This window comes from Embleya sp. NPDC055664, from assembly GCF_053618075.1.
Genome location: NZ_JBSHGZ010000014.1, coordinates 171,873 through 225,590, shown reverse-complemented (window position 1 = coordinate 225,590; position 53,718 = coordinate 171,873). Strand labels below are relative to the sequence as shown.

At 71.0% G+C, this 53,718-nt stretch carries 45 protein-coding genes (1 of these 45 cut by a window edge); 26 read left to right on the top strand and 19 right to left on the bottom strand.

Going from position 1 to position 53,718, the window contains the following annotated elements:
- Positions 1–57: 57 nt before the first annotated feature.
- Complete coding sequence (locus ACWGR4_RS23815; protein WP_379999600.1) at positions 58–1,218, bottom strand: steroid 3-ketoacyl-CoA thiolase; 1,161 nt, start codon at positions 1,216–1,218, stop codon at positions 58–60.
- Between the two features lie 248 nt (positions 1,219–1,466).
- On the opposite strand from ACWGR4_RS23815, the gene ACWGR4_RS23810 reads away from it, so the two are divergent.
- A complete protein-coding gene (locus ACWGR4_RS23810) occupies positions 1,467–2,774 on the top strand; it encodes a TetR/AcrR family transcriptional regulator (RefSeq protein ID WP_379999602.1) in 1,308 nt (435 codons plus the stop codon).
- A 289-nt stretch (positions 2,775–3,063) separates the two neighbouring features.
- Here ACWGR4_RS23810 and ACWGR4_RS23805 read toward each other — a convergent pair whose 3' ends face one another.
- The 3 genes from ACWGR4_RS23805 to ACWGR4_RS23795 all read right to left on the bottom strand — a co-directional run bounded on the left by ACWGR4_RS23805 (position 3,064) and on the right by ACWGR4_RS23795 (position 4,897).
- A complete protein-coding gene (locus ACWGR4_RS23805) occupies positions 3,064–3,588 on the bottom strand; it encodes a carboxymuconolactone decarboxylase family protein (protein ID WP_379999604.1) in 525 nt (174 codons plus the stop codon).
- A gap of 3 nt (positions 3,589–3,591) precedes the next feature.
- The gene (locus ACWGR4_RS23800; protein WP_078976832.1) at positions 3,592–4,143 is read right to left on the bottom strand and encodes a peroxiredoxin; all 552 of its coding nucleotides are present in this window, start codon (positions 4,141–4,143) and stop codon (positions 3,592–3,594) included.
- Between the two features lie 418 nt (positions 4,144–4,561).
- A complete protein-coding gene (locus tag ACWGR4_RS23795; protein WP_452132765.1) occupies positions 4,562–4,897 on the bottom strand; it encodes a cupin domain-containing protein in 336 nt (111 codons plus the stop codon).
- Between the two features lie 72 nt (positions 4,898–4,969).
- On the opposite strand from ACWGR4_RS23795, the gene ACWGR4_RS23790 reads away from it, so the two are divergent.
- The gene (locus tag ACWGR4_RS23790; protein ID WP_452132764.1) at positions 4,970–5,932 is read left to right on the top strand and encodes a GlxA family transcriptional regulator; all 963 of its coding nucleotides are present in this window, start codon (positions 4,970–4,972) and stop codon (positions 5,930–5,932) included.
- 30 nt (positions 5,933–5,962) lie between these two features.
- Here the strand turns inward: ACWGR4_RS23790 and ACWGR4_RS23785 are convergent, their stop codons facing one another.
- Genes ACWGR4_RS23785 through ACWGR4_RS23775 form a run of 3 tightly spaced genes read right to left on the bottom strand, consistent with a single transcriptional unit; the run spans position 5,963 to position 10,784 of the window.
- Positions 5,963–7,114: a damage-control phosphatase ARMT1 family protein gene (locus tag ACWGR4_RS23785; RefSeq protein ID WP_452132763.1), complete on the bottom strand. Its 1,152-nt coding sequence runs from the start codon at positions 7,112–7,114 to the stop codon at positions 5,963–5,965.
- Positions 7,111–8,007, bottom strand: a complete 897-nt coding sequence (locus tag ACWGR4_RS23780; RefSeq protein WP_452132762.1) for an ABC transporter permease — start codon at positions 8,005–8,007, stop codon at positions 7,111–7,113. Before ACWGR4_RS23780 ends, ACWGR4_RS23785 begins: the two co-directional genes overlap by 4 nt.
- Positions 8,007–10,784: a CocE/NonD family hydrolase gene (locus tag ACWGR4_RS23775; RefSeq protein WP_452132761.1), complete on the bottom strand. Its 2,778-nt coding sequence runs from the start codon at positions 10,782–10,784 to the stop codon at positions 8,007–8,009. The genes ACWGR4_RS23780 and ACWGR4_RS23775 overlap by 1 nt, the downstream gene beginning before the upstream one ends.
- 151 nt (positions 10,785–10,935) lie before the next feature.
- Between ACWGR4_RS23775 and ACWGR4_RS23770 the strand changes: the two genes are divergently transcribed.
- From ACWGR4_RS23770 to ACWGR4_RS23740, 7 genes are all read left to right on the top strand, one after another.
- Positions 10,936–11,751, top strand: a complete 816-nt coding sequence (locus ACWGR4_RS23770; protein WP_379999617.1) for a (Fe-S)-binding protein — start codon at positions 10,936–10,938, stop codon at positions 11,749–11,751.
- Positions 11,748–13,244 carry a lactate utilization protein B gene (locus ACWGR4_RS23765; protein WP_452132760.1) on the top strand — a complete coding sequence of 499 codons (1,497 nt, stop codon included), beginning with the start codon at positions 11,748–11,750 and terminating at the stop codon, positions 13,242–13,244. The genes ACWGR4_RS23770 and ACWGR4_RS23765 overlap by 4 nt, the downstream gene beginning before the upstream one ends.
- Before the next feature lie 2 nt (positions 13,245–13,246).
- On the top strand, positions 13,247–13,888 hold the full coding sequence (locus tag ACWGR4_RS23760) for a LutC/YkgG family protein (protein ID WP_379999612.1): 642 nt from the start codon (positions 13,247–13,249) through the stop codon (positions 13,886–13,888).
- A gap of 140 nt (positions 13,889–14,028) precedes the next feature.
- Positions 14,029–15,480 (top strand): class II fumarate hydratase, encoded by a 1,452-nt coding sequence (locus ACWGR4_RS23755; protein ID WP_452132759.1) that lies wholly within the window; start codon positions 14,029–14,031, stop codon positions 15,478–15,480.
- 301 nt (positions 15,481–15,781) lie between these two features.
- On the top strand, positions 15,782–16,468 hold the full coding sequence (locus ACWGR4_RS23750) for a DUF402 domain-containing protein (protein WP_379999643.1): 687 nt from the start codon (positions 15,782–15,784) through the stop codon (positions 16,466–16,468).
- 160 nt (positions 16,469–16,628) lie between these two features.
- Positions 16,629–17,132, top strand: a complete 504-nt coding sequence (locus ACWGR4_RS23745; protein ID WP_379999645.1) for a SigE family RNA polymerase sigma factor — start codon at positions 16,629–16,631, stop codon at positions 17,130–17,132.
- A gap of 9 nt (positions 17,133–17,141) precedes the next feature.
- Positions 17,142–18,086 (top strand): hypothetical protein, encoded by a 945-nt coding sequence (locus ACWGR4_RS23740; protein ID WP_452132758.1) that lies wholly within the window; start codon positions 17,142–17,144, stop codon positions 18,084–18,086.
- 41 nt (positions 18,087–18,127) lie between these two features.
- Here the strand turns inward: ACWGR4_RS23740 and ACWGR4_RS23735 are convergent, their stop codons facing one another.
- Positions 18,128–19,036: a LysR substrate-binding domain-containing protein gene (locus ACWGR4_RS23735; protein ID WP_452132757.1), complete on the bottom strand. Its 909-nt coding sequence runs from the start codon at positions 19,034–19,036 to the stop codon at positions 18,128–18,130.
- A 267-nt stretch (positions 19,037–19,303) separates the two neighbouring features.
- Between ACWGR4_RS23735 and ACWGR4_RS23730 the strand changes: the two genes are divergently transcribed.
- Complete coding sequence (locus tag ACWGR4_RS23730) at positions 19,304–21,298, top strand: ricin-type beta-trefoil lectin domain protein (RefSeq protein ID WP_452132756.1); 1,995 nt, start codon at positions 19,304–19,306, stop codon at positions 21,296–21,298.
- Positions 21,299–21,373: 75 nt separating this feature from the next.
- On the opposite strand, the gene ACWGR4_RS23725 is transcribed toward ACWGR4_RS23730, so the two are convergent.
- Both ACWGR4_RS23725 and pdxR read right to left on the bottom strand, forming a co-directional pair.
- Positions 21,374–22,219 (bottom strand): DUF1707 SHOCT-like domain-containing protein, encoded by an 846-nt coding sequence (locus tag ACWGR4_RS23725; protein WP_452132755.1) that lies wholly within the window; start codon positions 22,217–22,219, stop codon positions 21,374–21,376.
- A gap of 10 nt (positions 22,220–22,229) precedes the next feature.
- A complete protein-coding gene (pdxR, locus tag ACWGR4_RS23720) occupies positions 22,230–23,621 on the bottom strand; it encodes a MocR-like pyridoxine biosynthesis transcription factor PdxR (RefSeq protein ID WP_452132754.1) in 1,392 nt (463 codons plus the stop codon).
- A gap of 145 nt (positions 23,622–23,766) precedes the next feature.
- On the opposite strand from pdxR, the gene ACWGR4_RS23715 reads away from it, so the two are divergent.
- Genes ACWGR4_RS23715 through ACWGR4_RS23700 form a run of 4 tightly spaced genes read left to right on the top strand, consistent with a single transcriptional unit; the run spans position 23,767 to position 27,894 of the window.
- Positions 23,767–24,744, top strand: coding sequence for a DMT family transporter (locus tag ACWGR4_RS23715; protein WP_452132753.1), 978 nt, complete (start codon positions 23,767–23,769; stop codon positions 24,742–24,744).
- Positions 24,745–24,770: 26 nt separating this feature from the next.
- Positions 24,771–25,466, top strand: coding sequence for an RNA polymerase sigma factor (locus tag ACWGR4_RS23710; RefSeq protein ID WP_452132752.1), 696 nt, complete (start codon positions 24,771–24,773; stop codon positions 25,464–25,466).
- Positions 25,463–26,176, top strand: a complete 714-nt coding sequence (locus tag ACWGR4_RS23705; protein WP_452132751.1) for a hypothetical protein — start codon at positions 25,463–25,465, stop codon at positions 26,174–26,176. Before ACWGR4_RS23710 ends, ACWGR4_RS23705 begins: the two co-directional genes overlap by 4 nt.
- Positions 26,177–26,235: 59 nt before the next feature.
- A complete protein-coding gene (locus ACWGR4_RS23700) occupies positions 26,236–27,894 on the top strand; it encodes a fumarate hydratase (RefSeq protein WP_379999661.1) in 1,659 nt (552 codons plus the stop codon).
- A gap of 63 nt (positions 27,895–27,957) precedes the next feature.
- Here ACWGR4_RS23700 and ACWGR4_RS23695 read toward each other — a convergent pair whose 3' ends face one another.
- Positions 27,958–28,440, bottom strand: coding sequence for a MarR family winged helix-turn-helix transcriptional regulator (locus tag ACWGR4_RS23695; RefSeq protein ID WP_379999663.1), 483 nt, complete (start codon positions 28,438–28,440; stop codon positions 27,958–27,960).
- A gap of 196 nt (positions 28,441–28,636) precedes the next feature.
- Between ACWGR4_RS23695 and ACWGR4_RS23690 the strand changes: the two genes are divergently transcribed.
- A complete protein-coding gene (locus tag ACWGR4_RS23690; protein ID WP_379999665.1) occupies positions 28,637–28,921 on the top strand; it encodes a WhiB family transcriptional regulator in 285 nt (94 codons plus the stop codon).
- A 7-nt stretch (positions 28,922–28,928) separates the two neighbouring features.
- On the opposite strand, the gene ACWGR4_RS23685 is transcribed toward ACWGR4_RS23690, so the two are convergent.
- Complete coding sequence (locus tag ACWGR4_RS23685; protein ID WP_452131334.1) at positions 28,929–30,965, bottom strand: MFS transporter; 2,037 nt, start codon at positions 30,963–30,965, stop codon at positions 28,929–28,931.
- A 255-nt stretch (positions 30,966–31,220) separates the two neighbouring features.
- Complete coding sequence (gene glpX / locus ACWGR4_RS23680) at positions 31,221–32,252, bottom strand: class II fructose-bisphosphatase (RefSeq protein WP_379999669.1); 1,032 nt, start codon at positions 32,250–32,252, stop codon at positions 31,221–31,223.
- 155 nt (positions 32,253–32,407) lie between these two features.
- On the opposite strand from glpX, the gene ACWGR4_RS23675 reads away from it, so the two are divergent.
- Positions 32,408–32,992 (top strand): DUF4245 domain-containing protein, encoded by a 585-nt coding sequence (locus ACWGR4_RS23675; protein WP_452131333.1) that lies wholly within the window; start codon positions 32,408–32,410, stop codon positions 32,990–32,992.
- A 357-nt stretch (positions 32,993–33,349) separates the two neighbouring features.
- Positions 33,350–36,115, top strand: coding sequence for an immune inhibitor A domain-containing protein (locus ACWGR4_RS23670; RefSeq protein WP_379999673.1), 2,766 nt, complete (start codon positions 33,350–33,352; stop codon positions 36,113–36,115).
- 157 nt (positions 36,116–36,272) lie between these two features.
- Here ACWGR4_RS23670 and ACWGR4_RS23665 read toward each other — a convergent pair whose 3' ends face one another.
- The 3 genes from ACWGR4_RS23665 to xseA all read right to left on the bottom strand — a co-directional run bounded on the left by ACWGR4_RS23665 (position 36,273) and on the right by xseA (position 40,710).
- Entirely contained in the window at positions 36,273–36,545 is a 273-nt protein-coding gene (locus tag ACWGR4_RS23665; RefSeq protein ID WP_379999675.1) for an exodeoxyribonuclease VII small subunit, read from the bottom strand.
- A 29-nt stretch (positions 36,546–36,574) separates the two neighbouring features.
- Complete coding sequence (locus ACWGR4_RS23660) at positions 36,575–39,298, bottom strand: immune inhibitor A domain-containing protein (RefSeq protein ID WP_452131332.1); 2,724 nt, start codon at positions 39,296–39,298, stop codon at positions 36,575–36,577.
- 182 nt (positions 39,299–39,480) lie between these two features.
- Positions 39,481–40,710 (bottom strand): exodeoxyribonuclease VII large subunit, encoded by a 1,230-nt coding sequence (gene xseA, locus ACWGR4_RS23655; RefSeq protein ID WP_452131331.1) that lies wholly within the window; start codon positions 40,708–40,710, stop codon positions 39,481–39,483.
- Positions 40,711–40,829: 119 nt separating this feature from the next.
- On the opposite strand from xseA, the gene ACWGR4_RS23650 reads away from it, so the two are divergent.
- From ACWGR4_RS23650 to ACWGR4_RS23635, 4 genes are all read left to right on the top strand, one after another.
- The gene (locus ACWGR4_RS23650) at positions 40,830–41,972 is read left to right on the top strand and encodes an acyltransferase family protein (RefSeq protein ID WP_452131330.1); all 1,143 of its coding nucleotides are present in this window, start codon (positions 40,830–40,832) and stop codon (positions 41,970–41,972) included.
- A gap of 453 nt (positions 41,973–42,425) precedes the next feature.
- On the top strand, positions 42,426–42,554 hold the full coding sequence (locus tag ACWGR4_RS23645) for a DUF6408 family protein (RefSeq protein WP_379999683.1): 129 nt from the start codon (positions 42,426–42,428) through the stop codon (positions 42,552–42,554).
- A gap of 260 nt (positions 42,555–42,814) precedes the next feature.
- Complete coding sequence (locus tag ACWGR4_RS23640) at positions 42,815–44,782, top strand: DNA/RNA helicase domain-containing protein (protein ID WP_452131329.1); 1,968 nt, start codon at positions 42,815–42,817, stop codon at positions 44,780–44,782.
- Between the two features lie 110 nt (positions 44,783–44,892).
- Positions 44,893–46,773, top strand: a complete 1,881-nt coding sequence (locus ACWGR4_RS23635) for a DNA/RNA helicase domain-containing protein (RefSeq protein WP_452131328.1) — start codon at positions 44,893–44,895, stop codon at positions 46,771–46,773.
- Between the two features lie 135 nt (positions 46,774–46,908).
- Here ACWGR4_RS23635 and ychF read toward each other — a convergent pair whose 3' ends face one another.
- On the bottom strand, positions 46,909–47,982 hold the full coding sequence (gene ychF, locus ACWGR4_RS23630; protein WP_379999687.1) for a redox-regulated ATPase YchF: 1,074 nt from the start codon (positions 47,980–47,982) through the stop codon (positions 46,909–46,911).
- A gap of 135 nt (positions 47,983–48,117) precedes the next feature.
- Here ychF and ACWGR4_RS23625 point away from each other — a divergent pair, with 135 nt between their 5' ends.
- Together ACWGR4_RS23625 and ACWGR4_RS23620 are read left to right on the top strand one after the other, a co-directional pair.
- Positions 48,118–48,660: a hypothetical protein gene (locus ACWGR4_RS23625; protein WP_379999689.1), complete on the top strand. Its 543-nt coding sequence runs from the start codon at positions 48,118–48,120 to the stop codon at positions 48,658–48,660.
- A 349-nt stretch (positions 48,661–49,009) separates the two neighbouring features.
- Positions 49,010–49,573 carry a DUF6542 domain-containing protein gene (locus ACWGR4_RS23620; RefSeq protein ID WP_452131327.1) on the top strand — a complete coding sequence of 188 codons (564 nt, stop codon included), beginning with the start codon at positions 49,010–49,012 and terminating at the stop codon, positions 49,571–49,573.
- A gap of 124 nt (positions 49,574–49,697) precedes the next feature.
- Here ACWGR4_RS23620 and ACWGR4_RS23615 read toward each other — a convergent pair whose 3' ends face one another.
- Positions 49,698–50,651, bottom strand: coding sequence for a 4-hydroxy-3-methylbut-2-enyl diphosphate reductase (locus ACWGR4_RS23615; RefSeq protein ID WP_379999693.1), 954 nt, complete (start codon positions 50,649–50,651; stop codon positions 49,698–49,700).
- Positions 50,652–50,789: 138 nt separating this feature from the next.
- On the opposite strand from ACWGR4_RS23615, the gene ACWGR4_RS23610 reads away from it, so the two are divergent.
- On the top strand, positions 50,790–51,881 hold the full coding sequence (locus ACWGR4_RS23610) for an acyltransferase family protein (RefSeq protein ID WP_452131326.1): 1,092 nt from the start codon (positions 50,790–50,792) through the stop codon (positions 51,879–51,881).
- A 48-nt stretch (positions 51,882–51,929) separates the two neighbouring features.
- Here ACWGR4_RS23610 and ACWGR4_RS23605 read toward each other — a convergent pair whose 3' ends face one another.
- Positions 51,930–52,970: an extracellular catalytic domain type 1 short-chain-length polyhydroxyalkanoate depolymerase gene (locus tag ACWGR4_RS23605; RefSeq protein WP_379999697.1), complete on the bottom strand. Its 1,041-nt coding sequence runs from the start codon at positions 52,968–52,970 to the stop codon at positions 51,930–51,932.
- A gap of 134 nt (positions 52,971–53,104) precedes the next feature.
- Between ACWGR4_RS23605 and ACWGR4_RS23600 the strand changes: the two genes are divergently transcribed.
- Entirely contained in the window at positions 53,105–53,551 is a 447-nt protein-coding gene (locus ACWGR4_RS23600; RefSeq protein WP_452131325.1) for a (deoxy)nucleoside triphosphate pyrophosphohydrolase, read from the top strand.
- Between the two features lie 92 nt (positions 53,552–53,643).
- A protein-coding gene (locus ACWGR4_RS23595) for a SpoIIE family protein phosphatase (RefSeq protein WP_379999701.1) crosses the window boundary here: on the top strand, positions 53,644–53,718 show its beginning. The gene runs 2,379 nt beyond the window's last position; 75 of the gene's 2,454 nt are visible here — the first part of the coding sequence; it begins with the start codon at positions 53,644–53,646; the stop codon falls past the right edge of the window.

The following is a 53,718-nucleotide window of genomic DNA, read 5'->3' as shown; positions in this document are numbered from 1 at the left end:
CGACCGAGCCCCGCCCGCCTTTCGGCGCGCGGGGCTCGGTCGTGGGCGACGGGTGTCTCAGATGCGTTCGATGATGGTGCCCGATGCATTGGCGCCGCCGGCGCACATCGTCACCAGCGCGAACTGCTTGTCGGTGCGTTCGAGTTCGTACAGCGCGGTGGTCAGCAGTCGGCCACCGGTGGAGCCGACCGGGTGGCCGAGCGCGATCGCGCCGCCGTTGACGTTGACCTTGTCCAGGTCGGCCTTTTGCACCTGGGCCCAGGACAGCACGACGGACGCAAATGCCTCGTTGACCTCGAACAGGTCGATGTCGGACATGGTCATCCCCGAGCGGGCGAACAGCCGCTCGGTCGCGTCGTTCGGGCCGTCGAGGTGGTAGTGCGGGTCGGCGCCGACCATCGCCTGCGCGACGATCCGCGCGCGCGGGCGCAGGCCCAGCGCGCGGGCCCGGTCCTCGTCCATGATCAGCAGTGCCGCGGCGCCGTCGGAGATCTGCGACGAGTTGCCCGCGGTGTGGATGCCGTCGGGCAGGACCGGCTTGAGCCGGGTCAGGCTCTCGATCGTGGTGTCGCGCAGGCCCTGGTCGCGGTCGACCACGGCGGTCTCACCGGTGGGGTTGCCCTCGGCGTCCAGGATCGGGGCCTGGACCGGGACCACCTGTGAGGTGAAGCGGCCCTCGTCCCAGGCGCGTTTGGCGTTGGCCTGTGAGCGCACGCCGAGCGCGTCCACGTCGGCGCGGGTGATGCCCCGGTTGCGGGCGATCCGCTCGGCGGCGGTGAACTGGTCGGGCAGGTCGATCGCCCAGTCCTCCGGCTTCGACTTCTGGCCGGGTTTGGCGGTGTGGCCGAGCGGGTTGCGGCTCATCGACTCGATGCCGCATGCAACTCCCGCATCGATGGCGCCGGTCGCGATCAGCCCGGCGATCAGGTGCACGGACTGCTGGGCCGATCCGCACTGGCAGTCGATCGTGGTGCCGCCGGTGCGGTGCGGCAGTCCGGCGTAGAGCCAGGCATGCTTGACGATGTCGCCGGACTGCTCGCCGGCCTGGGTGACGCAGCCGCCGATCACCTGGTCGATCAGCTCGGGGTCGATCCCGGCCCGCTCGATCAGTCCGCGCTGTACGGCCGCGAGCAGCTGCACCGGGTGCAGCCCGGCGAGCCGGCCGTTGCGCTTGCCGATCGGAGTGCGCACGGCTTCGACGATGACGGGGTTGCCCATGGGTCGCTCCTAGCGAGTCCTGAGTGGCCGGTCCCGGGGGCCGGGCCACGGTGGCGACGGGTTGCCGGCCCGAGCCGACCAGCCTTATCTCACCCTGCACCAGGTGTATGACTAAGTCAAGGATATGGGAGCGTCGGACGAGTTCGGCGGGGGAGGCGAAGTGGTCGATGATGGGGCGGATGGGGCGGGCGGGGACTACCGGAACGTGAGACTCCGCATGGGAATCCCAGGCGTACTACGCTTGCCTCGTGTTGAGCGATCGAGCGGGTGCGGAGCGTCACATCAAGCCGCGAGCGGATCGACGCGCGGAGATCATCAGACACGCCTGCGCGCTGTTCGCCAAGCGCGGCTACGGTGCCACGACGGTTCGTCAGATCGCCGAGTCCGCCGACATGCTCTCGGGCAGCCTGTACCACCACTTCCCGTCCAAGGAAGCGATGTTGCTCGAGGTGCTCGACTCCTTCTTCGCCGACATCATGAGCCGGCAGCGCGCCACCGTCGAGCGCGGCGACGCCCCTGTCGAAACCCTGCGCGGGCTGTTGCGGGACAGCCTCGAAGTGATCGGCAACAGCCCCGACGCGGCGATCGTGGTGGTCGGCGAGTCGCGCCGGCTCTCCGGGAGTGACAGTTTCGTGTGGCTGTCCGATCGCACTGTCGAGGCATCCGCGCTGTGGGGACGGGTGTTGCGGCGCGGCGTCGAGGAGGGCAGCCTGCGCCGCGACCTGCATCCCGTACTGCTGTCGCTGATGCTCCAGTCGGCGGTGTGGGGAATGGCCCAGTGGTACCGCCCGAGCGGGCGCTACGACCCCGACGCCGCCGCCGGTCGGCTCGTCGACGTGTTCGTGCGCGGCATCGTCCGGCCCGGACGCTACGCGTCGCAGCGCATCTGCACCCTGCTCGGACCGGCCCGCCACACGATGCCCACGCTGCGCCGGATCGGCTCCGGCGACGACGTGCGGGTCGAGGCCGAGCGGCGCATGGCCCGGGTGCCGCGCCGCACCGACGCGCGCACCCGGATCCGGATCGCCTCCAACCTGCTCTTCGAACAGGACGGGTACGCGGGCACCACGGTGCGCCGGATCGCCGATCTGGCCGGTGTCCCGGTCGGCAGCCTCGCCCATCACATCGGCTCCAAGGAGCAGTTGCTCGGCGAACTCCTCGGCGAATTCCTCGGCGATCTGCGCACCGCCTTCGACAAGGACGCCGCGGATCGGCCGGAACCGGTCCAGCGACTGGCCGGTCTGATCGGACACACCGTGGAGGCGCATGCGTGCCACGGCGTGTCGACGGTGCTGGCGATAAACGAGGTGCGCGGCGACGAACTGCCCGCGAGCCGGCTGTCCGCGCAGCGCGCCAAGGTCTCCGAGACGTGGACCCGGGCACTGGTCGCCGGCATCCGCTCGGGCGACTTCCACCCGGACCTGGACCCGGTGTTCACCCAGCGGGTGCTGCGCACGGCGATCTCGACCGGGAGCCGGATCTATCGGGGGATGGGCGTGCGGGACGCGGTCGGGCTGTATCGGGAGGTCGCGTTGGCGGGGATGGCGGCGTCGTGAGGGTGGGGATCGGGACGGGTGCGCGGCCGGTGTCGGCGCGGCTGCGGTGGACGGCCCGGTGGTGGCGGGCGACCTGGGTGCGCGGGGCGGTTCGGGTGCGGTGGACGATTCGGTCCCGGCCGGTGGGATGGTCGCGCGCGGGGCGGTGAGGGGTGGTCGGGGGTGATGAGCGGCGCGACGCCGGAGAGCCCGCCCCCGGGTGGGGACGGGCTCTCCGGCGTCGTTCTCGCGTGCTGTGCACGGGTGTTCGGGCTTGGGGCGTGCTCGGCCCTGCCCGGACTCCGGCGGGTCAGCCCTGCTCGGACTCCAGCGTCACGCCGACCGCGTGGATCACGGCGGCGATCTTGATCGCCTCCTGGATCGTCTCGCGCGGCATGTTCTCCTTGCGCAGGACCTGCTCGTGCGACTCCAGGCACCGACCGCAGCCGTTGATCGCCGAGACGGCGAGCGACCACAGTTCGAAGTCGGCCTTCGGGGCACCCGGGTTGGCCATGATGTTCATCCGCAGCCCGGCCCGCAGGTTGCTGTACTCCGGGTCGCCGATGAGGTGCATCGACCGGTAGTAGATGTTGTTCATCGCCATCACCGCGGCGGCGGCCTTGGCGGCGTTGTACGCCTCCTCGGACAGCCGGCTCTTGGCCTCGGGCTCCAGCTCGGCGAGCACCTTCGGGCTGCGCGTGGCGATGGCGGACACCAACACCGTGCCCCAGAGCGTCTGCTCCTGGAGCTTGGAGTTGCCGACGACCGAGCCCAGGTTGAGCTTGAGGTCCTTGGCGTATTCGGGCAGTGCGGCCTTCAGGACGTCGAGACCCATGGATCAGGCGTCCATCAGCTTGGCGGCGTCGAGGGTCTCGCCGCCCTTCTGCCAGTTGCACGGGCACAGCTCGTCGGTCTGCAGCGCGTCGAGGACCCGCAGGACCTCGTCGGGGTTGCGGCCCACCGAGCCGGCGGTGACCATCACGAACTGGATCTCGTTGTTCGGGTCGATGATGAAGACCGCGCGGTCGGCGACACCGTCGGCGTTGAGCACGCCGGCGGCCGAGGACAGCTCGCGCTTGAGGTCGGACAACATCGGGAACGGCAGGTCGGTCAGGTCCGGGTGGTCCTTGCGCCAGGCCAGGTGCACGAACTCGGAGTCCACGGACACGCCGAGCAGCTGCGCGTCACGGTCCTGGAAGTCCTCGTTGAGGCGGCCGAACGCGGCGATCTCGGTCGGGCACACGAACGTGAAGTCCTTCGGCCAGAAGAACACCACACGCCACTTGCCGTCGTACGACTTGTTGGTGATCTGCTCGAAGGCCTTGTCCGCCTCCAGCGACACGACGCCGGTGAGGTCGTACTCGGGGAACTGGTTACCGACAGTAAGCACTGGATCTCCTCCGCAAGGGGGCCGGGGAGGCAGGTTCACCACCCCGGTCGGACGTACGTGGATCACGATGTCACAGCCAAATTGATAGATGAAATAAGCAACGCTTCATCTATTGATCGTGATCACTTATCAGTGCGGGGGAGGTGGCAAACGGCCGGCTCAATCCACGCGCGCGGATGTTCGATGGCTGGTGGAGGGGGCCGGAAGGAGCATACGCGTCACTCGCGCGAGTGCCGAATCAGCCTATTTCGGAGGGCGTCCCGCCCGGGTGCCGAGCGGGCGGGACGGGGGTGGTCGGGGGTGGCCGTGGGTGGCCGGAGCGCTTCGCGACCGAATGGATGGATGGGCCGGGTCGGTCACGGAATGTGGCCGACCCGGGCGCCTGCCCGCCTGGCACGCGGGCGGGCGCCCGGCCCGTCTAGCCCGCCGGGTAGAAGAGGAACAGCGTGCAGCCGGTGGTGGTCGAGGGGAGGTGCCACGACCCGGCGGGGGCGTGCAGGAAGGTGCCGGCCGGGTAGTCGCGTGCGCCGTCGTTGAAGGTGCCGGCGACCACGTAGACCTCCTCCGGGCCGGGCTCGTGTACGTCGCGGCGGGGCCAGGCGGAGTTCGGGTCCATCTCCAACACGCCGGCGTGCGCACCGGTCGGCGCCTTCCACAGCGGGCGGAACCGAACCCCGGGGAAGAGCGTGTGGATCGGGGCTTCGTCGACGGACGCGGACACGTAGCCCGGCTGGGCGAGGATCTCGGGATGCATGCCCTTCACGGTGCCGTGGGTGGGCCGCGGCGGGACAGGGTCCGAGCGGACACCATGGGGTACGTTCCTGCCATGCATCGTGTGGTGGCCCTGGTGCGGCCGGTGCAGTCGACGTTCGAACTCGGCTGCGCGGTCGAGGTCTTCGGTACCGAGCGGGCCGGGGTGCCGCGGCACTACACGTTCGAAACGTGCACCGAGACGCCGGGGCCGGTGCCGACCACCGGCGGATACACGATGCACGTGCCGCGGGACCTGGCGGCGCTCGACCGTGCCGACACCGTGATCGTGCCGGGGTGGTTGCCGGTGGAGACGCCGCTTTCCGCCGACGTGCGCCGCGCGTTGCTGCGAGCGCACGCGCGTGGGGCCCGGCTGGTGAGCATCTGCTCGGGGGTGTTCGCGCTGGCCCGCACCGGGCTCCTGGACGGCCGCTCGGCCACCACGCACCGGGCGCGCGCCGAGCAGTTGCGCCGGGAGTTCCCCCGGGTGCGGGTGGAGCCGGACCGGCTGTACGTGGACCACGGCGACGTCGCCACCAGCGCCGGCGCGGGCGCGGGCCTCGATCTGTGCCTGCACCTGGTCCGGCGCGACCACGGAGCCGCGCACGCCGCCCTCCTCGCGCGGGACATGGTGCTGCCACCGCATCGCGAGGACGGCCGGGTGCGGTTGGCGCCGGCGCCCGAGGACGGCCTCGACGACCTGTTCGCGTGGGCGGACGAGCGCGTCGGCACCCCACTGACCGTGCACGACCTGGCCGCCCACCTCGGCGTCTCGCCCCGCACGCTGGCCAGACGCTTCGCCGACCGCCTCGGCACCAGCCCCGGCGCCTGGCTCCTGTCCCGCCGCGTGGCCGCGGCCCGCACCCTGCTGGAGGAGACGGACCTGCCGATCGAGGCCATCGCCACCCGAGTCGGCCTCACCTCCGCGGTCAACCTTCGCCGCCGCTTCCGCACCAGGGTGGGCACCACCCCGGGCGCATACCGCCGAGCGTTTCGGACCCCGGAGAACGCCACGAGCCAGGCCACGCGGCACGCGTGAGGAACCACGCCCTTGTGAGGAAGCGGCCCCCTACGGGCTCACCTGGATCAGGGCGTGGGTGCCGGTGGTGCGCCATGGGGTGGTGGCTGCTTCGAGGGTAGTCAGGGTCGGTGTGGTGAGACCGATCACCACGTCGGACTTGAGGGTGCGCAGGGCGGCCACCGGGCTCGGGAAGTGGGTGACGCGGTCGGCGAAGGGGGTGGTGGGGGGCCAGTGGTGATCGCCCACCAGGCGGCGGTAGTTGAGGTCGCCCTTGAGGATCGTCAGCGTCGCCGTCGACAGGTCCCGGCGCAGGTCGTCGGGCATTGCCTCGTAGGGCGACGGGGCGCAGAAGAACGGGTGGACACCCACCCCGAGCCGGCCTGCGGACAGCGCCGACCACAGGCGGGCGCCGACGGCGGCGGCCCGCCCCGGCGCGGCACGCAACCGGTCCAGCGCGGCCAGGAAGTCGGCCGTGACCGCGTCGGAGACGAAGTACGGGTACGGCTTGAGGTGGAGCACGGCCCGCGCGGCCCGGCCCGTGTGCAGCAGGTGGTCGAGCAGTACCAGGTCCGGGATCAATTCGCGCCCGGCGTTGTCCGCGATCAGGTGCACCTCGGCCGCGCCGTCGACCGGGAGCCGCGACCACAACCGGGCGCTGTCGTCCGCGACCAGGTGCGAAGCCGCCGGATCGCCTCCCGACGCGGACATCCGAAAGCCCAGGTCCGCCCGATTGCCCCACAGCGCGCCCCGCAGGAGCGCATCACCCGACGATGCCCCGACGTCGTCGAGCGCCGCCAACTCCTCGTCCACCACCGCGCCGCGCAACTCGTCCCGCTTGAACGGCCCGAAGGGGTCGACCCCCTGCCACGGACCGGGTTCGAAGTAGCCGGTGGCCGCGAGCAGCCGACGGTAGAAGTAGCTCTCCGCCCACAAAAACGGCACCTCGAACCACGAACGCCCTACATGGGAGCCCCACTCACCGGCATCGGGCGCATCCGCCGGCAGCGGCGCGATCACCCCGCCGGAGCCCCCGCCGGAGACCTCGCCGAGCAGGTCGTCCAGCGCACGCCGGCGCTCCGGCGGCCACGGGAACGCCGCCGACACCCGCCCCAGCAACGCCGGATGCCGCTCCGCGAGCACCGACCGCGCGAACGACCCCGGCTCGGCGCCCGTGATCACCGGGGCCGCGTCGGGGCTCACGAGACGATGTCCTTGCGGCCGAAGTGGCGGAACGCCAGGGCCAGGAAGACCACCGCGTACGAGACCGACACCGCCGAGCCCTTGATCATGCCGTCCCACTGCGGGTCGGTCTGGAGGACGTCGACCCACGCGAACTGCCAGTGCGTGGGCAGGTAGTCCCGCCACGACCCGAGCGCCGTCACCGCGTCCACGATGTTGGAGACCACCACCAGGCCGACCGCGCCGCCCACCGCGCCCAGCGGGGCGTCGGTGACCGTGGACAGCCAGAACGCGATGCCCATCACCACCAGTTGCGCCACCACGCCGTACGCGACCACCACCGACATCCGCCCCAGCGCCTCGCCCGTGGGCAGCGACGCCCCCACCGGCAGGTCCAACGGCCCCCATCCGAAGGCGATCGCACCCGCGATCATCGCCATCAGCGGGAGCAACACCAGGGCCAGCACGCTGTAGCCGAGCGCCACCACGAGCTTGACCCACAACAGCCGGGCACGCGGCACGGGAGCGGCCAGCAGATACCGCAGCGAGGACCAACTCGCCTCGCCGGCCACGGTGTCGCCGCAGAACAGCGCGACCGCCACCACCAGCAGGAACCCGGTCGAGACGAACAGGGTGAACGCGGTGAAGTTCAGCGCACTCCTGGTCGCGACGTCCACCAGCGTGGGCACCGAGTCCGCCGACGGATCGCCGCCGATCTTGAACGCGGCGACCAGGATCCACGGCAGCGCGAGCAGCAGCCCGATCATGAACAGCGTGCGCCGGCGTCGGAATTGGCGCACCGTCTCGACCCGGATCGGCAACGTGTGCCGGGGGCGATAGCCGTGCGCGTGTGCCGCGCCCGGGATCGGGTGCGCGCCCTCGTCGGTCGGCAACTCGGGGAGCGTACGGGTCATCAGGACTCCCCAATGAGCGTCAGGAACGCGTCTTCCAACCGGCGGCGCGCGGTCACCCGGTCCACCGCGACGCCGGCGCCGACGAGTTCGGCCACCAGGGCGGAGGTCTGCGCGCCCGCCAGGTGCACGAGTACGCCGCCCTCCTCGGGCTCCACCGAGCCGACGCCCGGCAGGTCCTTCAGGGTCGCGATCGCCAGGTCCGGTACGGGTGTTCCGATCACCAGCGTGTTGCCGTTGCCGACGATCTCGCCGACCGGACCGGACGCGATCAGCCGGCCCCGGTGCATCACCACGACGTGCGTACAGGTCTGTTCGACCTCGGCCAGCAGGTGGCTGGAGACCACCACGGTGCGACCGGTGGCCGCGTAGCCGATCAGCACGTCGCGCATCGCCCGGATCTGCGGCGGGTCGAGCCCGTTGGTCGGCTCGTCCAACACCAGCAGGTCCGGCAGGCCGAGCATGGCCTGGGCGATGGCCAGCCGCTGGCGCATGCCCTGCGAGTAGGTGCGTACGTTACGGTCCAGCGCCTCGCCGAGCCCGGCGATCTCCAGCGCCTCGTCGAAGTGCGCGTCCTCGTGCGGCCGGCCGGTGGCGCGCCAGTACAGCGACAGGTTCTCCCGCCCGGACAGGTGCGGCAGGAAACCCGGGCCTTCGACGAACGAGCCGAGCCGGGACAACACCGGCGCGCCGGGCCCGACCACTCGGCCGAAGATCCTTATCTCGCCGTCGTCCGGCAGGATCAGGCCCATCAACATCCGCAGCGTGGTGGTCTTGCCCGCGCCGTTGGGGCCGAGCAGACCGAGCACCTGGCCCGCCTCGACCCCGAAGGACAGGTCGTCGACGGCGAGCTTGCCGCCCTTGTACCGCTTGGTCAGGCCGCGGATCTGCAGCGGGACGTCGGCCAGATCCGGATCCGGCGCGGTCGCCGCCGCCCGGCGCCGCCCGGTGAGCAGCAGGGCCGCCGCGACCACGACCGCGATCAGCGGCAGGCCCCACGTCCACCAGGGGTAGCCGGTCGAGCCCACGTGCAACCCCGGCACCGACGGCAGCGTCAGCGGCCCCGCCGGCGCGACCCGGTAGCTCGCGGGCGAGTTCGGCGACGCGAACCCCAGGTCGGTCGCGGTCAACACGAGCCGCAACCGGTGGCCCGAGTCCACCTCGTGGTCGATCGCCGGCAGCCGGATCTCCACGTCCCGCCCGCCCTGCGCCCCGCTCACCCGGATCGGCGCGGCCAACTGATGCGGCAGCACACTCGCCCCACCCGGCGCGATGTCGTACAACTTCGCGAACAACACGATGTCGTCGGCGCCCGAGACCCGCACCCGCGCGGTCGGCGAACCGGTGATGTGCACGCTCCGATCGATCCGGTCGCTCTGGAAGAACGCGCTCTGCCCGGGGAGGTCGAAGGCGATCCCGCCGAGGTCGCCCGCGCCGGCGGCCAGCGCGGCCGGCCCACCCGAGCCGGCCAACAGGCCGAGCCCTGGCAGCCCGGACACCGACGTCGGCGCGCCCCCCGGCGGATTGGCCACGGTCTGCTCCGGCCCCGCGAGCGTCACCTCACGCTGCCGGGTCCCGCCCAGGCCCGGGTAGTGGTCGGTGTCGGCGATCCGCAGCCGCTGCTCCCGGGTCGCACTGTCCACCCCGCCGGAGCGGGTCACCCGGAACGACCCGGCGGCGGCCGGCGCACCGGCCTTGGGCGCGGGCCCGCTCGGCTTGAGCCACCGGTCGAACCACCCCGTGACCCGGTCGCGCACCATCGCGCTCTGCGGTCGCCCGCCGTCGTGCCCGCCCGCCGTCCACACCATCTCCACCGGCGCGCCGTTGCGGGCGATCGCGGCCGCGTTGCGGTCCGCCTGGTCGAGCGGGAACAGCGAGTCGTTCTGGCCCTGGATCAGCAGCGTCGGCACCGCGATCCGGTCCGCCACCGAGACCGGACTGGCCCGCCGCAGCAGATCGACCGCCTGCGGCGTGGACTTCCCCGACACCGCCACCTCGCGGTAGATCGCGCAGACCCGGTCGTCGAACCGACCGCACCCGGTCTTCGCGTCTATCGGCGCGAGCCCGCCCAGCGGGCTGGTCCCGGAGGAGAAGAACAACCCGGCCCACATCTTCTTGAACACACCCTCGTCCGGCCCGCCGCCCGCCGCGTTCGGCAGCAGCGCGTCGGCGAGGTCGTGCCAGGTGATCTGCGGCGCGATGGCGTCCACGCGCGGGTCGTAGGCGGCGGTAAGCAGCGAGAGCGCGCCGCCGTACGAGGCGCCCGCCACGCCCACCCGCGGATCGCCGGGACCGTCCAGACGCACCTCGGGCCGCGCGGCCAGCCAGTCGATCAGCGCCCGCGCGTCGGCCACCTCGTAGTCCGGCTGGTCCAGCATGATCTGCCCCGCCGAGCCGCCGAAGCCCCGCGCCGAATAGGTCAGCACCACATACCCCGAACGGGCCAGCGACTCCGCGTCCCGGCGCAACTCGGCCTTGCTGCCGCCGAATCCGTGCGCGAGCAGCACCGCGGGCGCGGGCCCCCGCACACCGGGCGGCACGAACAGCGTGGTGTCGATGCCGATCCGGGCCAAATCGCCCGGCCCCGCGGCCACGTCCACACGCTGTTCGGTGGCGCGTACCGGCGTCGCGGCGTCGTCCCCGACGAGCACGCCGACCCCGAGGACCGCGATCACGACCACCACGAGGGCGAGGACACCGGCCACGACCCGCGACCGACGCGTGGTCAGTCGCGTGCGCACGGCGGCGAAGGGGCGGCCGAATGCCGTCCGGAGGCTCATGCGCAGACCCTACGTGGCAACCACGCAGGTCGGAGACCGGCCCCGATCCCAACGCCCCGCCGCGGCCCCCGTCACACGACCGGACGCGCCCGGCGGGTCTGGCCGGGCGGGCGCCACGGGACGTCCGTACAGTCGATCGCGGAGGTAAATCGTGCGTCTTGCCCTTTTCATCACGTGCTTCAACGACACGCTGTTCCCCCAGACCGGCGCGTCCGTGGTCCGGGTGCTGCGGCGCCTCGGACACGAGGTGGAGTTCCCGTACGGCCAGGTGTGCTGCGGCCAGATGCACTTCAACTCCGGCTACCGGCGCGACGCGGTACCGCTGGTCCGGTCCTTCGTCGAGGCGTTCGAGGGCTACGACGCGGTGATCGTGCCGTCCGGGTCGTGTACCGCGATGGTGCGCGAGTATCACGCCACGGTGGCCCGCACGGCCGGCGGCACGCTGCCGGAGGCCGTCGCGCGGGTCGCGCCGAAGGTGTACGAACTCAGCGAGTTCCTGGTCGACGTGCTCGGGGTGACCGACGTGGGCGCCTACTTCCCGCACAGCGTCGCGTACCACCCCACCTGCCATTCGCTGCGCATGTTGCGGGTGGGCGATCGACCGACCCGGCTGCTGCGCGCGGTGCGCGGGCTGACCCTGGTCGACCTGCCGCGCGCCGACGAATGTTGCGGCTTCGGCGGTACGTTCGCGGTGAAGAACGCGCCGACGTCGGCGGCGATGGGCGGCGACAAGGTGACCGCCGCGCTGGAATCCGGCGCGCAGGTGGTGTGCGCCGGGGACAACTCGTGCCTGACCCACATCGGCGGACTGATCTCCCGACAACACGCGGGCATCCGGGTACTGCACCTGGCGGACATCCTGGCCCGCACCGACGCGCTGCCGGACGTGCCGGTGTACCGACCGGGCCTGCCCGACGCGTCGGGCCTCGTCGTGGGGCACGCCCCGGGACCGGAGGCGACACGATGACCGCGGCGGTACACAGGGAACCCACCTTCGTCGGCATGCCGCCCTTCCCCGAGGCGGCCGAGGCCGAGCTGGCGAACCCCGTCCAGCGGGCCAATCTGCGGGCGGCCACGCACACCATCCGGGCCAAGCGCGACGCGGTGGTCGCGGAGCTGCCCGACTGGGAGCTGCTGCGCCGCGCCGGCGAGGCGATCAAGGACGACGTGCTGGCCCGGCTGCCCGGCCTCCTGGAACACCTGGAGGCGGCGGTACGCGCGGCCGGGGGCGTGGTGCACTGGGCCCGGGACGCGGCCGAGGCGAACACGATCGTGGTCGACATCGTCCGGGCCAAGGGTGTGGACGAGGTGGTCAAGGTCAAGTCCATGGCCACCGAGGAGATCGGGCTGAACAACGCGCTGGCCGCGGCCGGGATCCACGCGTGGGAGACCGACCTCGCGCAGCTGATCGTGCAGCTCGGCGACGACCTGCCGTCGCACATCGTGGTGCCGGCGATCCACCGCAACCGGGCACAGATCCGAGAGATCTTCATCCGCGAGATGGGCCGCGTGGGCCGGCCGGCACCCGAACGGCTCAGCGACGAGCCGGCCGCGCTCGCCGCCGCGGCGCGGCTGCACCTGCGGCAGAAGTTCCTGCGCGCGAAGGTCGCGGTCTCCGGCGCCAACTTCGCCATCGCCGACACCGGCACGGTGTGCGTGGTCGAGTCGGAGGGCAACGGGCGCATGTGTCTGACCCTGCCCGAGACGCTGATCACCGTCCTGGGCGTGGAGAAGCTGCTGCCCACGTGGGGCGACCTGGAGGTGTTCCTGCAACTGCTCCCGCGCAGTGCCACCGGGGAGCGGATGAACCCCTACACGTCGATGTGGACGGGGGTCACCCCCGGGGACGGGCCGCGGGAGTTCCATCTGATCCTGCTCGACAACGGCCGCTCCGACGTGTTGTCCGACCCGGTGGGCCGCCAGGCGCTGCGCTGCATCCGGTGTGCGGCCTGTCTGAACGTGTGCCCGGTGTACGAGCGCACCGGCGGGCATGCGTACGGGTCGGTGTACCCCGGGCCGATCGGCGCGATCCTGACGCCGCAACTGCGCGGCATCGCCCGGCATCCGGTGGACGCGCAAACCGCGTCGTTGCCGTTCGCGTCGACGCTGTGCGGGGCGTGCTTCGACGCGTGCCCGGTGCGGATCGACATCCCCGAGGTGCTGGTGCACCTTCGTGCACAGGTTGTGGACGGCGGGCGCGGGCCGCACGACCGGGGCGAGGACGCCGGGATGAAGACGCTGCGGTGGACGTTCGAGAAGCCGTGGCGGATCGGCTTCGCCCAACATGTGGCCGGGGTCGGCGCGCACTTCGTGCGCCACGGCGTGATCGGTCGGGTCCCGCTGCCGAAGCGCATGTCCGGGCCGGTCGGCGCGTGGTTCGCCGACCGGGACGCGCCGGCGCCCCCGGCGGAGTCGTTCCGGTCCTGGTACAAGCGCACCGAAGGGGGTCGGGAGCTGTGACGGTGGAGCGCTACGAGGCGGACCGCGAGGCGCGGACGGTGGTCCTGGACCGGCTCCGCGCCGCCCTCGACGACCGGCCCAAGCCGCCGCCGGTACGCCGGGCGTATCGGCGCGAGCGCCCGGCGGGCCTCGACCCGGTCGCCCGGTTCGCCGCGCGGCTGGCCGACTACGACGCGACCGTGCTGCGCGTACACGACACCCGGGACCTGCTGCTCGGCGCGAGCGATCTGCTGCGCCAGGCCGGGGTCACCCGCCTGGTGGTGCCGCGCGGGAACAAGCTGGCCTGGCTGAGTCGGCTCGGCGCGGAGTTGGTGGTGGACACGCCCGAGCTGAGCCGGGACGAGATCGGCGCGATCGACGCGGTGGTCACCGGGTGCGCGCTCGCCGTCGCCGAGACCGGCACGATCGTCCTGGACACCGGCCTCGACCAGGGCCGCCGGGTGCTCACCCTGCTGCCGGACTACCACCTGTGCGTGGTGCGCGCCGACCAGGTCGTGGGCACCGTGCCGGAGGCGGTGGGCCGGCTCGACCCGCGCCGCCCGCAGACCTGGATCTCCGGCCCGTCGGCGACCAGCGACATCGAACTGGAGCGGGTGGCGGGGGTGCACGGGCCGCGGACGCTGCACGTGTTGCTGATCGGCTAGCCGGTTCGGGACCGCCCGGGACCACTCCCGAGCGCCCGGGCCGGGCCCGACGGTCCGGCCCGGCCCGGCGCCGGCCCGCAGGAACAGGCCGGGCCGAGAAGCCGTTGTCGCCAGGGAACGCTTTCTAGGAGGCCACAGCGATGTCCGAGGCAGCAGCGAGCGCGGAGCCCACCGCAGAGCCGGCCGCGGGTCCGGGTGCGGACCCGTCCGGCGAGTTCCGCGTCGAGCACGACTCGATGGGGGAGGTCCGGGTGCCGGCCGCCGCCAAGTGGCGGGCGCAGACCCAGCGCGCGGTGGCGAACTTCCCGATCTCCGGGCAGCACCTGGAACCGGCGCACGTGGAGGCCCTGGCCCGGATCAAGGGCGCGGCGGCCCGGGTGAACGCCGAACTGGGCGTGCTGGACAAGGAGACGGCGGAGGCGATCGAGCAGGCCGCGGTCGAGGTGGTCGGCGGTCGCTGGGCGGACCAGTTCCCGGTGGACGTGTTCCAGACCGGGTCCGGCACCTCGTCGAACATGAACATGAACGAGGTCCTGGCCACTTTGGCGACGGAGCGACTGGGCCGGGACGTACATCCCAACGACCACGTCAACGCGTCCCAGTCGTCCAACGACGTCTTCCCCTCCTCGATCCACATCGCGGCGGCGCTCGCGGTCACCCACCGGCTGATCCCCTCGCTCGACCACCTCGCGTCCTCCCTGGAGTCGAAGGCGACCGAGTTCGCCGACGTGGTGAAGTCCGGCCGCACCCACCTGATGGACGCCACGCCCGTGACCCTGGGGCAGGAGTTCGGCGGCTACGCGGCGCAGGTGCGCTATGGCGTGGAACGACTGCACGCGACGCTGCCGCGCGTGGTCGAACTGCCGCTGGGCGGCACCGCGGTGGGCACCGGGATCAACACCCCGCCCGGCTTCTCGGCCCGGGTGATCGCGGAGATCGCGGCGGCCACCGGGCTGCCGTTCGTCGAGGCGCGCGACCACTTCGAGGCACAGGGCGCGCGGGACGGACTGGTCGAACTGTCCGGCCAGTTGCGCACCGTCGCGGTCGGCCTGAACAAGATCGTCAACGACCTGCGCTGGATGGGCTCGGGGCCGCGCACGGGTCTGGCCGAGATCCGGCTGCCGGACCTGCAGCCGGGCAGCTCGATCATGCCGGGCAAGGTCAACCCGGTGATCCCGGAGGCGGTCGGCCAGGTCGTCGCGCAGGTGATCGGCAACGACGCGGCGGTGGCCTTCGGCGGCGCGGCGGGCAACTTCGAACTCAACGTGATGTTGCCGGTGATCGCCCGCAACCTGCTCGAATCGATCCGCCTCCTGGCCAACGTCACGCGGGTGCTGGCGGATCGTACGGTGGCCGGCATCGAGGCCGACGTCGAGCGGATGCGCGAATACGCCGAGTCCTCCCCGTCGGTGGTCACGCCGCTGAACCGCTTCCTGGGCTACGAGGAGGCGGCGAAGATCGCCAAGCAGTCGCTGGCCGAACGCAAGACGATCCGCCAGGTGGTCATCGAACGCGGCCACATCGCGGCCGGCCGCCTCACCGAGGCCGAACTCGACACGGCGCTGGACGTGTTGGGGATGACTCGGCCGTGACCGCCCGGTAGTCGGCGCGCGACGCCGGCCGCGAGCGGGGTCACCCGCGCGGTTCGCGGCCGGCGGTTGTGCGCGTCGACAGTTCACCGTCGGACTCCCGGCAGGCCGCCGCCGCGCGCTCGAAGTAGGACAACAACACAGCCAGTTGCTCCGCGCGGCGGAAAGCTGACTTCGCGGTGCCGGGGGCGGGGCGACGGGGGCGATGATGCGGCGGCGACCGTACCCGGATGTTCTTCGCATGATGGCGCACCCGTAACATGACTCACGGTCAGGTGTCACGGGCGCTGGGTACACCAAGCTCATGTCTAACATCCTGCGCATGCACGAGCACTTCGAGGATCCCCGTTCCGCGGCCGGTACCTGGTCTTCCGGCGACCAGGTGCTCTGGCGTTATCTGCGCGGAGGCCAGGTCCTGGACTGTCGGCCGGTGACCGTGGTTCGCGACGAGCCGGACCAACTCGCGGTCTGGCTCGCCGGCGGTACCTCACGGGTCAAGCCGATGTTGCCGGACGGATCGGACATCCGGACCGCGCCGATCGAACGCAGATTCAGGCTCGGCCGGATCCCCTCGGTCGTCGAGTGGCACGGGACCGGCGTGTTGATGCTGGCCCGGCCGGGCGAGCCGTGGTCGGTCTGGCTGTTCTGGCAGCCCGGCTGGCGGTTCTCCGGCTGGTACGTCAACCTCGAACGCCCGCGCACCCGTTGGGCGGGCGGCGTGGACACCGAGGACCACGTGCTGGACGTGTGGGTCACCCCGGATCGCCGCTGGGAGTACAAGGACGAGGACGAACTCGCCGCCTCCCGCGAGGCGGGCCGGCTCACCGATCGCCAGGTCGAGGCGATCGAGGCCGAGGGCCGGGCCGCCGTCGCGGCGATCGAGGCGTGGGGCGCCCCGTTCGACCAGGGATGGGAGAACTGGCGTCCCGACCCGGCCTGGCCGCTGCCGCAACTCCCCGACGACTGGGCGGACAACGCCCGCATCGCCTAGGCCAAGATCCGCCGGACAGGGCCTGGCGACCGCCGGGGCGAGTCTCCATTTCCGGGCCCGACTTCGGTCGGGCCCGACGCGTGTGCGGATCGGTTCGTCCTCGGGTGCAACCCTTTCGCCCCTCGGCCGCTCTGAACGGGGTGAACCGAAGGGGGCCGAGATGCCGACAGCCGGACGGCGAGATTTCGAGGAGTACGCGCGGGCGCGCCAACATCAGCTCTATCGCACCGCGTACCTGCTGTGCGGCGACGCGGATCGGGCGCAGGACCTGGCCCAGACCACGCTGGCCAAGCTGTTCCAGCACTGGAAGCGGGCGAGCCGGGCGGAGAACCTGGACGCGTACGCGAAGACCGTGCTCAGCCGCACGTTCCTGAGTGAGCAGCGCGGTCGCCGACGCGAGTACGCGGCGCACGAACTCGGGGCCGCGGGACCGCCGTCCGCGCGGCACCCGGACCTGCGACTGACCCTGCTCGCCGCACTGGCGACGCTGCCGCCCAAGCCGCGCGTGATGGTCATCCTGCGCTACTGGGAAGACCTGAGCGTGGACAACGTCGCCGCCCTCCTGCGCTGCAGCACCGGCAACGTGAAGAGCCAGTGCGCCCGTTCGATGGCCAAGCTCCGGGCCGAACTCGGAGACCTCCACCTGTACGCGACGGAAAGCTGAGGCGGTGTCATGCACGACGACGGGTACGAAGAGCACACGGGTCGGGATCTGCGCATGGTGATGGACCGGGCCACGGTCGAACTGCCCCCGCTGCCGGACCTGGTGGCCGACGCGATCCGGGACGGGCGCCGCCGCCGGGTGCGTTCGCGGGCGGTGCTGAGCGCGGTGGTGGTCGGCGCGGTGGCGGCCGTCGCCGCGCCGACCCTGCTGCTCGGGCCGTTGGCCGGGAAGGACACCGCCCGGGCGGGCGCCTCGCGAAGCGGCGGGGAACTGCCGTTGGCCCCGGCGAACTGGCCGACGGGTCAGCCGCTCGCCGTGCCGACCAAGGCATATCCGACGGTGCACGTCGAGCAGACGGGCGAGTCCGGGCCGAGGCCGCGACTGACCAGGGAGGAGACCGAACTCCGGTACGCGTTCAAGCAGAAGGCCGCCGACGTGCTGACCAGACTGCTGCCGCCCGACGTGGGCGAGATGCGGATTCCGGACAACGGCGCGCAGAGCTATCGACTGGTGTCGGGCGACAAGACGTACGACATCACGTTCCGCGTCGACGTGTCCGGCGGCGGCCCCGCGAGCATCGCGCCCACCCCGGCCGGCGGGGCCGACACAGGCGGGGCGGCGCCGCCCTCGTCGGTGAACGGCACGTGCGCCGAGACCGCCGTGCTGCGTCAGAGCAAGACCACGGAGGTCTCCTGCACCGACGCCAAGCTGCCCGACGGCACGGCGATCTCGATCACGAGCCGATCCGCGGCGCGCGCGGGCACGGTGATGAGCCCGCCCGTGCCGACGGCCGTGTTCAGCTACCGCGGGGCCGACGTCATGCTCGCGCTGTTCGCCGACGTGAAGACCAATACGGCGCCGGCGGTCGGCAACGAGCAACTGGCCAAGGTGGTCACCGACCCGACGTTCCTGGAGCTGGTCGACTTCTGGCGGGACAACGGGATCGGCCGCTGAGGGCCGACCCGAACGGCGCCGTCACGGCCCGGCGCCGGCCCTCACCGCACCACCCGCACCGGCAGATCGCCCACCGCGCGTCGCAGCGCGACCGCCAGGTCGGCGAACTCCGCACCCCGCCCCGTGCTGGAGCGCATCACCAGGCCGATGCGTCGGTACGGGGCGGGCGCGGCGAAGCGGGACACCGCCAGCTGTGAACCCGGGCGGGTCTCCACGTCGATCGCGGTCTGCGGGAGCAGGGTCACGCCCAGGCCGCCGGCGACCAGTTGGACCAGGGTGGGCAGGCTCGCCGCCCGGGTCGCGCCCGCCTCGGACGCGCCGACCTCGCGGCACACGTCCAGCGCCTGGTCGCGCAGACAGTGGCCCTCGTCCAGGAGCAGTACGTCGAGGCCGCGCAGCGCGTCGCGGGGCAGGTTCCGGCGGCCCGCCAGCTCGTGGCCCTCGGGCACGATCAGGGTGAAGTCCTCCTCGTACAGCGGGATCTCCTCGACCCCGCCGAGCCCGGGGGAGGGCAGCGCGAGCAGGAGCAGGTCCAGCCGGCCGCCGGTGAGGCCGTCCATCAGCGAGCCGGTCTGCTCCTCGTGGACGTAGAGCTGGAGGTCCGGGTATTCCTCGCGGGCCAGCCGCAGCAGCGCCGGCAGCACATACGGCGCCACCGTCGGGATCACCCCCAGGTGCAGCGGCCCGGTGAACGGGCGCCGGGCCGATTCGGCCTCGTCCACCAGGTCGGCGAGCGCGTCGAGCACGCGGCGGGTGTGCCGCGCGACCCGCTCGCCGGCCGGGGTGAGCAGGACCCGCCGCGTGGTGCGCTCCACCAGCTGGGTGCTCAGGGCGTCCTCCAGGGCGGCGATCGCCCCGGACAGCGCGGGCTGACTGGTGCCCACCGCCGCCGCCGCGTCCCGGAAGTGCAGGTAGTCGGCCACCGCGGCGAAGGCTCTGAGCTGCGACAACGTCGGCGTGCGAGTACTGATGGGAACCACCTGTCGGGTGCGTGTGGGCGGCCGATCCCCCGGCTTCTCCACGATAGGGCAACCGCCCGGACCGCCCCCGCGCCGCGCACGCGGCCCGGCGGTCCGGTCGGGTGCCGGCCGACCCTTTGTGCCGCAAGTCACTTCTCTTCCGGTGTACCCACCGGTAGCTTGCTCTCGCTCCACTGTGCCCAAGTCCCCTTTGGGCGGCTCGTGCGTGTTCCTTCCATGCCACGAAGGCGAGGGTGCATGTCCAGATTCGAGCGGGTGCGGACGCTGGGACGGGTGCGCGGCAAGGTGTTGCCGGTGGCGCTGATGGCGACCCTGATGGGTCTCACCGGCGGTCTGACGGCGACCGGGTCGGCCGGTGCGGCCCCGGCCGCGGCCACCGCGCTGTCCCCCCAACTGGAGGCGATCCGGCAGGCCGAGGCCCAGGCGCTCTACGGGAGTACCGGGATCAAGCCGATCACCGAGCGCAAGACGTCGCTGATCTCGCTCGGCGACAGCGAGATCGCCGGCGAGGGCGTCGGCGTGTACGAACCCGGCACCGACGGCCCGGACAACTGGTGCCACCGGTCGCCCGAGGCGGCGATCCACAAGACCGGGATCCCGACCGATCTGACGTACAACGTGGCCTGCTCCGGGGCGTCCACGGTCAACATCAGGATCGGCGGCAGCAAGCAGTACGCCGACGAGCTGGTGCAGTCGGACAGCCTGGCGATCAAGGCGCGCAACACCCGCGTACAGCTGATCCTGCTGGTAGCCGGGGCCAACGACGACATCCAGTTCGGCCCGACCATGACCGACTGCGTGACCAGGCGGGTGTTCTTCCAGGGCGAGTGCTACGGCACGTACCAGCCCGGCTGGCAGGCGCGCGCGGACGCGATGCGGCCCAAGGTCGAGCAGACCGTGCGTGATCTGAAGACCGTCATGGCCGACGCGGGCTACGCGAGCGGCGACTACAAACTCGTGCTGATGGGCTACCCGTCGCCGATCGCCCCGGACGTGGAGGACAACCCCGACTTCCCCGGCTGGTACGCCGGCGGCTGCGTGGGCTACCTGCGCGACGCGGCGTGGGGGCGCAACGAGGCGGTGCCGATCTTCGAGCGGGCCGAGCGCCAGGCCGCGGCGAACACCGGTGCCACCTACCTGGACAACTCGCGGCTCTTCCACGGCCACGAGGTCTGTACCGACAACACCTGGGCACGCGGCCTGTGGTTCGCCAATCCGAACGTGTTCGACCCGAACACGACCCGGCAGAGTTTCCACCCCAACGCGCGCGGCCACCTGGCGTTCGCGTCCTGCCTGACCCAGCTGTACACCTCGGGCTGGAGCCAGGCCGGCTGCGCGGACCCGGCAAGCACCGGACAGGCCAAGTTGTATCAGGGTGTGCTCAGTGCCGACTTCCGGCAACTGCGCAACGAGGGAACCGGGTTGTGCGCCGACGCGTACGGCTTCTCCTCGCGCAACCAGACCCCGGTGGACCTGTGGCCCTGCCACGGCGGGCGCAACCAGGGTTTCCGGTACGACGCCGCGAACCAGTCGCTGCACACCGAACTCAGTGAGGACCGGTGTGTGGATCCGCTCGGCGGCGGGCGCGCCTCGGGCACCGCGCTGGTGTTGTGGAACTGCAACGGCGGTACCAACCAGCGCTTCGTCGAGGTCGCGGGCACCCTGCGGCCGGCCGACACGCAGACCCTGTGCGTGGCGGCGCCGGCGGCCGACGCGACGCTCGGCGCGAAGCTGGTGCTCGCCGGGTGTGACGGCTCGGCGGGGCAGCGGTGGGTGAAGGAGCCCGCCGCGCCGGTACGGTTCGCCGAACTCGTCTCCGGCGCCAAGTGCCTGGACGTGGACGGCGGCACGATGTCGTCCGGGCGGGCCGTACTGGCCTGGGACTGCACCGGCAACACCAACCAGAAGTGGTGGCGCAACCCGGCCACCGGCCAGGTGCACAGCCTGAAGGACCCGGCGTACTGCCTGGACAACCGCGGCGCCACGGCGGCGGGCGCGGGCCTGGGCATCTGGCGGTGTGACGACGCGCACGGGGCGTACCTGAACAACCTGCGCTTCGACACGGACGCGGCCGGCCGCCTGGTCAGCCGGGTCTCCGGCCTGGCGGTCACCGCCCCGGCGGGCAACGGCGCGGTCACCCAGCAGCCGGTGGGCGCGTCACCGGCGCAGACGTGGACGGCGGGGGCCTCGGTGGCCCTGCCCTACTCGGTGATCCCGTACGACGCGTACTGAGCGCGCACGCACCACGCGGCCCCCGTCCGGATGCCGGGACGGGGGCCGTGGCCGCGGTCGATCCCGGGCCGCGGCTCAGTCGCGGTCGGGGTCCTTGCGGAGGGGGTCTTCGCGGACGGGGTCCTCCCGGACGGGGTCCTCACGGCGGACGGGCTCGTCCTTGCGGAACATGTCGCGCTCGCGGCCCCGGTCGAGTTCGGGGCGGTACACGCTCTCCGGGGGCAGCTCGCGCACGCGGTCCGCCTCCATCTCGCGGAAGCGGTCCGCCTTCATTTCGCGGACGCGCTCCATGTCCATCTCGCGCTTGCGCTCGCGTTGTTCCTTGCGCCGCTTGACCCGCACCGAGACGCCGCCCATCACGGCGAGGCCCTTGACCACCACGACGGGTGCGCGCGGGTCGTCGGTGTACTGCTCGTGCACGTCGAAGCTGCCCATGAAACCGAACCCGTGGTCGCGCACGGTGACGCCCTCCGGGATCTTGATGTCGATCCCGCCCCAGATGGTGAACACCCTGATCACCAGCTCGGGTTCGTCGAACACCGCGTCGGTGAGGTCGATGTCCACCCCGCCCATGATCGCGACGGCGTTCAGCTTCCCGCCCGCGCGCCAGCGGCCCTTGCGGGTGGAGCCGCTCCAGAACGCGAACATGTTCGACCGGGCCGGAGTCGGCGACACCGACGTGGCCGCGGCCGGCTCGTAGCCGATCGGGGCCGGTGCCGGCAGGTCGGCGATCAGCGGTTCGAGTTGGCTCACCGTCCTCGCGGCCAGTGCCGCGTCCACCCGTTCGGCGTGTTCGTCGGCGGTCAGGCGGCCCTCCGCGAGCGCGTCGCGCAATACGTTGACGTAGCGGTCGCGGTCCGCGTCGGACGCCCGCAGCTCGGGTATGGGCGGTTGCGATCGACGCTCTGGGCTGGTGTCCACGAGGTCAAATCTAGCCCGGGGGTGCATCCGCCGGGAGTACGGACCGCGCGAGCAGGCGCACGGCCTCGCGCAGTCGGTCGGGGGACAACCCGGCGTAACCGATGATCACCGCCGGCGGGCCGGTCGCGAACGCGCGCAGGTCGGCCATCGGCTCGACTCGCACGCCGAGCGCCGCGGCCCGGCGTACCGTGGCCGACTCGTCGGAGCCGGGCGGCAGTTCGACGTAGAGGTGGATGCCCGCGGCGACGCCGTGCACCCGGGCGGCCGGCAGGTGTTCGGACAGCGCCTCGACCACCGCGTCGCGGCGGGCGCGGTAGTGCGCGCGCATCGCCCGCAGGTGCCGCTCGTACGCGCCGGTGGCCAGCATCCGGACCAGGGTCAGCTGGGGGAGGGTGGCCGAGCCGAGGTCGGCGTTGGTCTTCAGGTCGTGGATCTGCTCGATCAGCGGTGCGGGCAGTACGGCCCAGCCCAGGCGCATCCCGGGCGCGAGCGCCTTGCTGGTCGAGCCCAGGTGCACCACCCGGTCCGGCGCCAGGCCCTGGAGGCAGCCGACGGGGTCGCGGTCGTAGCGGAACTCGGCGTCGTAGTCGTCCTCGACGATCAATCCGTCGTGCGTGCGGGCCCAGGCGACCAGGGCCGCGCGGCGGCGGGGGGACAGGACCACGCCGGTGGGGTACTGGTGCGCCGGGGTGACCAGCACCGCCCGGGCGCCGGTGCGGGCCAGTGCCGCGACGTCGAGACCCTCGGCGTCGGTGGGGGCGTAGGCGACGGCCAGGCCGTGGGTGGTGAAGATGCCGCGCTGCCGGTCGCTGGAGGGGTCCTCCACCGCGAGTACGTCCCGGCCGAGGCGGCGCAGCGCCTGGGAGACCAGGGACAGGCCCTGGGCGACGCCGTTGACCACCACGATGTGCTCGGGCCGGGCCTGGGCGGCGCGGACCCGGCCCAGGTAGTCGGCCAGCGCGGCGCGCAACTCGCCCGCGCCGGACGGGCCGGGGTAGCCGAGCGCGCGGTGCGGGGCGGTGTTCAGCACGTGCCGGGTCGCGGCCAGCCACGCGGAGCGCGGGAACGCGGACAGGTCGGGCACCCCGGGCTTGAGGTCGTGGGTGATCGGGACCGCCGGGTCGAGATCGGGCGCGGCGGCCGGCTGGGGCGCGGTGCAGGCGGCGGTGACCTGGGTGCCGGAGCCGTGCCGCGAGACCAGGTAGCCCTCGGCGACCAGTTGCTCGTAGGCGTCGACGACCATGCCCCGCGAGACGTCCAGGCTCTCCGCGAGCGCACGGGTGGACGGCATCCGGAATCCGGCGGGCAGCCGGCCCGAGCGGATCGACTCGCGCAGACCCGACTGCACCTGGGCGCCGAGACGGCCCGCGGATCGGTCGAGGTGGACGAGGAGTTCGCGCATGGGTGCCTGCCCTGGGGTGGCCGGGGGTCGTGCGCCCGCCCCGGAGGACGGGAGGGCGGTGGGCCCACCGCCCCGAAGTGGTCCGGTTTTTCGGGGCGGAAGTGGCTCTGCCGAGGGCTCCACCGGCTTCCTAACGTTACGGCACATGACGCCCTCCTCGATGTCCCCCCGCTCGATCGGTCTGCTGTGCGCGGCCTCCGCGCAGGGGCTGATCGGCGCCGCCGCCGGTGTCTCCGCGGTGCTGCGCGACTATCCGGTGACCGGCGGCCAGATGCTTCGCTACACGCTGGCCGCGCTCGTGTTGTTCGGGGTGTTGCGGGTGCGTCGGATCCCGCTGCTGCGGCCGACCCGGCGCGAGCTGGTCCGGCTCGGGCTGCTCTCGCTGTCCGGGCAGACGGTGTTCAACCTGTGCCTGTTCGCCGCGCTCGATCGGGCCGACCCGGCCACGGTCGGCAGCATCCTGGGCGCGACGCCGCTGCTGCTCGTGCTGGTGGCGCCGCTGCTCGGCGGGCGCCGGCCGAGTCGGTCGGTGTTCGCCGCCGCGGTACTCGTGGTGGCGGGGGCGGCGGTGGTGCAGGGGCTCGGCGGCGGGACGGCGGTCGGGTTGGTGTTCGCGTGCGGGGTGGCGCTGTGCGAGATGGGCTTCACGCTGATCGCGGTGCCGCTGCTGCCGCGGTTGGGTGCCTGGCGGATCGCGGCGTACGCGACGGCGATGGCGATTCCGCAGATGTTGGTGGTGGGGGTGTTCACCGATGGCGCGGACCTGATCCGGACGCCGTCGGGCACCGAGCTGGTCGCGCTGCTCTACCTGGCGTTGCCGCTCACCGCCGGGGCGTTCCTGCTCTGGTACTCGGCGCTGGCCCGGGTCGAGCCGGAGCGCGCCGGGCTGTTCATGGGTCTGGTGCCGGTCACGGCCGCGCTGTCCGGCCTGGTGCTCGGCACCGGTACACCCACGATCGGCCAATTCGCCGGCGCCCTCCTGGTCGGCGTGGGCGTGGTCCTCGGGCTGCGTGCGGAGGAGGGTGAGCCGGACGCGCCGAACGTGGAGCCGGCCGGGCAATCGGTCGAGGAAATCTCCGCGCCGGCCGCAACAACCGCGGAGCCGCCGCCCACAAACCGATGACAGTGTTCATCGAGGTTCAGCGAACCGTGGAGGGCGTCTTGGCCGAACAGGGCATTCGGGAGGTGACCGGGATCGCTCGCGACCCGGCCCTGCTGGAGGCGTTCTATCGGAGAAACATCGACGCGGTGAATCGCTTCGTGGCCCGCCGGGTCGGCGATCCGCACGCGGCCGCCGATCTGACCGCGGAGGTCTTCCTCGCCGTGCTGGACACGGCGGCGAGCTATCGCGGCGGCCCGGGTGGCGAGCGGGCCTGGTTGTACGGGGTGGCTCGCAACGTCGTCGCGAGCGAGCGGCGGCGGGCCGCACGGGAGGAGCAGGCGTCGCGGCGGATAGCCGGCCGGCGTCTGGTCGACGACGACGACTTGGTGCGGATCGAGGAGCGGCTGGACGCCGAGGCGGCGGCTCGGCGCACCTATCGGGCGATCGAGCGGCTGTCCGAGGCCGATCGCGCGGTGCTCGAACTGGTCAGCGTCGACGGGTTGGACGTGACCGAGGCGGCGGCGGTGCTCGGGATCCGACCGGTGTCGGCGCGCGTGCGGCTGCACAGGGCCCGACGGCGGCTGACCGAGGAGTTGAAGGGGGAGCCGCAGGAGGAGCCGGCGCGGGACCGGGAGCCGACCCGTCCGGTGCCGCCCGAGGGTTGGCGCATCGGCGGCGCACGCGTTGCGACCCACCCGAAGGGCACCCCCGGCACGGCTTTGCGAGCGGAGGCGAAGGCATGAGCACCTTCGAGGAACGACTGCTGGACGAATTGCGGAAGGTGGCCGCGGCCGACGAGACGGTGCCGCCGCCGGTCGAGCCCGGCCGGCGGTTCGGGCGAAATCGGCGGACGGTGTTCGGTCTGGCCGCCTCGGTGCTGCTCGCGACCGGCATTGCGGTCGGCGCGCCCCTGCTGGGCGAGGGCTCCTCGGCCGATGCCCGACCCTTCAAGGTGATCCGGAAGGACGACGGGCGGATCCTGTTCCGTGTGGTCGAGTTCCGCAACCCCAAGGCGCTCGAACAACGACTGCGCGAGCTGGGCGTCGCGGTGGTCGTGGACTACGTGCCGGCGAGCAAGCGATGCCGGGAGCCGCGCTTCGTCGAATACCCGATGTCGGGCGACGACCTCACCGCGATCTACCACTGGAAGGAGGTTCCGGTCGCGAACGGCGACGGGCTCGACGATGCCGCGCTCGAGGAGGTGAAGCAGAGGTGGCACGAACTGGTGCCCGGGTTCATCCCGCCCGGCACCACACTCGTGCTCACCGAGGGTTACTACGGCGACTCCGACCGTTCCGGATCCATCGGGTCCTACGCCCTCGCCACCGGTCCGGTGGGGCCGTGCGAACTCGAACCCAGGCCCGGCTACGTGCCGCCGTCGCAGCACGAGGACGACCGTCCGTACTCGCCGGGTGCGTACTACCCGACCCCGGCGGTGACCTCGAAGCCGTGAGCGATCCGGGGCCGCTCTACTCTGGACGAGGCCCCGTTACCGCATGAGTGAGGATCACGATGTCCGCCCCTGAGAACTCCTTCAGCGCCTACACGGATCTGCTGCCGCTCGGGGAGGACACCACGCCCTACCGGCTGCTGACCGCCGACGGCGTGTCCACGTTCGAGGCGGGCGGACGCCGGTTCCTCAATGTCGATCCCGAGGCGATGCGACTGCTCGCGCGCACCGCGATGCGCGACATCTCGCACTTGCTGCGTCCCGGGCACCTGGCCCAGGTTGCGCGGATCCTGGACGACCCCGAGGCGTCGGCCAACGACCGCTTCGTCGCGCTCGACCTGCTCAAGAACGCCAACATCGCGGCCGGCGGCGTGCTGCCGATGTGCCAGGACACCGGCACGGCGATCGTGATGGGCAAGCGCGGGCAGCACGTGCTCACCGACGGGCGGGACGAGGAGCACCTGTCGCGCGGCATCGCCAACGCCTATACCGAGCTGAACCTGCGCTACTCGCAGATGGCCCCGCTGACCATGTGGGACGAGAAGAACACCGGCAACAACCTGCCCGCCCAGATCGAGCTCTACGCGACCCCGGGCGAGGCGTACAAGTTCCTGTTCATGGCCAAGGGCGGCGGCAGCGCCAACAAGTCGTACCTGTACCAGGAGACCAAGGCGGTCCTGAACCCGCAGAGCATGCTGCGCTTCCTGGACGAGAAGATCCGCTCGCTCGGCACCGCCGCCTGCCCGCCGTACCACCTGGCGATCGTGGTCGGCGGCACCAGCGCGGAGCACGCGCTCAAGACCGCGAAGTACGCCTCCACCCGCTACCTGGACACGCTGCCCGGTCAGGGTTCGCCGCTGGGGCACGGCTTCCGCGACGTGGAGTTCGAGGCCGAGGTGCTGAAGCTGACCCAGCAGATGGGCATCGGCGCGCAGTTCGGCGGCAAGTACTTCTGCCACGACGTGCGGGTGATCCGGCTGCCCCGGCACGGCGCGTCGTGTCCGGTGGCGATCGCGGTGTCCTGCTCGGCCGACCGGCAGGCGCTGGCCAAGATCACCGCCGAGGGGGTGTTCCTGGAGGAGTTGGAGACCGACCCGGCCAAGTACCTCCCGGAGACCACGCACGACGACCTCGACGACGCCGTCGTACAGATCGACCTCAACCGGCCGATGAGCGAGATCCGCGCCGAGCTGTCCAAGTACCCGGTCAAGACCCGGCTGTCGCTGACCGGCCCGGTCGTGGTCGCGCGCGACATCGCGCACGCCAAGATCAAGGAACTGCTCGACGCGGGCAAGCCGATGCCGCAATACCTGCGCGACCACGCGGTCTACTACGCGGGCCCGGCGAAGACTCCCGAGGGCTACGCGTCGGGCTCGTTCGGCCCGACCACCGCCGGGCGGATGGACTCCTACGTGGAGCAGTTCCAGGCCGCGGGCGGCTCGTTCGTGATGCTGGCCAAGGGCAACCGGAGCAAGCAGGTCACCGACGCGTGCAAGACATACGGCGGCTTCTACCTCGGCTCGATCGGCGGTCCGGCCGCGCGCCTGGCCCAGGACTGCATCAAGAAGGTGGAGGTCCTGGAGTATCCGGAACTGGGCATGGAGGCGGTCTGGAAGATCGAGGTCGAGGACTTCCCCGCCTTCATCGTGGTCGACGACAAGGGTGAGGACTTCTTCGCCGACGTCACCACGCCGACGTTCCAAATCAACCGGCGGCCGTGAGACCGGTCGGCTTCGTCGCGGCCCGGGTGTCGAGCAGGTTCGACACCCGGGCCGCGGCCGTCGTCAGGCCCCGCCGGATCCCTCGGCGGGGTCGGGGTCGAGCGGGGTGTCGAGCAGCGCGGCCAACTCGGCGGTGAAGGCCGCGGTGCGGGGGCTGCCGGGGCCGCCGAGCGGGGCCAGGAAACGTTCGTGCAGCTCTCGGACGATGCCGATCGCGCGGCCGGTGACCTCGTGTCCGTGCTCGGTGAGGGAGAGCCGTATCGCCCGGCTGTCGGCCGCGTCGCGGGTGCGCTCGATCAGACCCGAGCCCTCCAGGGTGCGCGCCAGCTTCGAGACGTAGAGCGCCTCCAGACCGGTGTGGTCGGCGAGTTCGCGCTGACTGGGCTGTCGGCCGGAGCGCGCCATGCCGTACAGCGAGGCCAGCAGCGAGTATTGCGCGTGGGTCAGCCCCACCGGCCCGACGGCCCGGTCCACCGCCACCCGCCACTTCATCGACAGACGCCACACCAGAAAGCCGGGCGTCGCCCCTTCGGTCGTCGTGCTCATGGCGAAAACCGTACATGGCTATCAAATACATGGACGCTGTTTTCCGCGGTTCGGAAAGTGGGGCCGTGGGTCCTCGGTTTCCTTGACGTTTCCTTGTGGTTACTTGTCGTCGCCTTGTCACGCCGGCACGCATGCCTGGGAATTCGTCGGGTAGGCGACACCCACCGAGCCCACCAGCCGACGTGAGGAGCACAGCGTGACGGAACGGATCGACATCATCCGCAGCGCCCGCGCCACCTGGACACCGCCGCCGGCCGGCGCGTGTGCGAGCGTGGACCGGCAGATCTTTCTCGGCTACCCCGGGGAACCCGTGGTCGCCCGGCTCGCCCGCGAGGAGGACGCCAAACGCGTCTGCGCACGCTGCTCGGTCCTGTTGGAATGCCGGGAAAGCGCCCTGGCCGAGACCAACCCGGTCGGGGTCCGCGGCGGCCTGACGCCGAACGAGCGTGGGGCGGTGCGCCGCCGGCGCGCCTATCACTGACGCGCCGTCACCCCGGGTGCCGGTCCGCCTCGCCGACGATGTGGTCGTGCGGGGTGTCCGTGGTCAGCCGGGCCAACTTGCGCAGCAGCGCGCTCAGTTCCTCGGACTGTTCGGGTGACCAGTCCGCCATCACCTCGGTGAGCATCTGCCGACGGGCCTCGACCAGCGCCTCCAGCGTCTCGTGGCCCTTGGCGGTGAGCACCATCGTGCCCTCGCCGAGCCGCTCGACGTGCCCGGAGAAGGTCAGTTCGTCGGCGTAGCGGCGGACCCTGGCCTCGGGCTCGTGGATGCGGACGGCGAGGTCGGGGATCGAGATCGGTCCGAGCAGGTCGAGTTGCACCAGCCCGTACGCGCACGGCACCGACAACTCCACGCCCGAGCGGCCGATCATGCGCTCGTAGCGTGACCAGCCGTTCTCCCGGTGCACCATCTGTGCCATCGCCCGCTCGATCTCGTCGACGGAACTGCGCGCGGTGGGCGACATCAACGGGGTCTGCTCGGTCTCGCGGGTGGCCTCGCGCAGCGGCACCTCGCGGAGCAGGAACGACAGCACGAACGCGACCAACACGATGCAGGAGGCGGCCAGGAAGACGGTTTGCAGCGACTGCGCGTACGCGTGGATGAATCCGGTCTTGGCCGCGGGCGGCAGCCGGTTCAACTCGGCCGGGTTGATCGCGGACGAGGATCCCGGCGCGGTGCCGGGCGGCAGGCCCTCGCCGCGCGCGGCGGCCTCGCGCAGATGGACCGCCAGGCGGTTGTTGAAGATGGTGCCGAAGATGGCCGCGCCGAACGAGCCGCCGATGGAGCGGAAGAAGGTCGCGCCGGCGGTGGCCACGCCGAGTTCGGCGTAGGGCACGGCGTTTTGCACGGCGAGCACGATGACCTGCATGACCAGGCCCAGGCCGACGCCGAAGACGAGCATGTACAGCGAGGAGGCGGCGGTGGTGGTGAACTCGTCCATCCGCGACATCAGGAACATGCCGACCGCCATCACGGCGGTGCCCAGGATCGGGTAGATCTTGTACCGGCCGGTCCGGCTGATCAGTCGACCGCTGACGATCGAGGTGACCAGGAGTCCGCCCATCATCGGCAGCAACCGCAGGCCCGACTCGGTCGGCGAGGCGCCGTTGACGACCTGCATGAACAGCGGCAGGAAGCTCAGTCCGCCCATCATCGCGAAGCCGACGATGAAGCCGATGCCCGCGGTCACCGAGAAGATCCGGTTGCGGAACAGGGTCATCGGGAGCACCGGCTCGGCCGCGCGCCGCTCGACCACGACGAAGGCGACGAGCAACACCACGGCCGCGACGCCCAGTCCGACGATCTGTGCGGAGCCCCACGGGTAGGTGGTGCCGCCGAAGGTGCTGAGCAGGACCAGGCAGGTGGTGCCGGCGGCCAGGAGGGTGATGCCGAGGTAGTCGATGCTCGGCCGGGTGTGTACCTCCTTGGTGTGCAGCGCGGCGGCGATCACCGCGAGCGCGATCGCGCCGATCGGGAGGTTGATGTAGAACACCCAGCGCCAGGTGAGGTGGTCCACGAAGAACCCGCCGAGCAGCGGCCCGGCCACCGAGGTCACCCCGAACACCGCGCCGAACAGGCCCTGGTAGCGCCCGCGCTCGCGGGGCGGCACCACGTCGCCGATGATCGCCTGGGACAACACCATCAGCCCGCCGCCGCCGAGCCCCTGGATCGCGCGGAAGGCGATCAACTCGGTCATGCCCTGGGCGATGCCGCACAGCACCGAGCCGATCAGGAAGATCACGATCGACGCCTGGTAGAGCTTCTTGCGCCCGAACAGGTCGCCCAGCTTGCCCCACAGCGGCGTGCTCACGGTCGACGCGAGCAGATACGCGGTGACCACCCACGACAGGTGATTGAGCCCGCCGAGGTCGCCGACGATGGTCGGCAGCGCGGTCGAGACGATGGTCTGATCGAGCGCGGCCACCAACATCCCGAGCATCAGCCCGGTCAACACCAACCCGAGTCGGGGCGCGGCCTCCACCCCGGCCGGACTGCTGCCATGCCTGCGCTGTGGCGCGCTCATCCGGTGGCCTCCTCGATCGACGCTCAAGGAGGATCCCCATAAACAGGTACAAAATCCGCGCCTATTAGTGGGACAAGGGGCGAGGCCCGACCGAAAGCCCGACTGCAGCCTCGCAATCACGAAGCCTCGCAATCACGAAGCCTCGCAATCACCCAAGCCTCCGCGCCAAACGCCGACCGAGCCAAAATCCGGCCCGGCCGGCGTTTGAGGCCACCCTCGGCCGAAGGCCGGGGTCAATTCACCGGCCGCAAAGGCCTATCGCGCGTGGTCGAAGTCGATCGCGCTGTACGCCCGCAGCTTCGCCAGCCGATGCTGGCTGTCGATCTGCCGAATCGTCCCGGACTTCGACCGCATCACCAGCGACGAGGTCAGCGCCGTGCTCGCCCGATACCGCACCCCGCGCAGGAGTTCGCCGTCCGTGATCCCCGTGGCGACGAAGAAGACGTTGTCGCCGCGCACCAGATCGTCGGTCAGCAGGACGCGCGAGAGGTCGTGCCCCGCGTCGATCGCCTTCGCCCGCTCCGCCGCGTCCTTGGGCCACAGCCGACCCTGGATCACACCGCCCATGCACTTGATCGCGGCGGCGGCGATGATGCCCTCGGGCGTGCCGCCGATGCCGAGCAGCAGGTCGACGCCGGTGCCGTCCTTGGCCGCCATGATCGCACCGGCCACGTCGCCGTCGGTGATGAACTTGATCCGGGCGCCCGCCTCGCGGATCTCCTTGACCATCGAGTCGTGCCGCGGGCGGTCCAGGATGCAGACCGTGACGTCCTCGACGGCGCTGTGCTTGGCCTTGGCCACCCGGCGGATGTTCTCCGCGATCGGCGCGGTCAGGTCCACCACGTCGGCCGCCTCGGGGCCGGTGACCAGCTTCTCCATGTAGAACACGGCCGAGGGGTCGTACATGCTGCCGCGCTCGGACACCGCCATCACCGCGACCGCGTTGTTCATCCCCTTCGCGGTCAGCGTGGTGCCGTCCACGGGGTCGACCGCGACGTCGCACTCGGGCCCGTGGCCGTCGCCGACGCGCTCGCCGTTGAACAACATCGGGGCGTCGTCCTTCTCGCCCTCGCCGATCACCACCACGCCGTTCATCGACACGGTGTGGATCAGGCTGCGCATCGCCTTCACCGCGGCGCCGTCCGCGCCGTTCTTGTCGCCCCGACCGACCCACCGGCCGGCCGCCATTGCGGCGGCCTCGGTGACCCGGACGAGTTCCAGAGCGAGGTTGCGATCCGGAGCTTCCGGAGCGACTTCGAGTTGCGGGGGTACAGATTGGTCCGTCATGCGGCGGGCCTTCCTGTAGGGGAACCGATCCGTGACCACGAGGGGTGCCCTGATCCCCGGAGCCGTGTGCGCCATCGGGTGCGGGTGGCACGGCGATCGCGCGGCCCGGGTCCGGACTGGTTCCAACGGGATTGCCCCGATGTTATCGGTGGGCGGTGGTATCGGTGCGGGTAGGCCGTGCGGAACCGGCCGGCGGGCAATGCGACCATGTTCGGGTGGCGAGGAAGTCGGGTCGCGAGACCGTTCGAGACATGGTTCTTTCCCTGGGCGCGTGCGGCCTTGTGGTCGGTGCGCTGTTCCTGGTGGCTCCGCACAACGAGAGCGATCCCGTGCGGCGGGTCGCCTACGAGACGTCGTTCCGACAGGCGGCCCGGGTGGCCCCGTACCCGCTGCTCGCCCCGCAGGGCCTGGACGAGCGCTGGCGGGCGACCTCGGTGGACTACCAGGGCCTCGACCGCAACCAGACCAAGTGGCACATCGGGTTCATCAACCCCGCCGAGAAGTACGCCGCGGTGGAGCAGAGCAACGGCTTCAGCGACGAACTGGTCCGGGACAAGGGCAAGCGCGGCCGGCCGATCGGCGATCGGGACGTGGCCGGCGAGCAGTGGAAGGCGTACGACGGCCCCAAGTACCGCTCGCTGGTCCGGGTGCGCGACGGTGTCACCACGATGGTCACGGGCAACGCGACTTTCGAGGATTTGACCGTTCTCGCCGCATCTCTGCGTCCGGCCGGCGCCTGAGCCGATATACGCGAGATCCGTCCGACGTATCGGGGCGATTCGGGCGGCCCAGTGCACATGTTGCGCAGGTGCTTGTAAAGGTTTTGTAAAGACCCAACGTCCTCCCCTGCCCCGCTCGTTGCTCCCGCCCCTAGGGTCCGGAAGCCCGGTCGAACATGCGTCGGCGCCGTCGTGACCCGATGGTTGCCGGCACAGGTCCGCCGGGCTTTCCGAGCCGTCCCGACGCCGTGTGCGCTTGATCAGATCCCGCGCGGCGTCGCTTTGCGTCCGGGGGATGGCCCCCCGGTCGGAAAGGGGAGCACGTTGAGTCCATTGATACCCGGGAGGGGTGCGACGCCGCCCCAAGGCGTCCGGCGGGTGAAGCGCCGCGTGGCACTGCTGTCCGTGTCCGCGCTGGCGATCACCGGCCTCGCGGCCACGACCGCGCCCTCGACATCCGCCACGCCTACGCGCGTGGACACCACAAAGGCGGTGTGGAACCCGGGCCCCGAGGACCACTACGTCAACTCCGTCGATGCGGCGATCGACACCAGCGCGCTGCCGGACGATCCGGCCAAGGCGGCGGCGCTCAAGGCGCAGAACGAGCGCAACGCCGCGACCAAGCGCAAGAATTCGGACGGCAACCCGCGCGCCGCCGCCCAGCTCAAGGAGCTCGAGGCCGAGGCGGGTCGCACGGGCAAGAGCCCGGCCGAGATCAAGGCCGAGCGCAGCGGCAAGCCCGCCGACGCCACGCAGAACGCGAAGCTGCTCACCGTCCTGGTCGAGTTCAACGACCAGGCCAACGACGACTTCTCCGGGTACAAGCGCCCGACCAGCGTGTCGGACCCGACCTGTGTCACCGAGCCCCCCGGCACGGTGAAGAACGGGCCGCTGCACAACCAGCTGCCCAACCCGGCGCTGAACCCGAACGACAACAACACGCAGTGGGTGCCGAACTTCGACCAGGCCCACTACAACAAGATGCTCTACTCCAAGGAGGGCATCACCGAGCGCATGCGCACCGACCTCAAGGGGCCGGACGGCAAGCCGGGCATCAGCCTCGCGGGCCAGACCATGCGCAACATGTACGAGGAGATGTCGGCCGGAAAGTACTCCGTCTCCGGCGAGGCCACCTCCTGGATCAAGGTGCCGCACTCCGAGGCCTGGTACGGCGCGGGCGCCTGCGGCAACGCGCAGCAGGACAACAGCGGCAGCCCGCAGAACCCGCTCGGCGCGCAGCAGCTCGCCATCGACGCGGTGGACCAGCTGGCCAAGTCGCAGCCGAGCTTCCCGTGGGCGGATTACGACAAGGAAGACCCGGGCGACGCCGACCACGACGGCAACACCCAGGAGCCGGACGGCGTGGTGGACCACCTGGTCCTGGTCCACGCCGGCAAGGACAAGTCCGCCGGCGGCGGCGCCGAGGGCACCTACGCCATCTGGGCACACGCCTCCACCGTGCTCTTCGGACACCAGGTCCCCGGCAGCAACATCAAGATCGCCAACTACATCGTCCAGCCCGAGGACTCCGGAGTGGGCGTCTTCGCCCACGAGTTCGGCCACGACCTCGGACTCCCCGACCTGTACGACAACTTCAGCGGCGGGCAGACGGACCTGAACTTCTGGGACCTGATGTCGGCCGGTTCGCACACCGGCCCGCTGTTCCAGTCGCAGCCCGCGCACATGGGCATCTGGGACAAGTACGCGCTCGGTTGGCTGACCCCGGACCTGGTCAAGGTCGGTGACCGGCCGAAGGTCGCCACCCTGGGTCAAGCCGCGAAGACGCCCAAGGGCACCTCGCGGGGCATCCGGGTCAACCTGCCGAACAAGCAGGTCGCGGTCGGCAAGCCGCACGGCGGCAACGGCATGTGGTACTCCGGTCAGGACCAGGCCTGGTCCGACGTCCGGATCGAGCGCAACATCGCGGTGCCGGCCGGCTCCGACGTGAAGTTCTGGATGTGGAACGACTACGTCATCGAGCAGGACTGGGACTTCGGCTTCGTCGAGGTGTCCACCGACAACGGCGCCACCTGGAAGCAGCTCGCGGTCAAGGACGAGGCGGGCGCGCTGGTCAGCACGCCGGCGGACTACCCGGACCCGCAGAAGAACCTGGCCACGTTCCGCAAGACCAGCGGTCTGACCGGTTCCAGCAACGGGTGGCGGCACGACAACGTCGACCTGACCCCGTACGCGGGCCAGAACATCAAGCTGCGGCTCGACCTCAACACCGACGCCGCCTTCATGGAGAAGGGTTGGTTCGCCGACGACTTCTCGCTCACCAACGGCGGCACCACCGTGTGGTCCGACGACGTGGAGCAGGGCGACAACGGCTGGACCGCGATCAAGGGCACCAACGCCATCACCAAGGGCGAGGGCTGGGGCCGGACCAACGGCACCTTCGAGCGGGAGCAGTACTACCTGCTGGAGTGGCGCAACCTGTCCGGCTTCGACGAGGGCCTGAAGTACGCGTACACCGCCGGCGAGAACGGCAAGACCAACCGGGTCCCGTACAACGCGCCGGGCATGCTGGTGTGGCTGCGCGACAACGAGTACCAGAACAACGGCGTCAACTTCAACATCAACAACGGGCCCTCGTGGGGTCCGAAGGGTGAGCTGTTGATCGTCGACTCGCACCCGGACCCGCTGCGCTTCTCCGGCGACGCCGCGGCGCAGTTCCCCAAGCCCGACCCGAACACCCCGGGCATCGAGTCGAAGAACGTGTTCGGCAACCTCGGCTCCCGGTCGCAGTCGGCCAACGCGGCGTTCGGCTTCACCAAGACCACGCCGTTCACGGACTGCATCCCCGGCACCAAGTACTGCACCTCGTTCGAGGCGCAGAAGCCGGTGACGCTGTTCACCGACACGGTCGGCTGGGCGCCGGGCACCGAGATGTACAAGGGTCGCGCGCTGCCCAAGGACCGCTACGGCTCGGCCGTGGTCCCGGCCAAGGCGCCGTACACGACCAAGGTCACCAAGGCGGACGGCACGCCGGACAAGGACGCGTTCGGCAAGCTGTTCCACGGCTCCGAGTTGGGCACGGGCAACCCGGGCTTCGACAAGGGCTACGGCGTGACCGTGCTGCCCGTCGTCCCGCTCCCGGGCGGCTCCGGTGCGGTGGTCTGGATCCTGCCTGCGCAGAAGTAGGTTCCTCCGCGCGTGACGGTCGCGCGGCGGTGGAACCGGTAGGTCCGGTGGATCCGTTGGATCCGGTGGATCCGTGGGATTCGTAGGACGAAAGGGGCGCTCCCGAGTGGGGGCGCCCCTTTTGCCGTGCCGTTGGTGCCTCGGGTCGGTCGGCGGGTCAGTCGTCCCGCTCGGCCGACTCGTCCGGCGCGCCGTTGTCCGCGCCCGCGCGCTCGGCGCGGACCGCCGCGTCCAGGCGGGCCCGGGCGCCGTCGAGCCACTGCTCGCAGACCACGGCGAGCCGCTCGCCGCGCTCCCACAGGGCCAACGACTCCTCCAGGGTGATACCGCCGGTCTCCAGGCGGCGCACGACCTCGATCAGCTCGTCACGGGCCTGCTCGTAGGCCGGCGCCTCGTCCTCCGGCACGGATGCGGTCTGCTGCTCGCTCATGGCGCCAGCCTAGTTCGTGGGTGTCGGGGTCATCGGCGGGCGGAGGTGACCCGCACGGCGGCGCCGCGGTCGGGGTCGCGTCCGGCCGGGCTCACCAGCGCGGCCGAGGCGCCGTAGGCGAGGGTGGGGCCGGGATCGCCACTGCCCAGCACGGAACCCTGGTACGGCACGCCGTAGTGCTCGGGATCGGGCGAGCCGTCCGGAAGGACCACCCGGGTGCTGTACGGCCCGCGCGCGGGCACCACGGTCGACCCGTCGGTGAAGCGGTCCACGGGCGTGCCGTCGACGTACTCCACGCCCGGCGCCCAGCCGCGCGCGTCGGAGAACGCGCGGACCGGTTCGCGGGCGGCGAAATCCTGGCACCATGCGCCGTTGGAGTGGCACGCGACGAACGTCGGGGTGGGGGCGAAGCCGAACGCGGCATCGGCGGACTGGGCCCGGCTGTCCAGGTTCTTCCGCGGGTTGCTCTTCACCGTGTAGTGCCCGGCCGCCTCGCCCGTCCAGCGACGCGGGTCGGGATGGGCGTCCACGAGCAGGGTCTGGCCCTTCGCGCCGTAGCTGGGCGGTGCGCCCAGATTGAAGTTCACGCCGTTGTTCTGGTACTCGGCGTCGCGCAGCCAGACCAGCATGCCGGGCACGTTGTAGGCCAACCGGCGGACCTGTACGCCCCGTTCGTCGTTGTGCCCGGCGGTATAGGCGTGGCTCAGGCCGCGGTCGAAGCCGACGGGCGCGCGCCATTCCAGAAGGTAGTACTGCTCGCGCTCGACCTCGCCGGAGGTCTGCCCCCAGCCCGCCCCGCGGGTGACCGTGGTGCTGCCCTTGGTCGCGGTCCAGCCGTTGTCGCCCCGCTCCACGTCGTCGGACCACACCGTGCCGCCGTCGGCGCCGCCGGTGAGCGTGAAGTCGTCGGCGAACCAGCCCTTCTCCATGAAGGCGGCGTCGGTGTTGTAGGTCAGGCGCAGCTTGATGTTTCGGCCCGCGTACGGGGTCAGGTCGACGTGGTCGTGCCGCCAGCCGTTGGTGGTGCCGGTCAGGCCGTTGGTCTTGCGCAACTCGGCGAGGTTGTGGTTCGGGTCGGGATAGTCGGGCGGGGTGCTCACCGGGTTGCCGGCCTCGTCCCTGACCGCGAGCTGGGTCCAGCCGGCGCCGTTGTCGGTGGAGGCCTCGACGAAGCCGAAGTCCCAGTCCTGTTCGATGGTGTAGTCGTTCCACATGGAGAAGGTCGCGGGGCCGCCGGTGGGGATCGTGAGGTCGCGGACGAGGCGGGCGTCGGACCACTCCTGGTCCCGCTCCGAGTACCACATGTGGGTGCCGCTGTGCGGGGTGCCGATCCGGACACGTTCGTCGGGCAGGTTCACCCGGACCGCGTCGCGGGTGCCGGGCGGCGGAGCGGCGGCGGCGCCGAGCAGCACGGTGGAGGGCGCGCCGCCGACCGGGACGACCTGGGGATCGATCCAGCCCAGCACGTACTTCGACCACGCGCCCATGTGCGCGGGCATGGTCTGGAACAGCGGGCCGGCGTGCGATCCGGAGGACATCAGGTCCCAGAAGTCGACGTCGGTGTCCCCGCCGCTGAAGTTGTCGTACAGGTCGGGGAGTCCGAGGTCGTGGCCGAACTCGTGGGCGAAGACGCCCACTCCGGAGTCCTCGGGCTGGACGATGTAGTTGGCGATCTTGATGTTGCTGCCGGGGACCTGGTGTCCGAAGAGCACGGTGGAGGCGTGTGCCCAGATGGCGTAGGTGCCCTCGGCGCCGCCGCCGGCGGACTTGTCCTTGCCGGCGTGGACCAGGACCAGGTGGTCCACCACGCCGTCCGGCTCCTGGGTGTTGCCGTCGTGGTCGGCGTCGCCCGGGTCTTCCTTGTCGTAATCCGCCCACGGGAAGTCGGGCCGGGCGGTGGCCAGGGCGTCCACTGCGTCGGTGACGAACTGCCGTACCCCGCGCGGGTTCTGCGGGCTGCCGCCGTTGTCCTGGCGGATCGCGCCGCAGTGGCCGGCGGCGTACCAGGCCTCGGAGTGCGGGACGGTCACCCAGCCGGCCGCCTCGCCGCCGATCGAATAGGAGCCGTGCGACATCTCCCGGTACATCGAGCGCATGGTCAGGCCGGTCAGGTCGATGCCCGGCTTGCCGTCGGGGCCGGTCAGGTCGGGCCGGACGCGCTCGGTGATGCCCCGATCGGAGTAGAGCATCCGCTCGTAGTGATCCTTGCCGAAGTCCGCGACCCACAGCGTGTTGTTGTCCCCGCCGCCGACTGCCGGATCCGGCAGCAGATTGTGCCGGGGACCGTTCTTGACGGTGCCCGGCGGCTCGGTCACACAGGTCGGATCGGCCACGCTCGTGGGCCGGCGGAACCCGGAGAAGTCGTCGTCGGCGTGATCGTCGAACTCGACCAGGACGGTCAGCAGCCGCGCCTCGCGGTGCGGCGCCCCCTCCTGGGCCCGAGGACTGACCCCGGTCCGAGCGGCGACCGCCTCGGCCCGGGCAAGCCGGCGCGCGGCGACGGGATTCCCGGCGGCGAACTTGCGGTCGTACTGCCGGGCGCGCCGATCGGCCGCCAGGGCGCGTGCGCGGACCTCGGGGGAGGCGCCCGGTGGTCCGTCGGGCGGCAACGGGTCCCTCGGCGCGACGTAGTTGACGTAGGAGTCGGCGGCTGACGGATTCCACCGCGCGGGCGAGTCGTCGGCGGCGGCCACGGAGGACGTGGCGACGCCGGTGAGCAACAACGCGGACGCGGCGAGCAGATGACGCAACACATGCGCAAAATAAGCCGCTTCGACCGCTGATCGGGTGAGGTAGGACGTCTTGTCCTACGAATGGGCCAAGCCGACCCGCCCGCCACACCCGAACGAGTGAGACGCGTCGAGCGAAACCCGAACGTGCGGGACTCGGATGAGCGAGACCCGGATGAGCGCGGCCCGGATGTCGCGAGCCCCCGTCAGTCGCCCGACGCCGGTGGGCCGTCCGCCACCACCACGTCGAAGCGCCCCGTGGACACCCGCGCGGTCAGCTTCTCGCCCGCCGCCACCTCGGCCGGGTCCCGGACCGCGTGGCCGTCCGCGCGTTGCAGCACCGCGTAGCCGCGCTCCAGGGTGGCCGCCGGGGACAGCGCGACCACCCGAGCGCGGGTGTGCGCGAGGTCGCTCTCGGCCCGGTCCAACAGGTGCCGCAGGGTACGCCGCGAGCGGTCCACCAGGGCGGCCACCTCCTCCGCGCGCAGGTCCACCATCCGGTGCGGGTCGGCCAGCACCGGCCGCGAACGCGCGGCCCGCAGGCCCTGATACTCCCGATCCAACCGGGCCCGGAGCGCGAGCCGCCCCCGATCGCGGACCTGGTGCACCTTGTGCAACTCCTCGCGGATGTCCGGCACGATCCGCTTCGCCGCATCCGTGGGCGTAGAAGCCCGAAAGTCCGCCACCAGATCCAGCAACGGCGAGTCCGGCTCATGCCCGATCGCACTCACCACCGGCGTCGTACAGGCGAAGACCGCACGCACCAATTCCTCGCTCGAGAACGGCAGCAGGTCCTCGACGCTGCCACCCCCACGAGCCACCACGATCAGATCCACATCCGGATCCGCGTCCAACTCCCGGACCGCCGACACCACCTGCGCCACCGCGCTCACCCCCTGCACCGCCACGTTCCGCACCGCGAACCGCACCGCCGGCCACCGCCGCCGCGCGTTCTCCAACACGTCCCGCTCGGCCGCCGAGGCCCGCCCGCAAACCAACCCCACCCGATGCGGCAAAAACGGCAATGGCCGCTTGTGCCGAGGATCGAACAACCCCTCCGCGGTGAGCGATCGTTTCAACTGCTCCAGCCGGGCCAACAACTCCCCGATGCCCACCGGCCGAATCTCCGCCGCCCGCAACGACAACGTCCCGCGCGCCCGATACCAGTCCGCCTTCGCGTGCACGACCACCCGCGACCCCTCGGCCACGATGTCCCCGACCGCGTCGAAGACCTTCCGATAGCAGGTCACCGAAATCGACACGTCCTGCTCGGCGTCGCGCAGGGTCAAAAACACCACCCCGGCCCCCGGCCGCCGACTGAGCTGCGTGATCTGCCCCTCGACCCACACCGCCCCGAGCCGATCGATCCACCCCCCGATCAACCGAGAGATCTCGGCCACGGGCAGGGGCGCTTCGGCGGACGTCGTGAGAGCCATCCCCAGAGGTTATCCGCCCGGTCTCCACGCACCCCGGTGCGCCGGCCGGCACGGCGCACCGAGCGACACCACGCGCCGATCGACACAACGAAACGAGAGCGTCGTGCATTTATGCAGTCATGAGACCAGTGAGACTCGGATCGGTCGAGGCCCCACCCGTCGCGCACGTGGGCAAGCCGCCCAGGGTCCGGCTGGCCGCTCTGGACGGGCTTCGTTTCCTCGCCGCGGTCATGGTCATGCTGTACCACTACGCCGGCTACGAGAGCGGCGACGAGACCCGGGCCTGGGACGGTCGGTCCGCGGCGGAACTGCTGCCGGGCCTGTCCCGGTTCGCCGCCTACGGCTGGCTCGGGGTCGAACTGTTCTTCCTGATCAGCGGGTTCGTGATCTGCATGAGCAGTTGGGGGCGCACGCTCGGCGACTTCTTCCGCTCCCGTGTGGTCCGGCTCTACCCGGCCTACTGGGTGGCGGTAGTGCTGAGCGCCGTGGTGTTGCGGCTGTGGCCGACGGTGCGGCACGCGCCCACGCCGAGCGACGTGCTGACCAACCTGACCATGCTGCAACAGCCGCTGGGCGTCCCGCACGTCGACGGCGTGTACTGGACCCTGTGGGCCGAACTGCGCTTCTACCTGCTGTTCGCCCTGGTGGTGGGGTTCGGTCGCGGGGTCACCTACCGGCGTACGGTCCTGTTCTGCGTGGCATGGACGGTGGTCACCGTCTCCGCCGCCGGCGCGCACGACGACCTGCTCCGGGCCGTCACCGAGCCGAGGTACGCCCCGTTCTTCATCGGCGGCGTCGCGCTGTACCTGGTCCGCCGATTCGGCCCCGACCCGCTGCTGTGGGGCATCGTCGGCATGTCCTGGCTGCTGGCCCAGAACTCCACGGTCGAGGAGATGCCCCGCCGGGTGGACGCGAACCCGCCACACCTGTCCGCGACGATCTGTATGGCCCTGGTCACCGTGTTCTACGCGCTGATGATCGCCCTCGCCCTCGGCAAGCTGGACCGTGTCTCCTGGTCCGGCCTGACCACCCTGGGCGCCCTGACCTACCCGCTCTACCTGCTCCACGAAAACCTCGGCTGGACCCTGATCCACGCCCTTTACCGCCCGGGCCGCCCCGCCTGGGCCGTCCTCGCCGCGGTGACGGTCACGATGCTCATATCCGCCTGGCTCCTCCACCGCCTGGCCGAACGCCCGATGTCCAAGGCCCTCGACAAAGCCCTCACCACATCCCTGACCCGCCTCCGCACCCGCGACCCCTGACCCCTTCGGTGCGACCGCCGGATTCGACCAGGTCGGCGAAGCCGATCACCTCGGCCTTGATGAAGCCGCCGGCCTCGGGGGCGATGGCGCCCCTACCGCCGGCCACCGCCGCTGCGCGTTCTGCAATACGTCCCGCTCTGCCGCCGAGGCCCGCCGCACACCAGCCCGACCCGGTGCGGCAGGTACGGCAGCGGCCCCGAGGCTACGAACCAACCCCCCCACCCGGCCCCACCACTCCCCGTGCGCTACCCGCCTCGTGGCGGAAACGGCTTGACCACGGCGCCCGGTCGTGAGTTAGCGTGGCCGCGCACTACGTGTCCTTCCCGGCGGAAGTACGCGACGTGGTCTGCGGGTTGATGGGCCGTTCGGTTCGGTGGCGTGATTTCACGGTGTGTTCCCGGCGGGAGCCATCCGGCATCCGTCATCGGTCACAACCGAAGGGGACGGATTCCCATGGCTGCCGTCGAGTACCCGCGCAAGCACCGCATCTGGGTCCGTGACGTCCTGGTGGGCGTCATGGCGGGCTTCGGCTCGAACCTGGCATGGATGCTGGCGCAGATCGTGGTGCACCGCCTCGGCTGAGCCGGGCGGAGGGCGGGTCTCCGGGACCCGCCCTCATCCCGCCCTCGCCCAGCCACGGCGCGGGTTAGGCTACGGCCTGTCAATGCGGCCCGACGGGCTTCCGCTCCGCTTCGGCGGAGCCACGAAGGACATGCCCCCACCCGCACGAGTCATCTCGTGCCTGGGGATCCTTCGTGCTCCTGCAACTGTCCGCCGCCGAACTCGGTCGACTCGTCGTCGCCTCGGCCGGATCGACGGATCTTCCGCTTACCGAGCGATTGATGCGCCGGCATTCCGAGGTCAAGGAGCGGCCGGCCGGCAAAGGCGACATCGCCGCGTGGAACAACAGCATCCCCATAGTGGTCGGGGCTCTGCTGGACTGTGGGCTCGGCGCAGTGATGGTGCAGGTCGAGGTCGACCTGCCACACACCAACTGTGCGGTCGACCTCGTGCTGTGCGGCCGGCATCCCGGCACGGGAATGGACTCCTACCTCGCGGTGGAGTTGAAGCAGGTACGGCACGCCACGGTCGATCCACGGTGCCCGATCGCCGTCGATCTCGGGTTCGGCGACGGGAAGAACAAGCTCCATCCGGTGCGCCAGGTTCAGCGCTACTGCGAGTTCATGATGCGCTATCTCCCCCATCTTCGAGAGAATGAAGACCGGTTGACAGGGGTGGTGCTGCTGCACAACGCGCGCGACGCCGACGTGGAGGCACTGTTCGAACTCCCGGAGTCCGAGCACGGTTTCCTCTACACACTCGACGACCTCAAGCGGTTCCGACGAGTCCTCACCTCGAAATTCGCCGCTGCGTCCGGAGAGGAGGCCGCCCGCGCACTGGAACAGGCACGTTGCGAACCTTTGCTCAAGGTCACCGACGTGGCACGGCAGCGCTCCGTCACCGGCGGCGGCCTCATGCTCCTCGACGAGCAGTGGGTCGCGTGCGACCGGATCACCCGGCATCTGGAAAAGACCGTGCCCCACACGGGTTTCAACGTCGGGTTGTTCGCCGACCTCGACTCGGTCGACGGCCCCGCCCTCGTTTCGGCCGGCAAGCGCGTTTTCGTCCTGCGCGGTGGACCCGGCAGCGGCAAGAGCGCCGTGGCGCTGGAATTGCTGCGCGCGCTCGGGCTCAAGGGCCGTGAGGCGGTGCTCGCGAGCGGATCCCACGCGTACACGGAGACGCTGCGTGAACTGATGGGCAGTACGGCACGCACGCTGAGGTCGGACGGACACCGGAGCGCCCGCAAGCTGTACAGGTATTTCAACAGCTTCACCGATGCCCCGCCGGACGGTATCGACGTCCTGATCTGCGACGAGGCTCATCGCCTGCGGCGCAACTCGACATCCCGCTGGACCCGCAAGGAACTCCGGAACGACGACCGACCGCAGGCGGACGAATTGATCAGGGCCGCGAAGGTACCGATCTTCCTGCTCGATGACCATCAGTCGATCCGCCCGGACGAGGTGGGCACCGCCGACTACCTCAGGCAGCGCGCCGAAGAGTGCGGTTGTCAGGTCGAAATGATCGATCTGGAGGTGATGTTCCGGGCGGGCGGCAGCAAGCGGTATCAGCGCTGGGTCCAGCAGCTGCTGGGGCTGGACGTCTCCGACCCCGTGGCCTGGCGCCCGGATGGACGGATGAATCTCATGGTCGCCGATTCCCCCGGGCAACTCGACGACTTCCTACGGCAACGTGCCCTGGAGGGGGCCACCGCACGCATCACCGCGGGCTACTGCTGGCCGTGGAGCGCCCCGGATGGAGAACGGCTCGTCGACGATGTGCACATCGGCGACTGGCGGATGCCGTGGAACGTGAAGCCCGATCACAGCGTTGCGCACGCGCCGAGGGCGGCGATGTGGTCGACCGATTCCCGGGGCATCGGGCAGATCGGCTGCGTCTATACGGCGCAGACCTTCGAGTACGACTGGAACGGCGTCATCATCGGCCCCGACCTGCTTTTCCGGGACGGAAGGTTCACGGTGGACCGGACCGGGTCCTGCGATCCCGCCTTCCGGACCTCGGTCGACGACGCGACCGTGGCCCGGTGCGTCCGCAACGCCTATCACGTGCTTCTCACCCGCGGCGTCGTTGGCACGGTGGTCTACTCGGTCGATCCCGACACCCACAACGCGCTGCGCAGGCTCATCCCGGGCACCATCGGCATGCAGCACCATGTCGGTGCCCGACCCAAGCTCACCGCGGAAGGATCACAACTGCCACCGGCCTATGGCAGAGGTCGCAGGTAGCCTTTGTTTCCTCGTAGTTGCGGCCCGCCGGGCTTCCGCTCCGCCTGGCGGAGTCGCCAAGGACATGCCCCCACCCGCACGAGTTCCTTCGTGCTGCCTGGGGGCAATCCTTGCTGTTCCGCGACTCCGCCGCCGCGGTCGCCGCCGAGTGCCTCTCCGGCGCTCTCTTTCTCCGCCTGACGGAGCAGTTCGTGCACCTGCACGGTTACCGGCCCGGCTCGTCCGAGGTCCGCTCGTGGGAGCGGAGCATCCCGGTACTCGCGAGCGCGCTCAACGATGCCGGGCTCGGGCAGGTGGAGATGCTCCTGGAGTACGGGCTGCCACTGACCAGCAAGCGGGCCGACGCCGTGCTGGCCGGCGTACACCCCGAGACCGGTCTGCCGTCGTATGTCGTCGTGGAACTGAAGCAGTGGAGCAGCGCGGAACCCGACGACGACGATCCCTCGCTGTGCCACGTTGATGCCTACGCCCGGCCGGTGCTGAACCCCGTCGACCAGGTGCGCGGATACTGCGAGTACCTCGTCTCCTTCAACGGAGCCCTGGCCGAACACCCCGAACGCATCAGCGGCGCCGCCTACTTGCACAACGCAACCCAGTTCGGCGTGGGCGGGCTCTTCGCCACCGAACAGAACCGACTCGGTCGGCTCTTCATCGGCGCGCGGCGCGGGGAGTTCCTTGAATTTCTGCGGACGAGGCTGGGAGCCGGCTCCGGTGCGTCGGCAGCGGACGAGTTCGTCGACGGGAAGATCGGCCCGTCGCGACAGCTCATGGCGGTCGCCGCCGAAGAGGTGCGCGAGCGCGAGCAGTTCGTCCTGCTCGACGAGCAGCGGGTCGCGTATCGCATCGTCCTCAACGCCGTCCGTCGGGCCAAGGAGTCCGATCACAAGGAGGTCGTGGTCGTCACCGGCGGCCCCGGCACCGGCAAAAGCGTCATCGCGCTGTCGCTCCTCGGCGAGCTGTACCGGCGCGGAATCACCGCGCTGCACGCGACGGGATCCAGCTCGTTCACCACGACGATGAGGAAGATCGTGGGCGCTCGAAAGCGCGAAGTGAAGGATCTCTTCAAGTACTTCAACAGCTTCATGACCGCCGAACGCAACAGTCTCGATGTGCTGATCTGCGACGAAGCCCACCGTATGCGGGAGACGTCGGCCAACCGCTACACGCGGGCTTCGCATCGCACCGGCAAACCCCAGATCGAGGAACTCATCGACGCGGCTCGTGTTCCGGTGTTCCTGCTGGACGAGCATCAGGTCGTTCGTCCCGGCGAGATGGGCACGCTGGGGGAGATCGAGACGACGGCCGCAAAGAAGGGGCTCCGCTGCCGGGTCGTGCCGCTGGACAGTCAGTTCCGGTGCGGTGGCAGCGATGCATATCTGCGGTGGGTGGTGCGGCTGCTGGAACTCGAGCCGGGCGGCCCCGTGACCTGGGAGCCGGACGACAGGATGCAACTCCTGATCGCGGACAGTCCGCAGGAGATGGAGGCATTCCTCGACGGCCGCCGTGCCCTGAAGTACAGCGCGCGCATGGCCGCGGGCTACTGCTGGCAGTGGACGAAGGAGGTGCCGGCCGGACAGGCACTGCCGGCGGATGTCGTCGTGGGGGAGTGGAAGCGCCCCTGGAACGTCTACGGTGACCGAGCCGTCGCAGGCGCGCCACCGGCCGCCCTGTGGGCAACCGATCCGGCCGGTTTCGGTCAAGTGGGATGCGTGTACACGGCACAAGGCTTCGAGTACGACTGGAGCGGCGTCATCATCGGCCCCGACCTGGTGTGGCGCGGTGATCGCTGGATCACCGACCGTACGGCGTCCAAGGATCCGGTCTTCAGGAAGTCCACTCCGGACGCGGACGTCGACCGACTGATCCGCAACACCTACAAGGTGCTGTTGACGCGGGGGATGATCGGCACGGTGGTGTACTCGACCGACGCCGAGACCCGCGGCAAGCTGCGGGAGCTGACCGGCGCGACATCGAGTCTCGCGGCTGTGTGACGTTCACCCGGGTGCGGACCTCGGCTTCGGGTCCGCGCCGGGCGCAGGCACCCGGGTGAACGCCGTCCCGGCGGGGCCGGTCCTCGAGGGTCGGCCCCCGCCGGGTTCCGGACCCGATGGAAGGTGTCGCGGCGGTCAGACGTTGAAGCGGAACTCCACCACGTCGCCGTCCTGCATGATGTAGTCCTTGCCCTCCATGCGGGCCTTGCCTTTGGTGCGGGCCTCGGTGCGGCTGCCGGTTTCGACCAGGTCGGCGAAGCCGATCACCTCGGCCTTGATGAAGCCGCGCTGGAAGTCGGTGTGGATGACGCCGGCGGCCTCGGGGGCGGTGGCGCCCTTGGGGACCGTCCAGGCGCGGGCTTCCTTGGGGCCGGCCGTCAGGTAGGTCTGCAGGCCCAGGGTGTCGAAGCCGACGCGGGCCAGGATCGACAGGCCGGATTCCTCCTGGCCCAGGCTCTGCAGCAGCTCCAGGGCCTCGGCCTCGTCCAGCTCGATCAGCTCGGACTCGATCTTGGCGTCGAGGAAGATCGCCTCGGCCGGCGCGACCAGCTCGCGCAGCTCGGCCTTGAGCGTCTCGTTGACCAGCTCTTCCTCGTCCACGTTGAAGACGTACAGGAACGGCTTGGCGGTCAGCAGGTGCAGCTCGCGCAGCGGCTCGGGGTCCAGGCCCGCGGCGAAGACCGTGGTGCCGGCCTCCAGGACCTCCTTGGCCTGCTGCACGGCGGCGGCGACGGCGATCTTGTCCTTCTGCAGCCGCGAGTCCTTCTGCAGGCGCGGGAGCACCTTCTCGATGGTCTGCAGGTCGGCCAGGATCAGCTCGGTCTCGATGATCTCCTTGTCGTCGGCCGGCGAGATCTTGCCGTCGACGTGCACCACGTCGGGGTCGGTGAAGACCCGGATGACCTGGCAGATCGCATCCGACTCGCGGATGTTGGCGAGGAACTTGTTGCCCAGGCCCTCACCCTCGGACGCGCCGCGCACGATGCCCGCGATGTCCACGAAGTCGACCGTGGCCGGGATCTTGCGGGCCGACCCGAAGATCTCCGCCAGCTTGTCCAGTCGCGGGTCCGGTACGCCCACCACGCCCACGTTCGGCTCGATGGTCGCGAAGGGGTAGTTCGCCGCGAGCACGTCGTTCTTGGTCAGGGCGTTGAAGAGGGTCGACTTGCCGACGTTGGGCAGGCCGACGATTCCGATGGTGAGCGACAACTGGATTCCCTGGCTTCTCGGCGATCGATGTGGCGCGCTGCGGACATACAAGCGCCTCCGGGAAGTGTAGGCGGTGGCCCGCGGCCAGTAGCATCCCTGGTTTCGTACGCCGGACACTCGACGACGGGGACATCGATGAGCCGCACCTCGAACATCAACCTCAACCGCAGGCAGCTCACGGACGGCGTCCTGTGGGAGGCCAAACCCATGCGGGTCCTGCTGGTCGCCGCGTTCGTCCCGGTCGGACTCGGCCTGCTCGACCTGGCCGATCTGGGCCTGTCTACCCTCTGGAGCGTCGCGCTGTGGGGCGGGCTGACCCTGTTCGTACTCCTGGGCTACGCGCTCTATCAGTACCGGAAGTTGTCGATCGGCCCCAATGGCCTGGTCTTCCACGGCCTGTTCCGCACCCGCGGTCTGCGCTGGGAGGAGATCGGCGCGGTCGAGGCGAAGCTCAAGGTCGGCACCGGCGACGCCCCGTGCTACGCGGTGGTGCGCTGCACGATGCGCGACGGCTCCCGGAAGCAGCACACGATCAACTTCCTGGACAAGGACACGTTGGCGTATCTGGCGGTGGACCTGCGCTGGTACGCCGCGCCGCGCGGCATCGCGGTCCGGGTGCTGAGCACCGACGAGGTGGTCCGTGCCGTCGACCTCGTGGAGAGCGGCGCCCGGGGGTGACGGTCCCTCCGCCCGATTTCGCCCGTCCGCCGAATTGCTCGGCCGATTCCGCCACCGATTCCCGCCCCGCGAGCGTCCTCCCTGGTGAGCCCGCCCGGATCGGGGGCACAAGCACAACGATCCACGGCGATTCACCATGATCGAGGACGGACAATCGAGGACGAAACGGCGACCGGGCGCACGGTTCGACACGGGCGGGTGAGGTTTTTCGTGTTCTTGGACGGTTTTGACCGTGATGCGGCAATACCTTGTGGGGATGGAACAGCGCAGCCGAGCGGGAGCGCGTCCCGTCCCGCCCCGGAACCCACCGAAGCGGTCTCGCGTGCCGGCGCCGGGACGAGGTGAGCCGGTGCGTCGTCGACCGCCGACCGGACCGCCGCCACCCACCGCGGGCCCACCGCCGGCCGAGCGCGGGCCGGGGGAACGCGCCGGCCGGCCCCGACGCGCCCATCCGCAGCGGGCCGCCCGCCCACAGCCGCGTCCCGGCCCGTCCCGGCGCCCGCCCGGTGCCGCCGGCGCGTACCGACCGGCCTACACCGGCGGCCTCACCGCCGCGGGCGCGGCCGTGTTCGGCCTGGGCGGCACCCTGCTCGGCGGCCTCGTCGACCACCTGGCGACCGACCGCCTCGGCCTCGTGTTCGGCCTCGCGTTCCTGATCAGCTCCGTCTTCGTGGCCTGGAAGGTACGCGCGCAGGACTGGATCGCCGCCATCATCGCGCCGCCGATCGCCTTCGCCGTGACCGTCGTGCTGGTCAGCACCCTCCTCGGCGGCGACACGCACGAGAGCTACCTCACCCGGGTCGGCCTGGACCTGCTCACCGCGCTGTCCTTCAAGGCCGGCCTGCTGTGGGGCGGCACCGCCCTGGCCGCCGTCGTGGTCCTGGTCAAACGCCGCCTGACCGACCGCACCTGAGCACCGGCACCCGAGCGGCCCGCCCACCCCCGCCGAGCCCGCCACCCAAAAGGGCCCGCCACCCAAAAGGGCCCGCCCGAGCGCACCCGGACAGGCCCCGCACGTAGCGCCCACGCGCCACCGCTCAGGAGTTGCGCAGATCCCGCCGCAACTCCTGCGGCAACGCGAACTGCAGCCGCTCCTCGACCGAGCGGTGGATGTGCACATCGCCGAAGCCGCGCTCGGCGAGCCAGGCCAGCACGCCGTCGACCAGCACCTCGGGCACCGAGGCCCCGGAGGTGACGCCGACGGTGCCGACCCCCTCCAGCCACTCCTCCTTCAGCTCCTCGGCGTAGTCGACCAGATACGACGCGCGAGCGCCCGCCTCCAACGCGACCTCGACCAGGCGCACCGAGTTGGACGAGTTGGTCGAGCCGACCACGATCACCAGGTCCGACTCGGCGGCGATCTGCTTCACCGCGACCTGGCGGTTCTGCGTCGCGTAGCAGATGTCGTCGCTGGGCGGGTCGATCAGCAGTGGCAGCCGCTTGCGCAGCTCCTTGACGGTGGCCACGGTCTCGTCCACGGACAGCGTGGTCTGGGACAACCAGGCCACCTTCGACGGATCGCGCACCTCGACGTTGGCGACGCCCTCGGGACCGTCCACCAGGTGGATGTGGTCGGGCGCCTCACCGGAGGTGCCGATCACCTCTTCGTGGCCCTCGTGGCCGATCAGGAGGATGTCGTAGCCCTCCTCGGCGAAGCGCACGGCCTCCTTGTGCACCTTGGTCACGAGCGGACACGTGGCGTCGATCGTGCGCAGCGACCGGGCCGCCGCCTCCTCGTGCACCACGGGGGCCACCCCGTGCGCGGAGAAGACGACCGTGGCGCCCTCGGGCACCTCCGCCGTCTCCTCCACGAAGATCGCCCCACGCTTCTCCAGCGTCTCGACGACGTATTTGTTGTGCACGATCTGCTTGCGCACGTACACCGGCGCACCGTACAGATCGAGGGCCTTCTCGACGGTCTCGACGGCTCGGTCGACGCCCGCGCAGTAGCCCCGGGGGGCGGCGAGCAGGACGCGGCTGGTTGACGACATGGCTCCATCGTACGGGCGCCGATCGGTGATCCATCGGCGTCCGAGCGGCAAAGCGCACGTAATAGGGTCCTTTGGTCGGGGCCGGTTGCGAATCCGCCGTACCCGTGCCCGCCCACGCCGTCCACGGGAAGACGTCGGATGCCCTTCAGCTCAGCGGAACGGCCCGAAAACGACACCTCGGGCGGTCGGGCATCCGCGAAACGGCGCCGGGTCAGCTGGGATCTGCTGCGGGTGGCGTTCGTGGCGCTGGTCCTGCTCTTCCACGGCACCTACCTGGCCCGCCAGTGGCATCCCGAACTGGTCGCCCGCCCGATCGTGTTCCCGTACCAGCTCGGCGCGAGCCTGCTCCTGGTCGTCTCCGGCTACTTCGCGGCGCACTCGCTGCGCCGGGGGGACGTGGTCCGCTGGTGGGTCGGCCGGATGGCGCGGATGGTGCCCGCCTTCCTGGTCGGCGTCCTGGGCACCTCGCTGTTCCTGCGGTTGTGCGCGCCGCCGGGGTGGTACGCGCCGGACCTGCGCGACGTGCTGGCCAATCTGGCCATGTTGTGGAACTGGAAACCGCAGTCCTACACCTATGTGGACGCGGCCTATTGGACGATTCCGCTGCAGCTCCTCTGGTTCACCGCGATCTTCGCGCTGTGGCGTTGGCGCCGGGTGCATGGCGACGCGACGGCCCGGGCGTTGTGGACGGTGCTGCTGGTCGAGATGTTCCTGCTGCCGATCCGGCTGCACCTGCAGTCGGAGGCGTTCCGCACCCTCTACGACGGGTTCGGCCTGTACCGCGTGCACCTGTTCGTGGCGGGCATCGTCGTGCACCTGTGGTCGCGGCGGCGGGTGCGCGGCGCACACGCGGTACTCCTGCTGGGCACCTGTACGTTCGCGCATCTGTGCCAGACCCGGCACGTGTCCTGGAGCGTCGGACTGGCGATCGGCATCGCCGCGATCTGCCTGGCGGCGCTCGGCCCGGACTGGAACCGCTTCCTGCCCGGATGGGCCGGCCGCGTGCTCGAATGGATCGCCGGCATCACCTACGCGGTCTACCTGGTGCACCAGTCGATCGGCTACGTGGTGATGCGCCGCCTCCAGGACCACGGGGTCGGCGCGTGGGGCCAACTCCTGGCGCTGGCCCTGCTCGCGATCGGGCTCGGCTGGCTGCTCACGGTGCTGGTGGAGCGCCCCGCGCATCGGGCGATCATGCGTGGCTTCGACCGGCTGCGCCCGCAGTCCTGAACCCCGACCGCCCCGCGCCGCCGTGCCGCCTCACCGCGAGTAGCCGCCTCACAACGAGTACTTGGTGAAGAAGGCCCACATCAGGTCGTTCGCCGAGATCTCCTGGTTGATCCGCCCGAAGCCGCGCACCTCGACGCCGGGCGCGCCCGGCCAGGTGTGCCCCGCGTCGGACTGGGTGTACAGGACCACCGACGTACCGCCCGCGCAGTCGCCGTACGTCGTGCGCTCCACGTGCCGGGACACACGCGTGCGCACCGGCTTGCCCGGGCAGCCGTCGATGCCGGCCCAGCGCCGCGCCGCCTCGGGCACCGTGTACGTCCAGCGCGAGGCGGGCCCGCCGTCGTAGGGGTTCGCCTGGTCGGCCAGCCCGTGGAAGGTCAGCACCGGGACGGGCCGGATCGGCCGACACGGCGCCGGCCGGGCACCGTCCGTGCCGTCCGCGCGCAGACCCGCCACGGGGGCGATCGCCGCTATCCGCCGGCTGAGCGTGCACCCCAGCAGCGACGTCATCCGCGCCCCGCCGGAGAACCCGGTCGCGTACACCCGCCGATCGTCCAGGCACAACGAGCGGTCCAGCGCGTCCAGCGCGGCGCCCACGAAGCCGACCTCGTCCCGCCCGCCCGCCGCGGCCGGGTGCCCGCCGTACAGCGGCACGCCGGGGATGTTCCAGGCCCGCCCGGGACCGCTGCCCGGATACTTGAGCCCACCCTCGGGGATCGCGACGACGAATCCGTGGCGCTCGGCGGACGCCCCCATCCCCGTGATCGCCATCTGCGCCGCGCCGGTGCTGTTGCTGCCGTGCAGGTTGAGCACCAGCGGCCGGGGATCGGTGCCGTCGTAGCTCTGCGGCAGGTACGCCTGGACCCGAAAGGTCTCGCCGGAGAAGGACACGGGCACGCTCACCCACCCCTGCCGGTCGCGCCCGTCGCAGCCGACGTCCACCGCGGCGGAGCGGGCCCGCGCGGCGGGATCGTTTGCGTGCGCGGTCAGTCGGGACAGCGCGAACACGGCGAGTACGGCGGCGACCGCGGCGAACACCGCGAGCGCGCGACCCACCCCCCGCAGGCCCGGGTACCGGAATCCCGCCACAGCCCACCCCACCTCGTTCGGCGACCCGGGTCCGGATCCGGTCCGTTCGGGAAGCATGTCCCCGAAGACAGACGCTCGCGAACCGACAAAGGTTGCCTGCTGCGGCGCCCGCTCGGCACGTAGAGTTGTCCGCCATGACCGGGACCCGCATCGTCGTCGGCGCCGCGATCCTCCACCGGGGACGCCTGCTGGCCGCCTGCCGCAGTGCGCCCGCCGCGTTGGCGGGCGGTTGGGAGTTCCCCGGCGGCAAGGTCGAGCCGGGCGAGGACGAGACCGCCGCGCTGGTGCGCGAATGCCGCGAGGAGCTGGGCGTGACCGTGCGCCCGGTGCGCCGGTTGCCCGGTGCCTGGCCGCTCGGGACAGGGTACGTGTTGCACGTATGGCTCGCCGATCTGGTCTCGGGTGAGCCGCGCCCGCTCCAGGACCACTCGGAAGTGCGCTGGCTCGCCCCGACCGCGGTGGCGGACCTGGACTGGCTCGCGGCGGATCGACCGGCGGTGGACCTGGTCGCGGCGGTCATGGACGAGTCGGCTACCGGAAAGCAGGTCATGGGTGACGAGTCGCTGCCAATGCGTGGATAAGGTCGACGTGGCCGTGCCCGGGGGCCGGGCTTGAGATGGTGATCAATCGGGAAAACGGTCCGGAGTAGCAGCGACAAAGGAATCCGCCGTCCATGGAGCAGCGCCGAGAAGTCGACCGGAATCCGGGGGACCCGGCCCGGCGCTCGACGGCGCCCGGATCCCTGTTC

Excerpts from the sequence above, each read along its gene's own strand:
- xseA (WP_452131331.1), bottom strand. The coding sequence starts at position 40,710 with ATGGCTCTCACGACGTCCGCCGAAGCGCCCCTGCCCGTGGCCGAGATC.
- ACWGR4_RS23755 (WP_452132759.1), top strand. The coding sequence starts at position 14,029 with ATGTCCGAGGCAGCAGCGAGCGCGGAGCCCACCGCAGAGCCGGCCGCG.
- ACWGR4_RS23625 (WP_379999689.1), top strand. The coding sequence starts at position 48,118 with ATGAGCCGCACCTCGAACATCAACCTCAACCGCAGGCAGCTCACGGAC.
- ACWGR4_RS23780 (WP_452132762.1), bottom strand. The coding sequence starts at position 8,007 with ATGACCCGTACGCTCCCCGAGTTGCCGACCGACGAGGGCGCGCACCCG.
- ACWGR4_RS23695 (WP_379999663.1), bottom strand. The coding sequence starts at position 28,440 with ATGAGCACGACGACCGAAGGGGCGACGCCCGGCTTTCTGGTGTGGCGT.
- ACWGR4_RS23610 (WP_452131326.1), top strand. The coding sequence starts at position 50,790 with ATGCCCTTCAGCTCAGCGGAACGGCCCGAAAACGACACCTCGGGCGGT.
- ACWGR4_RS23790 (WP_452132764.1), top strand. The coding sequence starts at position 4,970 with ATGCATCGTGTGGTGGCCCTGGTGCGGCCGGTGCAGTCGACGTTCGAA.
- ACWGR4_RS23600 (WP_452131325.1), top strand. The coding sequence starts at position 53,105 with ATGACCGGGACCCGCATCGTCGTCGGCGCCGCGATCCTCCACCGGGGA.
- ACWGR4_RS23615 (WP_379999693.1), bottom strand. The coding sequence starts at position 50,651 with ATGTCGTCAACCAGCCGCGTCCTGCTCGCCGCCCCCCGGGGCTACTGC.
- ACWGR4_RS23640 (WP_452131329.1), top strand. The coding sequence starts at position 42,815 with ATGCGCCGGCATTCCGAGGTCAAGGAGCGGCCGGCCGGCAAAGGCGAC.
- ACWGR4_RS23665 (WP_379999675.1), bottom strand. The coding sequence starts at position 36,545 with ATGAGCGAGCAGCAGACCGCATCCGTGCCGGAGGACGAGGCGCCGGCC.
- ACWGR4_RS23815 (WP_379999600.1), bottom strand. The coding sequence starts at position 1,218 with ATGGGCAACCCCGTCATCGTCGAAGCCGTGCGCACTCCGATCGGCAAG.
- ACWGR4_RS23775 (WP_452132761.1), bottom strand. The coding sequence starts at position 10,784 with ATGAGCCTCCGGACGGCATTCGGCCGCCCCTTCGCCGCCGTGCGCACG.
- ACWGR4_RS23750 (WP_379999643.1), top strand. The coding sequence starts at position 15,782 with ATGTCTAACATCCTGCGCATGCACGAGCACTTCGAGGATCCCCGTTCC.
- ACWGR4_RS23765 (WP_452132760.1), top strand. The coding sequence starts at position 11,748 with ATGACCGCGGCGGTACACAGGGAACCCACCTTCGTCGGCATGCCGCCC.
- ACWGR4_RS23700 (WP_379999661.1), top strand. The coding sequence starts at position 26,236 with ATGTCCGCCCCTGAGAACTCCTTCAGCGCCTACACGGATCTGCTGCCG.
- ACWGR4_RS23740 (WP_452132758.1), top strand. The coding sequence starts at position 17,142 with ATGCACGACGACGGGTACGAAGAGCACACGGGTCGGGATCTGCGCATG.
- ACWGR4_RS23685 (WP_452131334.1), bottom strand. The coding sequence starts at position 30,965 with ATGAGCGCGCCACAGCGCAGGCATGGCAGCAGTCCGGCCGGGGTGGAG.
- ACWGR4_RS23705 (WP_452132751.1), top strand. The coding sequence starts at position 25,463 with ATGAGCACCTTCGAGGAACGACTGCTGGACGAATTGCGGAAGGTGGCC.
- ACWGR4_RS23730 (WP_452132756.1), top strand. The coding sequence starts at position 19,304 with ATGTCCAGATTCGAGCGGGTGCGGACGCTGGGACGGGTGCGCGGCAAG.
- ACWGR4_RS23650 (WP_452131330.1), top strand. The coding sequence starts at position 40,830 with ATGAGACCAGTGAGACTCGGATCGGTCGAGGCCCCACCCGTCGCGCAC.
- ACWGR4_RS23645 (WP_379999683.1), top strand. The coding sequence starts at position 42,426 with ATGGCTGCCGTCGAGTACCCGCGCAAGCACCGCATCTGGGTCCGTGAC.
- glpX (WP_379999669.1), bottom strand. The coding sequence starts at position 32,252 with ATGACGGACCAATCTGTACCCCCGCAACTCGAAGTCGCTCCGGAAGCT.
- pdxR (WP_452132754.1), bottom strand. The coding sequence starts at position 23,621 with ATGCGCGAACTCCTCGTCCACCTCGACCGATCCGCGGGCCGTCTCGGC.
- ACWGR4_RS23805 (WP_379999604.1), bottom strand. The coding sequence starts at position 3,588 with ATGGGTCTCGACGTCCTGAAGGCCGCACTGCCCGAATACGCCAAGGAC.
- ACWGR4_RS23795 (WP_452132765.1), bottom strand. The coding sequence starts at position 4,897 with ATGCATCCCGAGATCCTCGCCCAGCCGGGCTACGTGTCCGCGTCCGTC.
- ACWGR4_RS23715 (WP_452132753.1), top strand. The coding sequence starts at position 23,767 with ATGACGCCCTCCTCGATGTCCCCCCGCTCGATCGGTCTGCTGTGCGCG.
- ACWGR4_RS23745 (WP_379999645.1), top strand. The coding sequence starts at position 16,629 with ATGCCGACAGCCGGACGGCGAGATTTCGAGGAGTACGCGCGGGCGCGC.